41 protein-coding genes (1 of these 41 running past the window's edge) are annotated in these 57,671 nt (G+C 41.5%); 19 read left to right on the top strand and 22 right to left on the bottom strand.

Annotation, left to right across the window (positions count from 1 at the left end; all coding sequences use genetic code 11):
• Positions 1 to 6, bottom strand: the 5' portion of a protein-coding gene (locus BUC07_RS09340) for a complex I 51 kDa subunit family protein (protein ID WP_073168669.1). 1,179 nt of this gene lie to the left of the window's left edge; only the first 6 of its 1,185 coding nucleotides appear in the window; it begins with the start codon at positions 4 to 6; its stop codon lies off the left edge, out of view.
• 16 nt (positions 7 to 22) lie between these two features.
• Positions 23 to 493: an NADH-quinone oxidoreductase subunit NuoE gene (gene nuoE / locus BUC07_RS09335; RefSeq protein ID WP_073168837.1), complete on the bottom strand. Its 471-nt coding sequence runs from the start codon at positions 491 to 493 to the stop codon at positions 23 to 25.
• A gap of 362 nt (positions 494 to 855) precedes the next feature.
• Between nuoE and BUC07_RS09330 the strand changes: the two genes are divergently transcribed.
• Positions 856 to 1,260 (top strand): carboxypeptidase-like regulatory domain-containing protein, encoded by a 405-nt coding sequence (locus tag BUC07_RS09330; RefSeq protein ID WP_073168667.1) that lies wholly within the window; start codon positions 856 to 858, stop codon positions 1,258 to 1,260.
• A gap of 17 nt (positions 1,261 to 1,277) precedes the next feature.
• Here BUC07_RS09330 and BUC07_RS09325 read toward each other — a convergent pair whose 3' ends face one another.
• Entirely contained in the window at positions 1,278 to 2,915 is a 1,638-nt protein-coding gene (locus BUC07_RS09325; protein ID WP_083578186.1) for an alkaline phosphatase family protein, read from the bottom strand.
• 215 nt (positions 2,916 to 3,130) lie between these two features.
• Between BUC07_RS09325 and rimO the strand changes: the two genes are divergently transcribed.
• Positions 3,131 to 4,438 (top strand): 30S ribosomal protein S12 methylthiotransferase RimO, encoded by a 1,308-nt coding sequence (gene rimO / locus BUC07_RS09320; protein ID WP_073168663.1) that lies wholly within the window; start codon positions 3,131 to 3,133, stop codon positions 4,436 to 4,438.
• A gap of 1 nt (position 4,439) precedes the next feature.
• Here rimO and BUC07_RS09315 read toward each other — a convergent pair whose 3' ends face one another.
• The 3 genes from BUC07_RS09315 to BUC07_RS09305 form a co-directional block, all read right to left on the bottom strand.
• Positions 4,440 to 7,358 (bottom strand): LamG-like jellyroll fold domain-containing protein, encoded by a 2,919-nt coding sequence (locus tag BUC07_RS09315; RefSeq protein ID WP_073168661.1) that lies wholly within the window; start codon positions 7,356 to 7,358, stop codon positions 4,440 to 4,442.
• Between the two features lie 8 nt (positions 7,359 to 7,366).
• Complete coding sequence (locus BUC07_RS09310) at positions 7,367 to 10,063, bottom strand: T9SS-dependent choice-of-anchor J family protein (protein WP_073168659.1); 2,697 nt, start codon at positions 10,061 to 10,063, stop codon at positions 7,367 to 7,369.
• Between the two features lie 175 nt (positions 10,064 to 10,238).
• The gene (locus tag BUC07_RS09305) at positions 10,239 to 11,216 is read right to left on the bottom strand and encodes a hypothetical protein (protein ID WP_073168658.1); all 978 of its coding nucleotides are present in this window, start codon (positions 11,214 to 11,216) and stop codon (positions 10,239 to 10,241) included.
• Positions 11,217 to 11,348: 132 nt separating this feature from the next.
• Here BUC07_RS09305 and BUC07_RS09300 point away from each other — a divergent pair, with 132 nt between their 5' ends.
• Entirely contained in the window at positions 11,349 to 11,714 is a 366-nt protein-coding gene (locus tag BUC07_RS09300; RefSeq protein ID WP_073168835.1) for a cupin domain-containing protein, read from the top strand.
• 39 nt (positions 11,715 to 11,753) lie between these two features.
• On the opposite strand, the gene BUC07_RS09295 is transcribed toward BUC07_RS09300, so the two are convergent.
• The 8 genes from BUC07_RS09295 to BUC07_RS09260 all read right to left on the bottom strand — a co-directional run bounded on the left by BUC07_RS09295 (position 11,754) and on the right by BUC07_RS09260 (position 19,325).
• Positions 11,754 to 12,314, bottom strand: a complete 561-nt coding sequence (locus BUC07_RS09295; protein ID WP_139279526.1) for a phosphatase PAP2 family protein — start codon at positions 12,312 to 12,314, stop codon at positions 11,754 to 11,756.
• 377 nt (positions 12,315 to 12,691) lie between these two features.
• Positions 12,692 to 13,012 (bottom strand): nucleotidyltransferase domain-containing protein, encoded by a 321-nt coding sequence (locus tag BUC07_RS09290; protein WP_073168654.1) that lies wholly within the window; start codon positions 13,010 to 13,012, stop codon positions 12,692 to 12,694.
• A gap of 110 nt (positions 13,013 to 13,122) precedes the next feature.
• The gene (locus BUC07_RS09285; RefSeq protein ID WP_245792680.1) at positions 13,123 to 14,772 is read right to left on the bottom strand and encodes a sodium ion-translocating decarboxylase subunit beta; all 1,650 of its coding nucleotides are present in this window, start codon (positions 14,770 to 14,772) and stop codon (positions 13,123 to 13,125) included.
• Positions 14,773 to 14,792: 20 nt separating this feature from the next.
• Complete coding sequence (locus BUC07_RS09280; protein ID WP_073168653.1) at positions 14,793 to 15,218, bottom strand: biotin/lipoyl-containing protein; 426 nt, start codon at positions 15,216 to 15,218, stop codon at positions 14,793 to 14,795.
• A gap of 133 nt (positions 15,219 to 15,351) precedes the next feature.
• Positions 15,352 to 15,720: an OadG family protein gene (locus BUC07_RS09275; protein WP_073168651.1), complete on the bottom strand. Its 369-nt coding sequence runs from the start codon at positions 15,718 to 15,720 to the stop codon at positions 15,352 to 15,354.
• Positions 15,721 to 15,735: 15 nt separating this feature from the next.
• The gene (locus tag BUC07_RS09270) at positions 15,736 to 17,295 is read right to left on the bottom strand and encodes an acyl-CoA carboxylase subunit beta (protein ID WP_073168649.1); all 1,560 of its coding nucleotides are present in this window, start codon (positions 17,293 to 17,295) and stop codon (positions 15,736 to 15,738) included.
• A gap of 29 nt (positions 17,296 to 17,324) precedes the next feature.
• The gene (mce, locus tag BUC07_RS09265) at positions 17,325 to 17,729 is read right to left on the bottom strand and encodes a methylmalonyl-CoA epimerase (protein ID WP_073168647.1); all 405 of its coding nucleotides are present in this window, start codon (positions 17,727 to 17,729) and stop codon (positions 17,325 to 17,327) included.
• A gap of 270 nt (positions 17,730 to 17,999) precedes the next feature.
• A complete protein-coding gene (locus BUC07_RS09260; protein WP_073168831.1) occupies positions 18,000 to 19,325 on the bottom strand; it encodes an acetyl-CoA hydrolase/transferase family protein in 1,326 nt (441 codons plus the stop codon).
• Positions 19,326 to 20,068: 743 nt separating this feature from the next.
• Here BUC07_RS09260 and BUC07_RS09255 point away from each other — a divergent pair.
• Complete coding sequence (locus BUC07_RS09255) at positions 20,069 to 20,845, top strand: response regulator transcription factor (RefSeq protein ID WP_175552506.1); 777 nt, start codon at positions 20,069 to 20,071, stop codon at positions 20,843 to 20,845.
• Positions 20,846 to 21,145: 300 nt separating this feature from the next.
• Here the strand turns inward: BUC07_RS09255 and BUC07_RS09245 are convergent, their stop codons facing one another.
• Positions 21,146 to 21,544 carry a hypothetical protein gene (locus BUC07_RS09245; RefSeq protein ID WP_139279525.1) on the bottom strand — a complete coding sequence of 133 codons (399 nt, stop codon included), beginning with the start codon at positions 21,542 to 21,544 and terminating at the stop codon, positions 21,146 to 21,148.
• 494 nt (positions 21,545 to 22,038) lie between these two features.
• On the opposite strand from BUC07_RS09245, the gene BUC07_RS09240 reads away from it, so the two are divergent.
• The 10 genes from BUC07_RS09240 (at position 22,039) to BUC07_RS09195 (ending at position 43,072) form a co-directional block, all read left to right on the top strand.
• Positions 22,039 to 28,245, top strand: a complete 6,207-nt coding sequence (locus BUC07_RS09240; RefSeq protein ID WP_083578183.1) for a right-handed parallel beta-helix repeat-containing protein — start codon at positions 22,039 to 22,041, stop codon at positions 28,243 to 28,245.
• 75 nt (positions 28,246 to 28,320) lie between these two features.
• The gene (locus tag BUC07_RS09235; protein WP_073168637.1) at positions 28,321 to 31,479 is read left to right on the top strand and encodes an HYR domain-containing protein; all 3,159 of its coding nucleotides are present in this window, start codon (positions 28,321 to 28,323) and stop codon (positions 31,477 to 31,479) included.
• 179 nt (positions 31,480 to 31,658) lie between these two features.
• A complete protein-coding gene (locus tag BUC07_RS09230; protein ID WP_083578182.1) occupies positions 31,659 to 34,511 on the top strand; it encodes a T9SS type A sorting domain-containing protein in 2,853 nt (950 codons plus the stop codon).
• Positions 34,512 to 34,520: 9 nt separating this feature from the next.
• Positions 34,521 to 36,287: a cohesin domain-containing protein gene (locus BUC07_RS09225; RefSeq protein WP_073168634.1), complete on the top strand. Its 1,767-nt coding sequence runs from the start codon at positions 34,521 to 34,523 to the stop codon at positions 36,285 to 36,287.
• A 290-nt stretch (positions 36,288 to 36,577) separates the two neighbouring features.
• On the top strand, positions 36,578 to 37,093 hold the full coding sequence (locus BUC07_RS09220) for a ferritin (protein WP_073168632.1): 516 nt from the start codon (positions 36,578 to 36,580) through the stop codon (positions 37,091 to 37,093).
• A gap of 530 nt (positions 37,094 to 37,623) precedes the next feature.
• Positions 37,624 to 38,031 (top strand): endonuclease domain-containing protein, encoded by a 408-nt coding sequence (locus tag BUC07_RS09215; protein WP_083578181.1) that lies wholly within the window; start codon positions 37,624 to 37,626, stop codon positions 38,029 to 38,031.
• Positions 38,032 to 38,221: 190 nt separating this feature from the next.
• Positions 38,222 to 40,414 (top strand): RelA/SpoT family protein, encoded by a 2,193-nt coding sequence (locus BUC07_RS09210; RefSeq protein ID WP_073168630.1) that lies wholly within the window; start codon positions 38,222 to 38,224, stop codon positions 40,412 to 40,414.
• Positions 40,411 to 41,526, top strand: coding sequence for a glycerate kinase (locus BUC07_RS09205; RefSeq protein ID WP_073168628.1), 1,116 nt, complete (start codon positions 40,411 to 40,413; stop codon positions 41,524 to 41,526). Before BUC07_RS09210 ends, BUC07_RS09205 begins: the two co-directional genes overlap by 4 nt.
• Positions 41,527 to 41,803: 277 nt before the next feature.
• Positions 41,804 to 42,652: a tetratricopeptide repeat protein gene (locus BUC07_RS09200; protein WP_073168626.1), complete on the top strand. Its 849-nt coding sequence runs from the start codon at positions 41,804 to 41,806 to the stop codon at positions 42,650 to 42,652.
• A gap of 153 nt (positions 42,653 to 42,805) precedes the next feature.
• The gene (locus BUC07_RS09195) at positions 42,806 to 43,072 is read left to right on the top strand and encodes a cupin domain-containing protein (RefSeq protein ID WP_073168625.1); all 267 of its coding nucleotides are present in this window, start codon (positions 42,806 to 42,808) and stop codon (positions 43,070 to 43,072) included.
• Positions 43,073 to 43,141: 69 nt separating this feature from the next.
• Here BUC07_RS09195 and BUC07_RS09190 read toward each other — a convergent pair whose 3' ends face one another.
• Together BUC07_RS09190 and BUC07_RS09185 are read right to left on the bottom strand one after the other, a co-directional pair.
• Positions 43,142 to 43,579, bottom strand: coding sequence for a QcrA and Rieske domain-containing protein (locus tag BUC07_RS09190; RefSeq protein ID WP_073168623.1), 438 nt, complete (start codon positions 43,577 to 43,579; stop codon positions 43,142 to 43,144).
• A 1-nt stretch (position 43,580) separates the two neighbouring features.
• Positions 43,581 to 44,402 carry a DUF5777 family beta-barrel protein gene (locus tag BUC07_RS09185; protein WP_073168621.1) on the bottom strand — a complete coding sequence of 274 codons (822 nt, stop codon included), beginning with the start codon at positions 44,400 to 44,402 and terminating at the stop codon, positions 43,581 to 43,583.
• 249 nt (positions 44,403 to 44,651) lie between these two features.
• Between BUC07_RS09185 and BUC07_RS09180 the strand changes: the two genes are divergently transcribed.
• Positions 44,652 to 47,384, top strand: coding sequence for a 2-oxoglutarate dehydrogenase E1 component (locus BUC07_RS09180; protein WP_073168619.1), 2,733 nt, complete (start codon positions 44,652 to 44,654; stop codon positions 47,382 to 47,384).
• A gap of 39 nt (positions 47,385 to 47,423) precedes the next feature.
• Positions 47,424 to 48,710 carry a 2-oxoglutarate dehydrogenase complex dihydrolipoyllysine-residue succinyltransferase gene (odhB, locus tag BUC07_RS09175; protein WP_073168827.1) on the top strand — a complete coding sequence of 429 codons (1,287 nt, stop codon included), beginning with the start codon at positions 47,424 to 47,426 and terminating at the stop codon, positions 48,708 to 48,710.
• 110 nt (positions 48,711 to 48,820) lie between these two features.
• On the opposite strand, the gene BUC07_RS09170 is transcribed toward odhB, so the two are convergent.
• From BUC07_RS09170 to BUC07_RS09160, 3 genes are all read right to left on the bottom strand, one after another.
• Positions 48,821 to 49,258, bottom strand: a complete 438-nt coding sequence (locus BUC07_RS09170; RefSeq protein WP_139279524.1) for a DUF4175 domain-containing protein — start codon at positions 49,256 to 49,258, stop codon at positions 48,821 to 48,823.
• A 66-nt stretch (positions 49,259 to 49,324) separates the two neighbouring features.
• The gene (locus tag BUC07_RS09165) at positions 49,325 to 52,210 is read right to left on the bottom strand and encodes a sugar-binding domain-containing protein (RefSeq protein WP_073168615.1); all 2,886 of its coding nucleotides are present in this window, start codon (positions 52,208 to 52,210) and stop codon (positions 49,325 to 49,327) included.
• Positions 52,211 to 52,287: 77 nt separating this feature from the next.
• The gene (locus tag BUC07_RS09160) at positions 52,288 to 52,683 is read right to left on the bottom strand and encodes a hypothetical protein (RefSeq protein ID WP_073168613.1); all 396 of its coding nucleotides are present in this window, start codon (positions 52,681 to 52,683) and stop codon (positions 52,288 to 52,290) included.
• A 157-nt stretch (positions 52,684 to 52,840) separates the two neighbouring features.
• On the opposite strand from BUC07_RS09160, the gene glyA reads away from it, so the two are divergent.
• The 3 genes from glyA (at position 52,841) to BUC07_RS09145 (ending at position 55,939) form a co-directional block, all read left to right on the top strand.
• Positions 52,841 to 54,121, top strand: coding sequence for a serine hydroxymethyltransferase (gene glyA / locus BUC07_RS09155; RefSeq protein WP_073168612.1), 1,281 nt, complete (start codon positions 52,841 to 52,843; stop codon positions 54,119 to 54,121).
• Between the two features lie 56 nt (positions 54,122 to 54,177).
• A complete protein-coding gene (locus BUC07_RS09150) occupies positions 54,178 to 54,933 on the top strand; it encodes a sulfite exporter TauE/SafE family protein (protein ID WP_073168610.1) in 756 nt (251 codons plus the stop codon).
• Positions 54,934 to 55,024: 91 nt separating this feature from the next.
• On the top strand, positions 55,025 to 55,939 hold the full coding sequence (locus BUC07_RS09145) for a CobW family GTP-binding protein (RefSeq protein ID WP_139279523.1): 915 nt from the start codon (positions 55,025 to 55,027) through the stop codon (positions 55,937 to 55,939).
• A gap of 13 nt (positions 55,940 to 55,952) precedes the next feature.
• Here BUC07_RS09145 and BUC07_RS09140 read toward each other — a convergent pair whose 3' ends face one another.
• Together BUC07_RS09140 and BUC07_RS09135 are read right to left on the bottom strand one after the other, a co-directional pair.
• On the bottom strand, positions 55,953 to 56,882 hold the full coding sequence (locus tag BUC07_RS09140; protein WP_073168606.1) for an AEC family transporter: 930 nt from the start codon (positions 56,880 to 56,882) through the stop codon (positions 55,953 to 55,955).
• Entirely contained in the window at positions 56,870 to 57,472 is a 603-nt protein-coding gene (locus BUC07_RS09135; RefSeq protein ID WP_073168604.1) for a beta-phosphoglucomutase family hydrolase, read from the bottom strand. Before BUC07_RS09135 ends, BUC07_RS09140 begins: the two co-directional genes overlap by 13 nt.
• Between the last annotated feature and the right edge of the window lie 199 nt (positions 57,473 to 57,671).

Genomic DNA, 57,671 nt, shown 5'->3' with positions numbered 1-57,671 from the left:
TGCCATTGCTTCCTGTTTTTAATTAAATTGATTTTTTAATGTACCCTGAAAGAATTTCCCGGATTTTTTCCGGGGTGAGATCGGTATAAACTTCATCATTTATGAGCATTGCAGGAGCTTTGTGGCACCACCCCAGACAATTGGTTTCGAGCAAAGTGAACCGGTTATCAGGGGTTGTTTCTCCCACTTTAATTTTAAGCATGTCCTGAATGGAAAACAAGATTTGGTTTTTCCCTTTCATGGCACATGTAATGGTTTTACAAACTCTGATAATAAACTTACCGGCGGGCTGGGTTTCCAGAAATGAATAAAAAGTTGCCGTGCCGTAAACGTCGGATGCCGGAATATCCATCTCCCGGGCAATTTCCACCATTGAATATTCCGAAAGGTATTTTTCTTGCTGTACCACACCCTGCATCACAGGGAGCAGACTTTCTCTTGTCCTTCCGTATTTATCGGCAAGGCCTTTAACTAAAGATTGAACGGGATCCATAAGCATAATTTTAATTATAAGTAAAACAGGTTGAGTAATTATTTTTTTGCAGCCGCTAAGGCCAGGTTGTTTTTCTTTACATATACTTTGTGTTTCAAATATTAATTGCATAAAAGTAAACACTTGATTAATAAAAAACCAAGATATTTAGGCGTAACATGCCTGTTTTTCAACATGATTTCGTGATTGTAAAATAGACTAAATTTAAATAAGGATTTTTTTCTTTATTTCGTTGAATATGGCTGGTTTTTTGTTATAAAAATAAATGTGTTTTTTTTTCTAACCTGAGGCAACCTTTTCTGGGGGTTATGCGTCTTATTTTATGAAAGCCATTTTTTAAACAATTAATTCATTTTTCAGCCATGAAAACGATTATAAATATTCTTCTATTCGGTGTTTTTGTACTTTTCCCCTACGCAGGAAATACGCAGATGATTTCTGTATCAGGGGTTGTGAAAAATTATGTTTCAGACGGAGCCATCGAGAATGCCTCTATTTATGAAGCTTTTTCAGGAATAGGTACCATTTCGAATAGTAATGGATATTATCATCTTCTTTTAAAACCCGGCAATCAGCAACTGAATATTTCATCGCCCGGTTTCGAAAAGTACTCCCAGGAGTTCCGGTTAACCGGAGACACCATAATTTCAGTTCAATTGATTCCCATGAATTTTGGGGAGAGAGAAACTGTAGCCGACCGCGATTCAGATAACTTAACCGACGTACAAACAGCCGTGAAGATTCAGTCGGAGAAAGAAAACTTTTAGCTCGCCCGGTTAACGTTTCAATCTATCATATCTGAAATAACTTCCCCCTGGGTTTTGTCGGGCATAGGGATGCCGATTAAATGGCAAAGGGTAGGCGCAAAATCAACTGCATTTTGTTTTTTGCTGATTATTTTTGGAGAAATACCACCCCCGTAAAAAACCAATGGAATATGCGACTGGTCGGTGTAATTCACTTTTTTGAATTTGTAACTGGGTTGCCACCCTTCTTTGAGCAGAAAAAGAAAATCGCCCGACCGGTTTTTGGCATACGATTTATAAATGAGCGAAAGCAGACCATTGGGCGAATTTCCCTGCTCCAGCTGGTAGGCTGGCAATGAAACCTGAACGCCTTCAAACTGATTGATAAAATTTGATGCTTCGTCGCGCATTTCATCCAAATTTATTTTATTTTTTTTGATGAGTTCATGGTTCAGGTAAACCTGAAGGTCAGAGTAGTACTCAATCCAGTTTTCCTGCCCGTATGTAATGTTCAGGTAGGAAGTTAGCAGGGCAATAGCGCTTTCCGGCGAAAAATGATCCACAGGCATGTTAAATTCTTCCTGCAGGTACTCAACCGGGTACGATGCCGAAGTATTTGCCGTAAGAAAAAACAACACATTATCCTTTCCATATTTATTTTCGGCATGATTAATTACCTCTCCAATGTACTGGTCCATATAGAGATAAGTGTCCTGCATTTCTACCGAGGCTGGTCCGAAGTTGCCGTTTTCGTAATCCATCGACGAGAATGTGATGGTGAAAAAATCGGTAACTTCATCCTGTCCGATGGGTTCGTTTTCCATCAGCCGGATGGCAAAATCTTTTATGATTTGATTGGCATACGGAGTTGTTTTTACAGGGCTGAGATTTTCGGCTTTTCGACTGTACCTGCCAACGGTATGCGGAAATGTGTTCCAGCGGTCAAAATATCCTTTCTCGAGTATGTAATTGTCTTCTTCGCTCTCGGTGTACTCTTTGGGCGGCATAAAAGTTACCCAGTTGCGGTAGCTGTACATTTCTCCATAATTTTGGGTGTTGAACTCACGCACCCACTCAGGGAAAGTACTCAGGTAAAATGAGCTTGAAATAATTTTTCCTGATTCAGTGTCGTACCAATAGGCACCATCTGCCACATGGCCGGCAGAAAAAATGGCTGATTCGCGGTTCATAGCTGCACTGAAAACAAGCGCTTCGCCACGGCTGAAAATTTTCAGGTTGTCGGTTATGGTGTTTGAAAGCAGTTTTTTGGGCGAAGCGTTTCCCTGGTCGGTGTCGGCACCCACTGTGAAATAGTAATCATCCCGGGTGCATTCAATTTCTTTTTGCTTTAACCTGTCGTACCATTTTTTATCCACAATTCCGTGCATCGACGGATGAACTCCTGTAAATAAAGTGGCTGTTCCTCCTGCATAACTCTGAATGTGCTGCGTGAGGTTTATGTTGGTGCAAACAGCTCCGTTGTTGTATAACTTTTTGAAACCGTTGGGGCCGAGTTTATCCCAGTAGCGCTGAATGTAGTCGGGGCGCATGTTTTCAATCATTAACCCGATAACAACTTTTGGTTTTTCGCGGACTGCGGCGGGTTGTTGTGCCTGAACATTTTCGGAAATGAAAAGAAGAATAAATAAAACGAGTATCAAATTTTTTGTCATCATTTTTTATTTTGGCTGCCTAATGTAGCAAAGAAACAGATGAAAGCAAATATAACGATGCTGGTGCAAAAATATTTTTTCCTGATTTTAACACAAAATCATTTGTGTTTTATTCATCTACTATCAGACTAAAATTTTTCAGTCAAAGGTTTCGCAGTTCGGCAATTTCTATTTCAGACAAAAAAATCTTTTCTTTGCACAGCCAAAAATAGATTATGATGGGAAAGAAGCGAGTAAATGTGGTGACGATGGGGTGTTCGAAAAACCTGGTGGATTCGGAGGTTTTGCTGAATCAGTTGCAACGGGGAGAGTTTGAAGTGGTGCACGATTCCAGCGAAACCGGTTTCGATGCGGTTTTTGTAAATACCTGCGGGTTTATTCACGATGCCAAGCAGGAATCCATCGACATGATTCTTGATTATGTGGACGCCAAAAAACGAGGCGATATTCAAAAATTATATGTAATGGGCTGCCTTTCCGAGCGCTACCAGAAAGATTTGGAAAAAGAAATTCCGGAAGTGGACCGCTATTTTGGCAAGTTCGATTTGAAAGCCATGGTGGATGAGCTCCAGGTGAACTATTATCCGGAATATATTTATGAGCGGAAAATTACCACACCTTCGCATTATGGGTACCTGAAAATAGCGGAGGGCTGCAACCGTTCGTGCGCATTTTGCGCCATTCCGATGATGACCGGACGGCATAAATCGCGAACCATTGAAAGCCTGGTGAAGGAAGCGCGTTACCTCGCTAAAAAAGGAGTGAAGGAAATTTTGCTGATTGCGCAGGAATTGTCGTATTACGGAATTGATATTTATGGCAAAAACCGGTTACCCGATTTGATTAACCAGATTTCAGAAATTGATGGCATTGAATGGATTCGGTTGCATTATTTGTATCCCACTAAATTTCCGTATGAAATTTTGCCGGTGATGCGCGACAATCCAAAAGTGTGCAAATACTTAGACATGCCGTTGCAACACATTGCCAATCCGGTTTTGAAAAATATGTTGCGCCACGTGACCCGCGAAGAAACCGAGGCACTCATCAAACGGATAAAAGAAGAAGTGCCCGATGTAATTCTGCGCACAACTATGCTGGTAGGTTTTCCTGGTGAAACAGAAGAAGATTTTGAAGAGCTGAAACAGTTTATTATCGACACAAAATTCGAACGGTTAGGAGTTTTTACCTATTCGCACGAAGAAAATACGTACGCTGCCAAAAAATTTCAGGACGATGTTCCGGAAGAAGTAAAACAGGCCCGTGCCGACGAGATTATGGAAATTCAGCAGCAGGTTTCTGCCGAACTCAATCAGCAGAAAATCGGGCAAACTTTTAAAGTAATTCTCGATAGGAAAGAAGATGATTATTACGTGGGACGTACGGAATACGATTCGCCTGAAGTGGATGGCGAGGTGCTTATTTCTTCTTCTGCCGAACTAAAAAAAGGTGATTTCTGCCAGGTAAAAATAACCGGCGCCGAAGATTATGACTTGTTTGGGGAGGTGATTGAATTAACTCGTTGATTTATTCTTTCTTGTAAATAATTTTTTGTGTTGAAATTCCTTTCTGGGTTTTTAGCCTGAGAAAATAGATTCCATCTGTTAAAATGTTTTTACTGAGTGAGTAATTGTAACTGCCAGCCGGCAGATTTTTGTTGAGGATTGTTGTGATTTTTCTTCCGTGGATATCGAAAACTGACAAATTTATATTTCCGCTGGTTTTGGTTTGGAAGGAAATGATAGATTCGCTGGTTGCAGGGTTGGGGTATATTTGAATGTTGTTTTTAGGAAAAAGAGAGGTTTTTATATCTGTAGTTATTTCTTCAATTTTAAAATTATCTATCATTACTTTATTGGTAGTACCAATAGCTGTTCTGTAGCGGAAAGCAAAAACCAATTCGTCTCCATCATTTGGTAGATTTAATTCTAAGTTGTTCCAGGTCCATTGCTCTATCGTTGGGAAATCGGTAATTTTTATCCATTCCGTATCTTCAATTTTTCCCTGAAAAGAAGTGGTATAATAAAATTCCGGAGTAAAATTATCCCCCCAATAGTAATATGAAAAACTTACTTTAACATTTTCAACTTCTGTTGTATTAAACAGACCTGACAAAAGCCAGTCGTCTTCTTCGTAAGGCGAATCGTTTACATAAATACGGGTACATAATGAACCATCCCTTCCTTGGTCAAAAATGTGCCATCCTTCCTCTCCCAAAACGTTTGCCCGATTCCAATTCCGGAATGTATTTTGGTCATCGTTAAAATCGTCGAAAAAAGGAATATTTAAGGTGTCGGGTTCGAAAACAGGATGGAGCAAACTATCCAGATAGGCGAGATATCCAGACTCAATTTCTTGCTCTGATTTATGGAGTGCACCTTCAAAATCGCCTTCACCTACAATGAAATTTTTCACATCAATATAATTGTATGTCTGAAAAATGTAGTGAAAAAAAGCGGCCCCAAAAAAGTAGGGGTCAATTCCCCTGAACCCATCAACGCCCCGGTGCGGATCCCATACAAATTCGTCCATAGTAGGAGGCCGGCCAAAAGTGTTTTCATAATAATCGAAAACATCGATTATTCGTTGGTTATAAAAATTTAATTCATCCTTTCTTGTTGGAGCGTTTGACATGTATGTTGTCAATCCTTCGTCATAAAAAAATGAAAACATATTGAAATGGTTGGAAACGGTATGAAAGAACTCGTGTTTGAGAACACCGTAATTCCACCAGTTGTCAAGCACGTTCTTGTTTGCTTCGGTAAACAGGTAAACACTTAGTGCTGAGCCACCGTAACCTGCGCCATTCGAATTTGAGCTATATCCACCAATTTCCATTGCGTTTCCCTGGTCGTGGAAAAATGTAAATGCCCACGGATGATTAATTTCCAGCTCATATAATTCTGAATATTTAGCCAATAATATCTCAAGAGAATCAATACATTGATGCGCATAAACAGAATCGGAAGGTGCTGAATAAGCAAAAAAATGTTCGGTTGCTGCAACACAGCGGAATCGTTTATCCTCCTCAATTAAAAAATAACCGCGAATGTACCTTGGCCAGTCTGCTGCAATAAAGCTTGCTGCCCCGGGATTTACTTCGTCATACGACCATCCACCAACAATCTGTCCTTCGATTAGCGAAACGGTTACATCTTTTTTCGATGTAGTTGCAATCCCCGTGGTATCCTGAATAAAACTGATTTCCGGATTTTCCCGCCCTTCCATATAGGCTTTCATTGAATCGACACGGGGTCTGAATCCTGCTTCAAACAAACCAAAACCTTCTAAAAAGTATGCCGGAAAATACGGATTGTTATCCCGAATAATTCTTCTTTTACTTACAGCATATTGTGCAAATTCATTCACGGCAAGTCCTGAAAGGTTATAGTAATAATCAGATTGAAGTTCGGAAGTAATTGGAGATAAATAAATCTCGTTAAGTTCTAAACTATGAAAACCACACTTCCACGAAGGGGTATTTTCTTGAATAAGCAATATGTCTTCCCTGGGGCTGTATTTTATTGCAATTTTTGAGTCCGTTGGAAAAATAGAATCTTTACAGGGGCGGTTCCAAAGTGAACTTAATTTGGCATATTCTTTTTCCAGTTCATTTTTTATCTGGAGGTGAAAATCTTCTTCTCCGGGAATGTTGGTGTAAAACTCAAAATGCTCGGTTTCGCCAGCTTTGATAAAAGGAGAATCGGGTATGTACATTTCAGAGTAATCAGCCGCATGTGTTGAAATGCGAATCTCATCAAACCAACCGTCGAACTGGATGTTACTACCACCATCCACTCCTCCTATAAAAAGTTCAGCATCACTATGTTGTATTTTCCCGTTACTTCCCTGCGGGAAATTGCGAGTAGCTGTAAAAACCGGTCTTTTTTGTTCGTCGTGCACATAAAAAGATACTGTTTGGGCTGTGGTATCGAAGACCATTGCAATGTGATACCACTTACCTTCTTCCAGCAAATGATTTTGATAGAAGTTAACTTCGGTATCATTCTCAAACTTCACATAGCCACTAAAACCATTTCCATTCGCATCCACTCCCAGACCAAATGATTGGTATTTATCAATTAAAATAGGGTATTCGGTTTTTTCATTCCCCAAATCACCGGTTTTAACCCAAAATTCAATGGAAAAGCTGCCTTCAAAATTCAAAAGGTCGTTATGTGGCGAGTACAGGCAATGCGAATCTTCTGAGTCCGGCGTGTTATCTATACGGTATGCTTTCCCAAGTTCGGGAATTGGATTGTCAACGTATGTTCCAGCCATACTTTCTATTAGCGTAAAGCCATTATTTGCACTGTTGGTAATATCTCCTTCAAAGTGCATTAAAAGAACTGTGTTTTTATCTGCAGAATAAGGACCACCATTTTCCTGGGCTGCTAAAAATGTAATTAAAGAAACTGTAAAAAACAATGTGAAAAAGATTTTCATCGTGGTTTTTATTTAGCGTTAATAATCAACTTCTTGGTTAAAATCCCTTCGGAAGTTTGCAGTTCGCAAAAATAAACTCCGTTGGTTGTCAGCGAATTTGAAACCGGAATGGTGTGCATTCCTGCATTAAGTTTTTTATTGAGCAAAGTGCAGATTTTTCTTCCCTGAATATCGAAGATGGAGAGGTTGACTTTTCCGGCGGTTTGGGTTTGGAAGGAAATGATTGATTCGCTGGTTGCTGGGTTGGGGTGGATATTTAAATTAACGGTTGGATTTGTTTTGTGTTTTGAACCTGTTAATCTGTTTTTAACATAAAAATTATCAATAAAATGACTAACATAATTACCATCTGTTGACACAAAACGAAACGCAATGTTTAATTTCTCAGGAGGGGACTGAATCGTAAATGATTTTTGAGCCCATTCTCCTTCAGGTGAATTCCAGGAAAGGTCGTTAATTTTAGTCCAGTTAGTTGAATCAAAAATACTTGTAAAATTCTCTGCATAATAAATTTCAGGATTTATTCCTGTTCCATTATGGTTATAATAGAAAGAAACAAAAACGTTTTCAGCATCACTTGCATCTAAAGTAGGTGAAATCATCCATGAATCAGCATCTTTTTCATCGAGCCAATAAGGATTGATCGCATAAGCACTGTGGTCTCCTTCATAACTGTTTTCAGAAATACTCCAAAAATCATGTGCTTTGTAGCGAAGAATTGACCAGCCATCAAAGTAGGTTTCAAAATCTTCTGTAAAAGGAATGGGTTTTAATTCTCTGGGCGGTCCGTAATACGCCAGTTCTTTTAAAAACTGAACGTACTCCAGTCCAATTTCTTCCTCTGTTTTACCGCCAAAAACAGAATAATCTTTACCACGGTTCCAGAACTCCCTTATTTTTACATAATCGGCATATTTATAAAAAAGGAAGGTGTAAAACAGGTGGCCCAGCATATAAATGTCCGGATCGAATCCATTTTCTCCTTGCGCTGAAAAATTGTCAACTATTTCCTGAAAAGCAGGATCACGTTGAACATTATCCTGGTACCAGTTAAACATTCCAACTAATTTCCATCGATTCCCTTCTATTCTGTTTTGCGGATCGGGGAGTGGCCCATTGGCAAAATCGGCAATTCCTTCGTTAAAAAAACCGCCGGGAGCGTTGTAATAAAAATGGCTGAAAAACGTATGCATAAATTCATGGTGCATAAGCGAATACAGATAAACATCCATGTCGGCACCGATAGGTGTAATTAATGCAATTTTATCGCCCCAGAATGCTGAGCCTCCGTTGAAATAATCGTTATACCCCATAATTTCCATACCAACCGGTTCAGTGTATATACAAATATTCCATTTGTGAGGTATTCCCAGTTGGTATTGTTCCTGCAGTGAATCTAATTTTAATTCAAATTCATTTCCGATTGCCTCAACGAATGGAATTTCGTTGTCAGACGAATATATATTAAATTGAGAGGTTGTATGCTGTAATTTAATTCTCTCAGGAGATTCATTTTGATAAAAGTGCTTTAAAAACACAGCCCACCCATATTCGTAACCATAAGGTGAAATCGAGTAATAACAATCAGCGAGAACTTTCGCTTCAATACAAAAAACAAGTAAATCTTTTAATGAGGTAGAAGGCATGTTTGAAAGATCCTGATATGCGCTCATTGGCGGTACATTAGTACCAAGTTCATTCATTAAATTGAGTAAAGAATCTTGTTGGGGCCGAACACCGCATTCATAAAGTCCAAATCCTTCCAGAAAATAATCGGGAAAAGAAAGCATATTTTCGCGCATAAATTGTCGTGAAACCGTAAGTTGAGAAAACTCATTTACAGCAAGTCCTGCAAGATTTTTATAATATTTTTTTTGTATTTCATTTGAAATCGGACTTAGGTATATTTCCATTTTTCCTCTGTTGTGAAATCCGAGTTTCCAAGGATAATCTTTAACCTCGATATTTAAATCGGCTTTTTGTGAATAAATTACTTTAATTTTCGAAGTATCAGGAAATAAGTTTTCGATGCCAGGTCTGTCCCAAAGCGAAGTTAGATTGTCATATTGATTTTCAAGTACATCCTGAATAGCCAGATAAAAACTACTGCTATCGGGCATATTGGTGCAAAACTCGAAATGTTCGGAACTTCCAACGGTTTCATAAATAAGGGGTTTGTAATTAACTACTTTAAAGTTGTCGAGTAAAAGATAAATTCCCGCATTGGCTGCTGCCTGGTAATGAAATCCAAAATATAAAGTATCACCCGGATTTTCAATGGAAATCTCGCCTGTATCAAACCATTCATTTTCGTGATCTCCCAACGAGTAGATTATTTCAGTCCAATTTGATTCATTTGCATTTCCATTGTATTTATTAGTGAAAAATAATTTGGGTTTTATTCCATCACCAACATGTAAGATATTAAAACTTATGATAACATTCTCTATATCTTCACCCACAATTTTTTTTGTAATTAGCCAGTCATTTTGTGCAAGATCGTTGTTTTCGAATCGCATATATTGACCTGGTACTATGTGCCAGTAATGCCAACCCTCCAGGTTTTCAGTTGTCCAGTTTTGGAACGTTGCATCTTCTTGAATGGTTTCTTCAAAATCATCGAAAAAAGGAAGATCGATTAAACTCTGGGCTGATAATACATTTAAGAGAAGAATCGATAATAAAAAGGTAAAAATAGTTTTCATAAGTGTGGATTTAGTTGTGGTTCATATTTAATTATAAATTTTGATAATGACGCTTTTTATACCTGCCAAACAGAATTTTCCGAGTGGAGATAATGAAATAATGTTTTTAAAGTTAGGGAGTTAAAAAGTTAAATACAAGGGAAAACCGAATTTTGTTATAGGGTGTTCAAAAATTTTATTTGCCAAACAAATACACAATCGACAGCTGTTGCTGCTGGTCCAAATCATCCCAGTCGATGAGGTGGAATGATAAATTAAAATGGCCTTTTACTTTTTCGTGATTAATAAAATGCCAGATGACATCGGTGCGCCAGTAATTTTCTACGCGGTAAAACCGGTCGCCGAAAGCAAACTGGTGGCCTCCGCCGGTATTCAAAACTGATTTCACCCCAATATTCCGGTATCGCCCGTTTGCTTCAGCAAAAAAACTGGAAGAATGAATGAATCCATCCGTAACAGTGCGTTCGCGAAACGATGAACTTAGTATTCCGGCTTTCAACTCTCCCGCAATAGCTGTGCTACCACCTGTTCGGATTCCACCCTGAAGCGCATAGCCAAAATAATCTTTGATGTGATCGCCCGGGAAGTCGATGGCAGGACCGGCATCGTGGAATAGCAGGATGTAATTTTGCAAAAATAGGTTTTTGTAAAAAATTTCACCCGAGAATCCGGCCATGAAATTTTCGCGATTGACATCGGTTTGCCGGCTCACCCAATCCACAAAACCGTTTTGGTGGCCCCAGTCCCAGTGTACTTCACCAAACAGTCCTTCAATATTGGGGCGGTAATACAGTAGCGTGTCGGTGAGCATCACCAGCGGAAAATCAATTTTCCCTCTTCGCGGAAATGCACCAAAAATGAACTCTTTTTTTTCGTCCTGAAACTGGTAATATAGTGTCAGCTTTGGTTTGTGGTAATCAATGTCGCTGCCAAATTCCAGCAAGTGGCTCAACCCGGTTCTAATCCGGTGATTATCCATTTCAAGTCCAATCTCAAACGCACCGCGGCTTCCCAAAATGGTTTGCGGCATGGCATTTTCGTTGAAAAATTCGCGGTTGTCTCCAATTCCCTCGAACAAAACCTGGTATTCAAAATTTTGAGCCAGCCCCCAAAATGGCATAATCAACAGGAATGTGAAAAGCAGTTTTCTCATTGTTATAATTTTCCGAAACGAAAGTAATAAATCATTTGATAAATAAACAGAAAAAATGGGTTTGGAATGTGGTTGTTTGTGCTAACAAAAAAAATAAACTTCTATTTTCGTATAAATTCAGAAACAAAAATTATGGCAGTACTTAAATTTGACGATGTTGCATACGAAAAAGTAAAAGAAGGCCTTCAGCGAAAGATAATTCATACCGATAATTTGATGTCGGTTTTAATTGATTTTTCCAACGGACCGTGGGAGGTGCCAGAACCGCCTCATTCACATCCGCACGAGCAAACATCTTACGTGGCCGAGGGGGAAATTATTTTTTATTGCGAAGGTGAGCCGGAGCAGCACCTGAAAGCAGGAGATATGTTTGCGGTGCCATCCAATAAAAAGCATACCATCAAATTGCTTACGCAAAAGGTGCGCCTGATTGACAGCTTTACGCCAATACGGGAAGACTTTTTAAAGGAAGAAAAAGCAATAAGCAGTAGGCAGTAGGCAAAATTACAATAGGCAAAAAGCGGTAGAGTCAAAATACTAAAAATTATACACCAGTGTCACTCCTTTTTGGTTGCCAAGTTGGAAGGGAAAAATATCGAACCGTTTCAGGTGTTCGTTGTCCCATTTGTATTGGTGGGTGAGGTACACCAGTTCAGTGGAGAAAATACCTATACCTGCGCCCATTAATACATCCGAAACCCAATGGGCATTTTTTGCCACACGCATAACAGCTACTGTGGTTGCGCATGAATAGGCTCCAATGCTGAACCAGGGGCTCAACTCGCCATATTCTTTGTGCATGAAATGTGCAAACGAAAAAGCTTTTGATGTGTGTCCCGAAGGAAATGAACGCACTCCGCCACTGGGACGTGGTTCATTCACCCAGTATTTTAAACGGTCAGTAATCAGCCCGTTCACCAAAAAACTTTTAATGGCTATGGCCGTTTTGTTTCCAAAATTATTTTTGCCTTTTACTCCAACAGCGCTGAGGGCATACACTGCTGCCACCGGTGCATATTGCGCGTAATCGTCGAAAGTGCCGTGGTAAGCAAAATTATCCTGCGTAAAATCGCGAACCGATTCTTTTGTGCCGTTCATAAAATGCAGGGCTGTTCCGCTGGAAATGAGCAGTGTAGGCGCAATCCAGGGTTTTAATCCTCTTTTTTTGTCGGGGTATCTGAAGTTGAGCTGGTGGATGGAATCGCTGTGAAAAGTTAAGTCTTTATTATGGACTGTTCGGAAATGATTAAGTTCTGTTTCGAAACTTTGTTTCTGCCCAAAACTGCGGTGTAAATTTGAAGCTGAAGATACGGATATAAAAAAAATAAAAAATAAACAGTTTATTTTAAGTGCTTTATGAATTATGTTTAAATGATGGTTCACAATGATTATGATTAAAAAAATTAGAAAGTTATTTTATTATCCACCATTTTCTTAACTGAATGTGCAATTCTTATGTATTTCTTTCTCTTCGTTCATAGATAAATACCTTCTGTTAAAATAGAACTGATTATGTGCCCTGTAATTCTTTTCTTTTTTTGGACTTCGTCCTCACTTTGAATTAAAATATCTGCAGGTATTTTATGTTTGGCCAATATCTTTCTTAAAATTGATTTGTAATTTCTTTTTTCCTGTGTCTCAATTGTATTTTTTGTGATTATTAAAAAATCATAATCACTGTCTTCTGTGTTTTCATTCCTAGCCCCCGACCCAAATAAAAGAATGCGACTATCAGGCATCAGGCTATCTGTGTTTTCTTTAATTATTTTAATAGCTTCGCTATTCCGGCTTTCCATTTTTTATTTCCAAAGTTATTAATTTTTCTTTTTGGAAATGCAGTAGATCAAAAAACCTGTTTCGTTCAAACGAAACAGGTTTTTTTGAATTGAATGATTCTAAATCTTTCCTACATCAAAAAGCTGAGCAAGATACCAGCTGCCACTGCCGAACCGATAACACCTGAAACGTTTGGTGCCATGGCATGCATCAGCAAGTGGTTGGTCGGGTCTTCCTTCAATCCCATGTGCTGCACCACGCGGGCACTGTCGGGAACAGCCGACACTCCACAGGCGCCAATCATCGGGTTGATTTTGTTTCCTTTTTTCATGAACATATTCATCAGTTTGGCGGCTGCTACACCACCTGCCGTAGCTATTACGAATGAAGCAGCACCGAGCCCGAAAATTTTAACCGACGACGGGTTAAGGAAAACATCGGCCTGAGTGGAAGCTCCAACTGTTAATCCTAGCAGGATGGTAATAGTATCGATAAGTGCATTGCTTGCGGTTGCAGCCAGTCGTTTGGTAACTCCCGATTCTTTCAGCAGGTTGCCGAAAAAAAGCATTCCCAGCAACGGCAATGCTGATGGAGCAATGTATGCCGTAAGCAGAAGCCCAACTATTGGGAATAATATTTTTTCGAGTTTTGAAACCGCACGCGGAGGTTTCATTTTAATGAGTCGTTCCCTTTTTGAAGTGAGCAGTTTAATTACCGGCGGCTGAATCACCGGAACCAGCGCCATATAAGAATATGCTGCAATAGCAATGGGGCCGATGAGGTTCTTCACCGTTTCGCCGTTGGCCATTACATTCAATCCGTTGGCCAGTTTCGATGAAATGAAAATTGCCGTTGGGCCGTCGGCACCACCGATGATGCCGATTGCACCAGCTTCGGGCGGTGCAAATCCCAGCCAGATGGCGCCCAGGAAGGTAAGGAAAATACCAATTTGTGCAGAAGCACCCAGCAACATCAGTTTTGGGTTCGAGATGAGCGATGAAAAGTCAGTCATGGCACCAATACCCAAAAAGATGAGCGGCGGGTACCAGCCCTGAACCACGCCCTGGTATAAAATATTCAATACCGAGCCGGGTTCGTAAATACCCAGTTTCAGGTTAAAATCAACAACCTGGAACATGGGAATATTCCCGATAAGAATTCCAAAACCAATTGGAATAAGCAGCAGCGGTTCAAATTCGTAGCGTATGGCCAGGAATATGAAAAACAGCCCGATAATCAGCATAACCATGTGTTTCCAGGTTACGTTGGCAAATCCCGAAAATTCATAAAAATTAAAAAGCCCCGAAATGGCCCCGCTGTAATTTTTATAGGTAAAACCATCACCTGTCATTTTTCCGTTGTCTGAAAGGTGAAGTGCCCGTTTCGGCAGTTTTACGGTTTCATGTTCGGTAATGTAATCGGTTGATGAATTGTTGGGATCCATGTTTTTTCGGAGATGGGTTACCGAAACAGGATTAAAATCGAGGATGATTTCATCACCGGAAATGCGATATCGCCCGGAATAGCGCTGTTTGGCCGAGTCGAGCGTGAATGTATTGTTGCTGCCGAAACTAAACGTTTTGTACCTTTTCTGGGTGTCCGGTTCATCCTCCGGGTCGGCTTCCTCTGCATTGTAGGTAGCGTCAATGTGATAACCCGGTGTGCGTGTTACCCACTTTCCGCTGGAGATAGTTTCCTTCAGGTCATTTTTTTGCGCGTTTGCAGCAAAGCCCGAAACGAGAAGTAGAAAAGCAAATAGCAGTTGAAATGTATTTTTCATTTTAAATGAGTTCTGAACGGTTAACCAATTTCGATGAGCACGTCATCCTGCTGAACGGCATCGCCCACATTTACTTTAATTGAAATTACTTCGCCACCTTTACTGGTTTGCACCTGGTTTTCCATTTTCATGGCTTCCATAACCAGTACATTTTGTCCTTCGGTTACCACATCGCCAACCGATACGTTCAGCTTTAATATGGTTCCCGGCAGTGGTGCTGTAACATCATGTTTCCCTGTCGTTTCTTTCTTTTTGATTTCGCCTTCTCCCGGCCTTTTCTCGAGAGGTTTGCGAACCAGGCGTGGTGTTTTCGAGGCTTTAATTTCGTTGTGGATAACCACTTCGTAAAGGGTTCCGTTTACATCAACTTCTGCAGTGTTGTCTTCAATGTCCTTAATGTGCACATCGTAGTCGTTTCCGCTGATGGTGAATTTGTATTTCTTCATTTGTAATTTTTTTGAGTCATTTTTTTTACCCCTTGTCGCTCGTTGGAGCTCCTGTCCCCCCCCTTAATGAGGGAGACAAATCTCAGCTATGCTGAGAATATAGGGGGTGAAATTTTATATGCTATTTGATATTTCAATTCTTTGGCCAGTTTTGAGTTACACTGTAAATTTTTGAACTCCAGGGCGAATATCTCTTTCGCACCTGCTTTATGGTTACAATGTTACTTTCCTCATCGTGCAGTTCCGAGAAATAAAGATGCAGTCCAAGGCTGATGGCGGCTGTTACGTTTCCTTCAACGGAAAAGTCGTCCTCTTTTTCATCTGTATTTTTGGGTTTTTTGTTACTGCTTTTTTTCCTGAATCTTAAATTTACCAGCTTGGGCAAACGCGAAAAAACAAGAAACAGCACGGTGAGTGAAAATACTACAATTCCAAAACCAACGATGGCTACAGTAAACCCAAAATCGACAGAATTGGCCAGTAATAAAAATAAAAGATCCATAGTGTATCCGGTTTTTTAAAGTGGAATATTTGAATGTTTTTTAGGCGGATTCACCAGTTTTTTCGTTGCCAGGCTCTGCAATCCGCGGATAATTCTGAACCGGGTGTTACGTGGCTCAATAATATCGTCGATGTAACCGTAAGCCGCTGCCTCAAAAGGATTGGCAAATTTTTCTTTGTACTCCTCTTCGTGGTTGGCAATAAATTTGGCTTTTTCCTCCGGATCTTCAATTTCGGCCAGTTTGCGCCCGTGGAGTACTTCAACCGCACCCGAAGCTCCCATTACTGCAATTTCGGCAGTTGGCCAGGCGTAGTTCAGGTCGCCGCGCAGCTGTTTACACGACATCACATCATGTGCACCGCCATACGATTTACGAAGCGTTACCGTAATTTTTGGAACCGTTGCCTCGCCGTATGCAAACATCAGCTTGGCACCGTGGGTAATAATTCCGCCATATTCCTGCTTGCTGCCCGGAAGGAATCCCGGAACATCGACCAGTGTGATGATTGGAATGTTGAAACTGTCGCAGAAGCGAACAAAGCGTGCGGCTTTCCGCGAGGCTTCAATGTCGAGTACCCCGGCCAGGTAATTAGGCTGGTTGGCTACAATTCCAACGGGTTGTCCGTCGAATTTGGCAAATCCTACCACAATGTTTTTGGCGTAGTTACGGTGAATTTCCAGGAACTCAGAATAATCGACTATGGTTGTAATAATATCGGTAATATCGTAAGGCTGGTTTGGGTTTTCGGGAATGATTTCGTTGAGGTAATCATCCAGCCGGTCGATGGGGTCTGAGCTTTCGGTAACAATCGGGTCTTCCAGGTTGTTCTGCGGAAGGAAGCTGATGAGTTTACGGAGGAGCATCAATCCTTCTTTTTCTTCATCAACAAGGAAATGGGCCACACCCGATTTCGATGCGTGAATTTTTCCGCCTCCAAGGTCTTCTACCGAAATGTTTTCGCCGGTAACCGTTTTTACCACTTTGGGGCCGGTAACAAACATGTAGGAGTTTTGCTCGGTCATCATGATAAAATCGGTGAGCGCCGGAGAATAAACAGCGCCGCCGGCACACGGGCCAAAAATGGCCGAAATTTGCGGGATGACACCCGATGCGAGAATATTGCGTTCAAAAATTTCAGCATAACCTGCCAGTGAAGTTACCCCTTCCTGGATACGCGCGCCGCCTGAATCGTTGATGCCAATTAAGGGCGCTCCGGCTTTCATGGCCATGTCCATTACTTTGCAGATTTTTTGCGCAAATGTTTCGGAGAGCGACCCGCCGAAAACAGTAAAATCCTGCGAAAAAACATACACCACGCGCCCGTCGATGGTACCGTGACCGGTAACCACGCCATCGCCCAGAAATTTCTTTTTCTCCATGCCGAAGTTGGTGCAGCGGTGGGTTACAAACATATCAAACTCTTCGAAACTTCCTTCGTCTAGCAATAATTCAATGCGTTCGCGGGCAGTGAATTTTCCTTTACGGTGCTGGGCTTCAATGCGTTTAACGCCTCCTCCCAGTTTGGCCTCCGTACGAAGGTCAATCAGCTTTTTAACTTTATCTTGTGAACTCATAATTATAAAAACGGTTTATGTTGACTTGGCTATTCTTTGCCACAAATTTCTGTTAATACCCCAAGTGTTGATTTTGGGTGAAGAAACCCAATGTTCAGGCCTTCGGCGCCTTTCCGGCTTTTTTTGTCAATTAACCGGACTCCTTTTTCTTCCAGTTCGCTGAGCGATTCATCCACATTTTCAGTGGCAAAGGCCAGGTGGTGAATGCCCTGTCCCTTTTTTTCGATGAATTTACCAATTGGACCTTCCGGATCGGTTGATTCCAGCAGTTCAATTTTGGTTTGCCCCACCATAAAAAAGGCGGTTTTTACTTTTTGGTCTTTCACCTCTTCCACAGCGTAACATTTTAATCCCAGCATATTTTCGTAGAAAGGAATGGCCTCGTCGAGGCTGTTAACTGCTATTCCGATGTGTTCTATATGTGAAATATTCATTTTATTGATTTTTAAAAATTATAGTTTTTGTAGTTGTAAAAATCCTTTCCCGGAAACTTTGTTATTTCTTATTTAGATTGAATTAAAATACTGTTTCCCAGAAAATTGTATGTGCAAAATTATTCTTTTTACTGCCCGGGGTCAATAAAAATTAAAAACAATTCATTTTGGCTGGTGAATTTCAGAATTAATTAATATTGAAAAGCACAAAGGTAAAACGTGCAAAATTAAAAAAGGCAGAACTAAGTCTGCCTGATTTATTATCATTTGTTAGTTGTTGCCGTCACTGTTTTCATCCCAAACAAAATGGAAGTGTGGGCCAAACCGTTCAAAAGCAGCTTTGTCGAGTTCTTCCTGGTGGTCGGGATGCGCAATTGAGATGATGAGTTTTGCCCTGTCCTGCAATGTTCTCCCGTAAAGGTTTACTGCGCCGAATTCGGTAACCAGCCAGTGGAGGTTGGCACGTGTGCTTACAACACCGGCACCGGGTGTAAGTATTGGGGCAATTTTGCTGATTCCTTTAGCTGTTACCGAGGGCATGGCAATAATGGGTTTTCCGCCGTTACTCAATGAGGCACCGCGCAAAAAGTCGATTTGACCGCCAACGCCGGAGTAAAATTTGGTGCCGATTGAGTCGGCGCAAACCTGGCCGGTTATGTCAACTTGCAGTGCTGAATTGATGGCCGTTACTTTCGGATTTTTGGCAATCACGTTTACGCGGTTGGTGTATTTAACATCCTGCATGGCCACTCCGGGGTTATCGTCAACAAATTCGTAGAGTTTGTTCGATCCCATCAGGAAGGTGGCTACCATTTTCCCTTTGTCCGTTTTTTTGTTCTTGCCGTTAACAATACCCTTGTCAACCAGTGGCAAAATACCATCTGCGAACATTTCGGAATGCACGCCCAGGTCTTTGTGGTTCCCCAGCATCGAGAGCACAGCGTTGGGGATGGCACCAATTCCCATCTGGAGAGTTGCGCCGTCATCAACCAGTTCAGCCACATAGCGGCCAATTTTCCGGTCGGTTTCGCTAATCGGGCCGGGTTCGGCAGTAATCAGCGGGCTGTCGTCTTCCACAAAGAGATCGATTTCGTTGATGTGAATCATGGCATCGCCAAACGCACGGGGTACATTTGGGTTTACAATGGCGATAACCGTATCGGCTTTTTCAACCGCTGCAAGGGTGGCATCAACCGATGTCCCCAATGATACAAAGCCAAATTTGTCGGGTGTTGAAACCTGAATCATAGCTACGTTAACCTGCAGGTAGCCTTCGCGTATTAACCGCTGTGTTTCCTGTAAAAATACAGGAATATAGTCGGCATAACCGGCTTGGGTTTGTTTTCTGACGTTGGCTCCCACAAAAAACGATTCCAGTTGAAAAATACCTTCAAATTCAGCATCGGCATACGGGGCATGCCCTTCGGTATGAATGTGCTGAATACGTACATTTCTGAACTCTTTGTTTCTGCCGCGTTCACACATTGCTTTAATAAGCGGATGTGGTGTAACGGCTACACTGTGGAGGTGAACTCTGTCATTCGACTTAATGACTTTAACTGCATCTTTGGCGCTGATAAATTTTATATTCTTCATGCTTTTCCGGTAATAAAAATCGGGTTTCAAATAAAGGGCGCAAATATAAAAAAACTATCAGCCATAAAAACTTTCGAATATCATTTCGACATGTTCAAAACCTTTTGTGAATTATTTGTTAAGGAATTGGAATGGGGGTGGTGATAAAAGTCATGTTTTTTTTGTCGTTCAACCATAAATACTATGGTGATGTTAATTTAAAAAATTGACTTTACGGCAGATTTAAAAAATTGACTTTACGGCAGAGTCAGTAAAAAGATGTTGTTTAACACAAATATTTCGGTCGCACCTCGAAAAGAGATTTCAGAAGCTGAATCTTCAAAAAAGAACAATCCATTTATAACATCGGCCTTTGCGGGGTTTTTAAGTTTTAATTTGTTGTAATATATTTGATATTCAGGAAATAAGTAAAATTACTTATAGGTGTTTTCACTAATTATTTATAGATTTGGTTCGAAATACGGGTCAAAAAATAAACCAGGAAAACCAAAATCTAACTAACAATGGACTCTTCAAACTGTCGAATTCTGTTGATTGTTGCACGGGAAGATCAAAATCATCTGCCATTTCGAGAGCTATTAATAAAAAGTGGTTTTGAAATTTGCCTTGCTCACGACGCACAGGAGGCTTTGTCAAAAATTATTGAATGCACCCCCGATTTAATTATATGCCATAATAAGGTGGGGGGAAAAACAGGACTGCAATTGTATCATACATTGAAGCCCGAGCTGATTAAAAGGTGTATGCCTTTTTTTCTATACCTCCCTAATTACCAGAAAGAGGATGTGCTTATCGGGCTTGAAATGGGAGTGGATAATTTTATTATTTTTCCTTTTGATGAAACTACAGTAATTAATAAAATTCAGCATCAGATTGATAAAGCTGAGAAACTGAAATTTTTCGATACCCCAGGTTTTCACCAATCATTCGAAAAGAGTCCTGTGGCAAAGTTTATTACTCAAAACGAGCAAATATTAAAAATTAACAGTGCTTTTTCACGACTGGTACGGAAGCCGGTGGATGTAGAACAGCTGCCTAAAATTGAGGATGTATTTGATATTTCATATCCTGAAACCAACGAAATGAATTTCCGGAAATGTATGAACGGTTTAAAAGACCAGTGCCTGTTTCAAGCACTTCCCTTAAAGCACAATCCCGTTTTAAAATTTGATGTGCACCTGGTTTATACCGAATACCTGGGAGAAGACAAATTTATGGGCGAAGTTATGCCGGTTCAGAGAATTAGCAGAATCGACAATACACCTGATTTGAGCGGAGAGCTAAAACGGGATGCAACAGAAACGGGAGAAAAAGAGGCTGTTTGGCTCACTCCCCGCGAAAAAGAAGTGCTATATTGGTCGGCCCAGGGGGTGCCCATTAAACAAATTGCCAATATACTGCATATTTCTGAACGCACCGTGGAAAAACACCGCGCCAATATAATGTCGAAAACCGATTCCAACAGCATCATCGAAGCCATTTATGCAATGCAACACAAAAAAGGTGTGAATTTCAATTAAAGTCTAAATTTGAGCATGAATTTGACCTCTCACAGCCTCTCCGCCAGCTGGCGGAGAGGAGTCAATCATCGTTCGGATGATTATTGGGAAAGTACAAAATTAAGAGTTTACAGGTTTGAAATTCTGTACAAGCTTAAAGCACTGTCCCAGGTCCACTTCGGGCCTGTCCCTGTGGGAGGGTTTAGGGGGTTGGTAGTGAAGGAAATAGACCTCACCCGGCCTCTCCAGAGGAGAGGAGCCAATCATCCTGCAGATGATTATTGGGGAGGTTCAACCCAATGAGTTTGTAATTTTAGAGTACTAAATAATTTTTGAAGCAGGATCAAAAGTCCCCCTTTGGGGGATTCCAGCCTGCCGGCTGGCAGGCAGGGGGTCAGGACGTACAAAAATGAAACCGTCCAGGGGGGTAAAATGTGCATTTTTGACAGTTGCTCGACACCCTGACACCAAAGAAATAAACCACGCAGTGCAGTAAGTCTGCTGCCCATAACCTGTCAACGTCACCGGACCTGACAGCGTTAAATTTTTCCGGATGCAGGGAAATTGAAAATAATCTTTTGTCCCAAAATTTTTCAAAAATTCCCAAAATGACACAACATTATTTGAAGAATGCCTAATCCTGTTAAAAATACGTAATCCCACGTAGGTAAAGAATGCCGATGCGGAAATTACGTATTTCCTATGCCAAAACTTCACCATACATTCGAATAGGATTTTACGGGAAGATAAATCCGGACATGTAACAAACCCATTTAAAGACTTTATCGGAAAATAAAGCCGCCAGCGAATCGAACTTCCCGACTTGCCACTCTATTGTATGGCTTGCCGGGGAATTGAAACGGAACTGTTATGTGATAAAAAATGAATTTATGAAAAATTTACCGGCTTTCCTTTACTCCATTGAAACCTTCAGCCATAATCTGCAAGCGGAATCAATCACCTTTATAAAAAATCACTCAATATATACCTTCAATAAAAATTAAAAAATCTCATTTCTAAAAACTAAAAATGCCAATACAATGAAAAAACTGACTTTTCTCTTTAATCCGCACGGACCATAAATCCTGTCCGCTATTCTCCGCCCGCTCCGGGTTGAAAGCTTTGGCTTTTTTAAAAGCCCCGGAGACTAATACCACCCGGTATTATTTATTCAACCGAAACAAACAAATTTTAAAAACTAAAAATTTTCAATTATGAAAAAATTATTACTAAGCTTTTCCGTAGTTCTAATATTCCTATTTACGGGAATGCAAACTACATGGGCACAGGCAACGATTAATGTGCCCACAGATCAACCTACGATTCAGGATGCTATCACTGCAGCCAGTGCTAACGACATAATAAATGTTGCAGCGGGAACCTACAATGAAAGTTTCATTTTAGACAAGACTGGACTAACATTACAAGGGCCGAATGAGGCATTAAATGGAAATGATGCCGGCCGTGCTGCTGAGGCAATTATTGAAGGAGTTGCCCGTGTTGAAGCAGATGATGTAATAATCAAAGGACTCGTTATCGATGGAGCCAATGTAGCTCAGACTACAAATCTAACAATGAGAGGAATTTTGGTGGCCAATACCAATGCAAGGGATAATGTAACAATAGAAAACAATATCATTAAAAACTGGGTTACTGGCATTTCATTAGCTGGTAGCAGTACTTTCGCGTGGGTAGACGGCGCAACAATAACTGGTAACCTTTTTGTAAACAATGGGGTTGGAAGCACAGAGAATGTAGATGGCTTAAGCATTACCAACAACGCTTTTGATAATGGAGGCATTGGATTAGGTGGTGGAGCCGTACTTGCTGTTCCGATAACTGGAAATGATTTTTCTAACGGAAGCAGGTACATTTCAGCAGCGACTGGTGTTACAGCAGATTTTGATGCAATGCTTTCCGCGAATACTTTTGACGGAGGTGCTTATGCCGAATTGATAACAGGTCAATGGTATGACAGAGCAATTTTTTCAACCATTCAGGGTGCTATTGATAAGGCCGGAGCTGGAAGTGTTGCTAAGGTAGCTGATGGCACATACAACGAGAATGTTACTATTAGCGATAACATTAGTTTGATTTCTGAAAATGGAGCTTCATCAACAATTATTGATGGAGACAACTCTGGGTCTGAATTAGGAACAATACTTCTAAAACCCGGAGGCAATGGAATATCTATTGGGGCTGTTGGACAAGGATTTACCATAAAAGGTATTGACGGCCCAGCCGGATTGGAAAAAGCAGCAATCTATTTTCAGGGAGCACAGGATAATATTACAATTGAGGGGAATATTATTGAAGCACGAGGCGATGCAGCTTTGTTAGGCGAATACAATGCAGCCAATAACAATATAACCATTACCAATAATGAAATTACAGGACAAACATTTACCGGTGCTAACCCGGCAGGTGTTGGTTTTGGTGCACAATTTAGCTTGCCTAATGTTCCTAGACAGTTGGTAACATTTGGTGGAGGTTCAGGTACAACAAATACTCAGAATTTTACATTTACTAATAATATTATTTCCGGTATTGCCGGGGGAATGAGTATTACTGATGATAACGGAAATACAATATCTCCAACTGAACAGGGAAATACAATGGTAACTTTGGATCTTGTTGGAACAAATGTAATCACAGGGAATACTTTTAGTGGAACAACAACTCGCTATGCTTACGCTCTGCGAGTTCGTGGGGCTGGAGCCTATACCATTACTGAAAACAATTTTACAGGATCATATCCCGGCTTTATTTTTAGTGACTCGAATCCAATTACAGCTACATGTAACTGGTTTGGAACAACAGATGAATCGGTTATTTCATCTAAAATGGATGCGAGTATAACGTTTATACCTTATAATATTTCACAAGGTGGCGCATGTGTTGGCGGTTTAAACTATGCTGTTAATATAGAAAGTCCTTTAGCATCTTCAAATTGCGGAACCCTTGATGTTCCGGTAACTGTTCAGGATTTTAACAATGTTGGTGCCATTTCATTAAGATTAAATTACGATGACGTCTTGCTTTCGTACAACGATGTCACATTAAATACAGCTATAAAATCGGCAACACAAGTGGGGGAAACAGGAACACAAGAGGGTGAAAATAAAGGGCAAATTAGATTAGCATACTTTGGAGATGCTGTTACCCTGAATGACGACGATGTTTTATTCACCCTGCATTTTGATATTTTATCTTCAACCGCCGGAAACTCCACAACGGATTTGACATGGGATAAAAGCAGTCCGGGTTATTGCGAGTTAGCAGGCCCTGGCGGCACCCCGGTTTATACAAGCACATTTAATGATGTTACAGGTGTTGTAATTCCTGAACGCCCTGTAAAAAATGTGGATACTGGCAGAGAATACTGTAAAATTCAGGATGCAATTGATGCCGATGAAACAGATAATGGAGATGTAATTGAGGTTTCGGCAGGAGAATATGTCGAAAGCGTAGATGTATATAAATCAGTTATTTTAAAAGGTGCTGATAAAAATAGTACTTTTATCCAGGCACCTTCGACATTGCCTGCAGCTTCTGATGCTTTATCCAATATTGTATATGTTCATGGTTCTGGTATAAGTACAGAAATTAGTGGATTTACTATTGAGGGGCCAGGACCATCTGGTTGCGGTTCTATCGGTAGAGGAATTTTTGTGAGCGATGGTGCATATGCCAATATTCATGATAATAATATTCTGGATATTCGTGATAATCCTTTTAGTGGATGTCAAAATGGAATCGCAATACAGATTGGTCGAAATGCATTATCAAGCTCAGGAACGGCGATAATTCATAATAATATAATTTCGGGTTACCAAAAAGGAGCAATTGTCGTTGATAATTCTGGTTCTAATGCAACAATTACTAATAATACAATTACTGGTACAGGTACAACCGATGTTACTGCGCAAAACGGTATCCAAGTGAGTCGAGGTGCAACTGCTACCTTAGGAGGAAACACAATATCAGGCAATTCCTTTCATGAGGAAGGAAGTCAATGGGATTGGGGGGCCTGTGGAATACTGTTGTATCAGAGTGGAGCAGTGTCTTTGACCGGGGGTAATAATATTTCGGGTAATGACCAAAACTACTATGCATATGATGTTGCTGGTAATTTGATTCTTGGAGCAGAAACTTTTGGTGCTTCAACTGCCCCAGTAACCTTTGGATATAATATTGCTGATTATACGAATCAGAATATTGATGCAAGTCAATGTACATTTGCGGAAGGTAATCCGGCTAGTGCTGTACTTTCAGAATTGTTTGATATTGAAGATAGAATTTGGCATAGCGTTGACGATCAAACAATATCAGGATTTGTTAATATTAAGGCAGGCAATGTTTATGTGACTCATACAGAGAGTGGAGCTAAAATTCAATATGGTATTGATGCAGCATCAGTAAATGACGTTATTCATGTAAAAGAGGGCACATATTCGGAGAATATAACAGTGGATAAAGACGTAACATTATTAGGTGCTAATGCTGGCGTTGCCTGCGATACACGTGGTGCTGAGAGTACCATTGCAGGAACAGGTGGAGCTGCCGTATCAGTGGCTTCAGATGGTGTAACCATCGATGGTTTCGAAATTACCAATCCAACAGGTAATTATGCTGTTAATTCAACAGGAAACAATAATCTGCTGTTGCAATACAATAATGTAAACGATGTGGGTACCTCCGGCACTCCCGGTAATGTGCATGCAGTAGCAATTAGTATGGGTTCAGCAAATACTGATGATGTAAAAATTCAGCATAACTGTATTTCCAATATTAACAATGCCGGTAATACCCATAGTGGTAGTGGTATTGCTGTTGGTTTTTCAACTGCTACAACTGATATTACCAACTTGTATATTGGTTACAACACCATTTCGCAGGTAAATTCAAATAATGCATTGGATTATGCTTCAGGAGGAAGAGGTGCTAACGGTATTATTTTAAATGTTGGTGCAAATAGTACCGGCAAAGTAACTGATGGGGTAGTAGAATACAATACAATCCATGATCTTTCCGGATACTGGGTACATGGTGTAGGCCTCGAAGGCAATACACCGGGTGCACTGGTTCAAAACAACCTCATTTACAATCTTGTATCAACTTACACTGATATACCCGGTGTGGGAGTAAAAGTAGAAGACAATACTGGTGCTGCAACTGTCAGTGTTAATAACAACAGTTTTACCAGTTTATCACCGGGAATTTTAAATGCTGTTAGCGGAGCAACAGTTAATGCAACCTGTAACTGGTTTGCGGCCGACGTTACAGAAAAAAGCCTTGGTGATGTTACAGTAGTGCCATGGCTGGTTGATGGAACCAATTCAGTTGCATCCGGTCCTGGATTTGAACCGGCTACTGCTTGTGTTGCATGTGCCATTTCCATAGATGCTGTGGTAACAAATGTAAGCTGTCCTGGTGGTGCGGATGACGGAGCTATTGATGTTACCGTTACAAATGGCGTTTCGCCCTATACATATAGTTGGACGGGGCCTGATGGGTTTACTTCGCCGGATGAAGATATATCCGGGCTTGCTGCCGGAACTTATAATTTATTAGTTACCGCTGATAACGGATGTTCAAAAGAGAAGGTAGTAGTAGTGGGTACCGATGCAGACGTAACAGCTCCAACTATAACAGAGGCTTTAGATGTATTAACCGAAGAAGGTTGTACAGATGCTGATGTGCCCGTGGCTAAAACTACGGTAGCGGAATTGGAAGCTATGGGTGTTATAATTGATGACTGCACACTGGATGAAAACATGACAGTAAGTTACAGTGATGCTTCAGCAGGAACCTGCCCGGTTGTTGTAACACGTACTTATACTGTAACCGATGCTTCAAACAATTCAGTAACAGTGGACCAAACAATAAATATTGAGGATAACACTCCACCTTCAATTGCCTGTCCACCACCCATTGCCGTAAAAATGAATGATGGTTGCGAATACGATCCCGCAATAGGTTCAGGCATTGGCGTAGCTACTGCTACAGATAACTGCAGTGATGCTGTTGATATTCAGATATCCAATGACATTACTGGCAATTTGACAGAGGGGGAAAATTTCATCACCTGGACTGCGGTAGATGAATGCAATAATTCTGTAACATGTACCCAAAAAGTAACAGTAATCAGAAATACCCTCAGCGGAACAGTAATGTACAACAACACCGCACAAACACCGATGGCCAACGTTGTGCTGAAATTGTTTGATTCTAACGATGATCAGGTGGGAGATGATGTTGTAACATCAGAAACCAATCCGGGTAACTTTGAATTCACCGGTCTCTGCGCAGGTGACTATACAGTTGTTGCCTCAGATACCAGTAAGGTAGGTTACATTAACGCTACCGATGCCGGTGCAGCCAATGCATGGGGAACTGCCGGCGGAGATATTGAATACGTTCAGTTCCTTGCAGGAGATGTCAATGATAATTTACTGATAAACAGTACGGATGCTCAGGCAATTCAGAATTACTTTGTTTTTGGAGGTTCATTTACTAAACCCTGGGAATATTGGAGTGCTGGTTCTGTAATTCACAGTAACTATAATCCCTTCTCCTCTAATGCAATTCCACCACATCCTGCTGCAATAGAAGTTGTTATATCAGGCGGCGATGTCACACATGACCTGTATGCACAGGCCACTGGTGATTTCAACGGAAGTTTTGGACCGACTTTGAAATCGGCAGGTTCATCTGTGCGCCTGAGTGCCGACCGGAATATGAACGTTGAAGAAAACCAGGTATTTAATTTACCGCTGCGTTCTGAATTTGCTATGGAAGTTGGTGCTGTGTCCATGATACTGGATATGCCTGAAGATGTGGTGCAGGTAACCGGTGTACAAATAGCAGGAAGCGAAGTGCCGGTAACCTGGGCAATGAAGGACAATGAATTGCGCATTGGCTGGAACTCGCTGAACCCGGTTTACGTGGGGGAAAACGATGCATTTGTAGTGCTGAAACTGCAAACTTCTGCAAACTTTACAGAAGGACAGTTGATGGATATCGGCCTGGTTTACAACCCGCTGAATGAACTGGCGGACGGAAACTTTGAACCGATTGAAAATGCAGCGTTGAAAGTAGCCCGTGTAGGCAACGGATTAACTGATATTAATGAGGACCTGGATATTGACAAGATGACTTTCAGTAACTATCCGAATCCGTTCAGCGAATCGACGACGTTAATGTACACCATACCGGTTGACGGAAAAGTAAACATCAGTGTGTACAACGCATTGGGGCAGTTGGTAACAACAATTGTTGACGAAAATCAGCGGACAGGCCGCTATACAATTAACAACTGCGGAGATGAACTGCAACCCGGAATGTACATTTCCAAATTAATGCTGACCAATGGTACCGAGAGCATGGTAAGCACTATAAAACTGAATGTTGTTAAGTAAATAACATTCAAAGAATAAAGGAGATGGGATTTTCCCGTCTTCTTTATTCCTTTTAATCATATAAAATATAATACTATGAAAAAGCGTTTACTAAACTTAATAGTATTCGTGTTACTCTTTGGCGCAGGTCCGCCTTCATTGCTTGCTAAATTTACCGGTTCTGAATTGTTCGATTCAAATACTTTAATTACAGAAAACACGGTAGAGGCCACCATTGAAGGACCGGTTGTAACCGGCTGTGGTACCTACGATGTGCCAATAACGGTCAGTAATTTTACCGATGTCGGAGCCATCTCCTTAAAGTTAAATTACAACAATGCAGATTTGATTTATGCCGGAGTTACATTAAATACCACGTATTTAACGGTAAATAATACAAATGCTGCAGTAGCCGGGGAATTTACACTGGGATATCATGGTGATCCGATTTCCATACCCGATGGGGAGGCACTGTTTACCTTGCATTTTGTGGTTGAACCTTCTCTGGCTGGCACGCCTTTCGAACTTACATGGGCCGATGATGTGCCGGGAAATTGCGAATTTGCAGGCGAAGGAGGAGCACCGGTTTACGAAAGTTCATTCTATGATTTTTCAGCAACCATTATTACCGATGAAATGCCGGAGATAATTTGTCCGGGCGATATAACTGTTAATAATAATGCCGGCGAATGCGGAGCAGTTGTAACGTATGCTACTCCGATAGGTACAGATAACTGTCCAAACCCGGTTACCACACAAACGGCAGGATTACCCAGTGGTTCCTTTTTTTCTGTAGGAGAAACTGTAAATACGTTTGAGGTTAGAGATTCACAGGGAAACAAATCTACCTGTAGTTTTACAGTAACTGTGGCAGATGCGGAGTTACCTGTTTTAACATGCGTTGGAGTACAAACCAAAGCAACAGATGCCGGGGCATGTTCATACACAGTTGTTGGTAATGAGTTTGACTTTTTGACCGTTGATGATAATTGTACGGATATTTTAAATGCTGATGTTGAATACGAATTATCAGGTGCAACAACAGGCACTGGTTCTGAAACAATGGACGGGGTATCATTTGGAAAAGGTGAAACCACCGTTACCTGGAAGGCAACGGATGAAACCGGAAATGTTGGAACATGCTCGTTTGTGGTAACTGTAAATGATACAGAGTTGCCTTCAATAACCTGCGTGGGCAATCAAAGTAAATCAACTGATCCCGGCGTGTGTACCTACACCGCAAAAGCCGGCGAGTTTGATTTTTTGGCTGTCGATGACAATTGTACCACTATTTCACCTGCTTCTGTCGAATACGTATTAAACGGTGCAACAACCGGTTCCGGTTACCAGACATTGGACAATGTTTTATTTCAAAAAGGAGTTACTACTGTTACCTGGAAGGCAACTGATGAGGCATTGAATGCAGAGACATGTACATTTGATGTAACCGTCAGCGATACAGAATTTCCTAAGTTGGAAGTGGTTGAAGACCAGATTGTATCAACTGATGACGGAGTATGTACTTACACCGTTACTGGTAATGAGTTTGATTTTGCTACTGCAACAGATAACTGTACAAATATTTTGGCATCTTCTGTTGAATATGAGTTAACTGACGCAACTACAGGAAACGGGTCTGAAACTTTAGCAGGTGTTGTATTTGAGAAAGGTGTTACAACTTTAACATGGTCTGCATCTGATGAATCGAATAACGTTACTTCCGCCAGTTTTAAAGTAACTGTAGAAGATAACGAAGGTCCGGTAATTACAACCTGCCCGCCTGACAGATCTGCCATTGTTACCGATGGTTGTTCCGTACAACTTCCTGATTTTACTGCGAATGTTGAAGCATCGGATAATTGCGGGGTGGTGAGTTCCGTCGTGCAAAGTCCGGCTTCCGGAACATGGATGGATTTTGATGAAACATCATACACTGTTACAATAACAGTAACTGATGATGCCGGAAATACCACAGAATGTTATCCAAAATTCACAGTTGAAAAAGCAACTGTCAGTGGTAACGTAATATACAATAACGCTGGTCAAAGTCCGATGGCGAATGTTGTTGTAGATTTGTTAGATGCTGGTGGTAATTCCGTAGGAAGTACAGTTACTTCAGAACCAAACGGTGCCTTCGAATTCTCCGATCTCTGCGCAGGTGACTATACAATTGTTGCCTCAGATACCAGTAAAGTGGGCTATATTAATGCCACCGATGCCGGTGCTGCCAATGCATGGAATGCATCAGGAGGTGCCATCGAATACGTGAATTTCCTCGCAGGTGATGTGACCAATGATTACAATATTAACCACGTGGATCCTCAAAGAATTCAAAGTTATTTTGTAACGGGGGAATCATTTGACAGAAATCCGTGGTCATTTTGGTTAGAAGGTCTTACGATAAGCAATAATGCAAGTGATCCTTCTACCTTGCCAAGGAATATGACCGTTACTGTGAGCGGTGCAAATGTAAGCCAAAACATTCTTGCAATGGCTACCGGTGATTTTAACGGCAGTTTTGGCCCGACCTTGAAATCGGCAGGTTCATCCGTGCGCCTGAGTGCTGACCGCAATATGAACGTAGAAGAAAACCAGGTATTTAATTTGCCACTGCGTTCTGAATTTGCCATGGAAGTAGGCGCTGTTTCACTGATACTTGATTTACCATCCGACTTTGCACAAGTAATGGGTGTAAAAGTAAACGGAAGCGAAGTGCCGGCAATATGGGCGGTGAAAGACAACGAACTGCGCATTGGCTGGAACTCGTTCAACCCGGTATATGTAGGCGCAAACGAAGCGTTGGTTACCCTGCAACTGAAGTCGGGCGAAGGGGTAAGCGAAGGACAAATAATGGACATTGGCCTAGTTAATAATCCACTGAACGAAGTTGCCGACGGCAATTTCAATCCAATAAGAGGTGCGTCACTGCTAATTGCCAAAGCCGGGAACGGTTTGGTGGGTGTGAACGAAGAGCTGAACATCGATGAATTGTCATTCAGCAATTATCCGAATCCGTTCAGCAGGTCAACTACTTTAAGTTATGCCATTCCTGAAGATGGAAGAGTAAACATCAGTATTTACAACCAGTTGGGTCAGTTGGTAACTTCAGTTGTGGATGTAAATCAAAAGGCAGGTCAGTACACCATCGAAAATTGTGGAGGTAATTTGCTGCCCGGTATGTACGTTGCAAAACTGCGGTTGACAAATGAAAGTGACATTATGGTAGGAGCCATTAAGCTTAACGTTATTAAATAACATTAAACCACTTAAAAAACAAAAGAAGGGCAATTGGCTCTTCTCTTGTTTTTAAAAACATAGGTTTGGTATTTTTTAGTATAAAAATTTTATATTGTAAAAAACAAATAATAAATTGAGTCCGAAAAATCCTAAAGGTCTAATAAACACGAGAAAAATACAGAAGAAAAACTATCAAAATGAAATTTACAAGAAACTTACAGGTATTAAACTATTTCCTTTTTGTGGGAGTATTTTTAGTTCTTTCATTTAATGTGCAGGGAGCAAATGCGCCGGTTATTACTATGGGTAATGTGTTTAATGCCGAACCGGGAGAGCAGGTTACAGTGCCTGTAACGGTGTCTGACTTCGATAGCATTGGAGGGTTTACTTTAACGCTCGATTACAATTACGATGAAATTCAGTTTGTATCGGGTACTCAGAATTCCTCTCTTGGTGGAACTTTTGATATTGGCGACATTGATTTAGGTGACGGAGTTCACCGATTGACAGTGAGTTGGTTTAAATCAGGAAATGAAGGAGTAACACTGGAAGATGGGAGCACACTGGTAGAATACGTATTTACTTTTCAAAAAGGACCGGCACAGTTAAATTGGTTTGAAAACGGACCGTCGTGTGAGTTTACCGATCCTGGTGCAAGTGTGTTGGATGATATGCCAACATCGGATCACTACAACAACGGGATTGTTTCGGAGGAAGAACTCCCCAAACCTATAATTACTACAGATGGACCTACTACATTTTATGAAGGAGAGGAAGTTACCTTAACTTCGAGCACAGGCAACGGTTACCTCTGGTCAACCGGAGATACAACAAAAAGCATTGTGGTAACTGAAACCGGTTCATACACGGTTCAAACTATAAATGAAGAAGGTTTGCTAAGTGAAGAATCAGAACCGATGGAAGTAAATGTTATTTCGGTTGGCGATGCCGTACTTAGCTTCAGGCTTGCAAACCCGGCTATTATTAACGAAGGCACAAAAAACTTTTTAAAATTCGATATCCAGGTAAAAGCAGATGTTTCGGAAACATGGTTGTGGAAAAGCCGGATAAACATCGATTTTAAAAGTACAACAATAAGTGCAACCGAAACAAACTGGTCGGCAACACCCGGAATGCTTTTCCAGGGAAACAACTCACTTGGCAATTCAAAATATACCGTTGATTTTACTGTCTCGGGCAATTCAGCAGAAATAAATTTTAATGGCGATGAGTCTGCACAAAACCTCGGGGCCACCAATAATGATTTTGCTGAAGTTTCCACCGAGTATAAAACGCTGGTCAGTATCAAAGCGTTGATTATTTCAAACACAGGAGTTGCCGGCATCAGTTTCGATCAAGATTTAATGAACGGCAACCAGCTTTACAAACTTTCCGCTGCGCCGTGGTTTTCTTCCTATGCTATTACAAATGGATACGCATCAGAAAACCTGACCGACATTTTTGTTGGCCGGATTTTTTCGGCAGCCGGATGGAGCCAGATTCTTGGATTGGACTGGACAAAAGTTGTAAATACATCGGTTTGGGAAGGAGATGCAACTATCCCTGATGACTTATTGTCAAATATTAACAACCTCAGGATTCACCCATCGGCTACCTTATCGGTTCCACCATCGGGGAAGTTAACGGTTTATGGAACAACTGATATTGGTTCTGACAAAAGATTGATAATAAATTCAGACGAAACAGGAACCGGTTCACTGCTGGCATCATCAGTTTCGGGCATTGCAAAAGCCCAAAAATTTATTGAACCCAATACCTGGCAAATGATTGCACCCCCATTAAATGGTCAGGGTATTGCTGATTTTTTAACCACAAATACAGGAATTGGCTTTGCAAATGGTACGGAAAGATCTATTACAGATTTTGATGCTTCTTCTGAAAGCTGGAACAATAATTTCACGACTTCAGCTTCCGGCAATATAGAAACCGGTAAAGGATATTTTATGCTTTTGTCTGACAGCAATCAGGTAGAATTTTCAGGAAACGTTCAAACAGGTGACCAAAATATTGCGGTTGCTGCTGAAAAATGGAATTTTATTGGCAATCCGTATACATCTGCAATTCGTATAAATTCTGCAACTGAAAATGAATCGGATTTTTTAAGTGAGAATGCTGAAAAACTCGATCCTGCTTACGGTGCCATTTATATGTGGAATGAGCCGGACGAATCAAACGGATATGCCGGGGAATTTAAAGTTATTTCAAATGCATCAGCACCAATGGATATTCAGCAGGGACAGGCATTTTTTGTGAAAATGAATTCAGGAGAATCGTCTGTAGGTTTTAATTCTGGAATGCAGGCGCACAATCCGTTGTTGCAACAAAAATCAGCAAGCGAGGGTAATCATTTTGTCCGTTTGAATGCATCATCGGGTGAAACGGATTTTTCAACTTTACTCTCCTTTTTAGATGGAATGACAACTGGCCTCGATCCTACTTATGATGCTGCACTGTTTTCAGGCACAACGGATTTGACTGTTTATACGCTGATGGCAGGTGAAAATGATGTTCCTTTTGCCATTCAGGCCCTTCCAATAGTTGAGTATTCCGAGACGATAATTCCGATAGGACTTGAATTTGAAATCGGAGGTGAGGTTGTTTTTTCTGCCGATTTAACCAACATGCCAAACAGTGCTGAAGTTATCTTGGAGGATACCCAAAACGAAATGCTTACTGATTTGACTGAGGGTAACTATACTGTTGAAATTGAAGCTGATTTCAGCAGTGAAGATCGTTTTGTGTTGCATGTAAAGTATGTGGCAACAGATGCAGAATTGATATACACTGAAAATGATTTAAAAGTATTTTTTAACAGAAATGAGCAAATCGTTGTTGATGGAAATGTAAGTGGAAAAACAATAGCCAAACTGTATGATCTGAAAGGGCGATTGATAAAAAATGAAAATTTAATCCAGGGGAATTATAATAAAATTCAACTGTCTGCTTTTGATCCCGGAATATATTTGCTGCATATTCAGGACTTGGAGAGAAATAAAACTCAGTCCTTTAAAATTCCTTTATTTCAATAATTTGTGCCAATGAAAAAACAATTGATTAATTTTTTTCTTCTGGTAATTATTTCTGTTAATGCCTGGTCACTCAATCATGAGGTGTTATTGGATAATGCCCATTATATCGATTGTAACAGAATTGTAATTCCGGTTGTGGTTAAAAATTTTTCAAATGTAGGTGCCATATCTTTAAAATTTGATTACGATTATACAAAGCTGGAATATGAGGATGTGTCTTTAAATTCTTCTATTTCAAGTGCAATTAGTAATGGAGAAAACGGACATTTCGCACTGGCCTTTTTTGGTGATGAAATTAATTTAGCTGATGGTGAAGTATTATTTGAAGTGCGATTTAAAGTAATTGGCACTGGTCCCAGTTCTACGAATATGGAATGGTTGGATATTCCCAATACAGGAAACTGCGAAATTGCCGGTGCCGGGGGTGTGCCTGTTTACCCGGCAAATTTTTTGATTGGTGGATCAATTGTTATTCCGGCGAAACTTGAAGCAGATGCACATTTTGAACCTCTTTTATGCGAAAACAGTGTAACAACAGTTTTTGTTACTGCTGCCGGAGGAGTTCCTCCTTACTCAGGAACTGGGGAATTTCTTGTTTCGGCAGGTTCTCATAATTTCAAAGTGATTGATGCAAATGGTTGTGAAGATGAAATATCAATCGTTGTGCCCCAGCCGGAACCAGAAACATTTCAAGTTGATTCATTGAATGTTTCATCTGATTTCCCGGTTGAAACAGGTTCAAGTATTGAATTAATGGTTGGTTTTTCATCTGATTATCCTGTAGATATTCAAGTTGACTGGGGAGATGAATCTTTTTCAAATTTATCGGATGTAGATAGCGGGTACGTTATTCAAAGTCATTTTTATAATTCTCCCGGTGTTTATACAATAGAAGTTAATCTTACCGATATTTGTGGAAATACTTTAAACAAAATTTATGAATATATTGTAGTTTGCGATCCTAATGGTGGTTTTGTCACCGGCGGAGGATTGCTCTTTTCACCTCCGGGAGCTTTTGTAGCTAGTTGGCGCTTACCAGTTTTTAATAGTTTTGGATTTAAGCATAGAATGAAAAAAATGAACAAATTGATTAAAACTCATTTCTATTTATCTCGAATATTGCAAAAAGCTATTTTTGGTTTTGTAGTTAAATATCAAAAAGGCAGATCAGTACCAAGTGGTCATGTTCAATTTCAGATTCCTGGTGCTGGTTTAAACTTTTCAGGCACTGCTTTTGAATGGTTAGTAATTACAGATAACACACATGCACAATTTCAGGGAACCGGTACTATTAATGGATCTGGTAATTATGGGTTTTTAATTACGGTTACTGACGGAGCAAGACTGGGGTATGATAAATTCAAAATAAAAATTTGGGATAAGAACAATGATGATGAGATTATTTACGATAATCTTATAACAACCAATATCTTCGGATCAATAGTTATACATTCAAAACAAAGCAAATCTGTTGTTGTGTCAGCTGACCAACAAATTATTGCTGAAAAAGAATTAATGGCTATAAATGTCTATCCGAACCCTTTCTCTGAAAGATTAAGAATTGAATTTACTCCAAATGAGTCAGCCTATGCTCGTGTAGATATCTTTGACATGAAAGGCCGATTAGTGAGTACAATATTTGAACAAAATGTTGAAGGAGGAGTAATTTATAATGCAGACTTCAAACCTAAAAACATGAAAAATACTGTATATTTATACAGAATGATTTTTGGGGACGAAGTTTACAGCGGTAAAGTAATTTATAATAATGAATAGCAAAGGTTAGTTGTTGTGACACACACCTGAAATAAGAGGCCTAACATCTGCTATATTTACATTGCCTGCGCAGGAGTTGGAATGTGGAATAGTGGAATAGACGAGAATAAGTTTATTATACTTGCCTTGTCCTGGCTGAAATATGACATGCGGTTGAATAAATTGACCACCACTATTTTTTAATAGTGCCGAAATAATGTTATTTTAAGAAAGGTTCAAATCTGAACCTTTCTTTTTTGTATATGTTCATTATTTCATACTTTTAAACCAAAATAAAAAATGTTACAGCTATGTTAAAAGAAAAAATGTTAAATGCATTGAACGATCAGATTAACGCGGAACAATACTCGGCCCTGATGTACCTGTCGATGTCGGCCTGGTTCGAAGAAAAAGGGCTGCCCGGTTTTGCCAACTGGATGTATGTACAATACCAGGAAGAGCTGACCCATGCCAACAAAATTTTTAACTATGTGAACGAACGCAGCGGCAGGGTAAAACTGAAAGCAATAGAACAGATGCCCACCGAATTTGACAGCGTGATTGACGTGGTGGAAAAAACACTGGAGCACGAGCAAAAAGTAACAGCTATGATTGACAACCTCGTTGACATTGCTGCCGAGGAACGCGACCATGCCACGCACAGCTTTCTGCAATGGTTTGTTGACGAGCAGGTGGAAGAGGAAGCCAACGTAACTGAAATTCTCGATAACCTGAAGTTAATTGAAGGAAAAGGAAATGGTATTTTTATGCTCGACCGCGAATTGCGCCAGCGCACTTTTGTTGACGAAACTCAGGCAGCAGAATAAAGATTTATCGAAACAAAGATATGTGAAAGGCTGCCATTGAGCAGCCTTTTTTGATCTCTCCCAACCTCACCATAAGCTGGCGGTGAGGAGCTAATCATTCTGCGAATGATTATTGAGGAAGTGTTAAATTAAAAGTTCGTAACTTTGAAATGTTGCACAAGATTTAAAGCACGGTCCCTGGTCCCCCTTCGGGGGATTTAGGGGGTCAGGAAGTGAAGAAATCTGACCTCTCCCAACCTCTCCAAAGCTCCGTAAGGGATGCCTTTGGCAGAGAGGAGCCAATCATCCTTCGGATGATTATTGGGGAAGTGCAAAAACAGATGTTTGCAAATTAGAAACGCTTCACAATCTTAAAGTACCGCCCCAGGTCCCCCTTTGGGGGATTTAGGGGGTCAGGAAGTACCAAAAAGAAAGTTCGTAACTTTGAAATGCTGTATAAACATTAAGCACTGTCCCAGGTCCCCCTTCAGGCCTTTCCCTATGGGAGGATATAGGGGGTCGGGGCAAAAAGAACTTGCAAAGAATTAGAGATGAACCAAAATCCGGAAGATAAATCCAAAAAACCCCGTTGGTTAACTGCCAGCAAAAGCTTTTATCCAACCTATAAATATGAAAGAAACAGGTTGAAGCAAAATATGACTCCTGCGGAAATCAAATTATGGCATTATTTACGGAATAAGAAATTGGGCGTTAAATTTCGGCGGCAACATATTATTGAATTTTATATTCCTGATTTTGTTGCATTGTCAATAAAATTGATTGTTGAAGTTGACGGAAAAATTCATTTAAAGCAAAAGAAAGAAGATGCCGAAAGAACGCGCAGGCTTGAATTGTTAGGATATAAAGTTCTAAGATTTACAAATGAGGAAGTTGAAGATGATATTGAACAAGTAATTGAGATTATAGAAAAGAATGTTGAAGAATTGAAGGAGCCCTGACCTCTCCCAACCTCTCCAAGGGAGAGGAGCCAATCATCTTACAGATGATTATTGGGGGCGTGCCAAAATGAAAGTTTGTAACTATGAAATGCTAAATAAGTTTAAAGCACTATCCTAAAGTCCCCTTCGGGCTTGTCCCTATGGGAGGATTTAGGGGGTCGAAAAAGATGAAAAGAATTAGAACGCAACCATGGAATTAACGGAACAGGTTTACACGCGCTACGAACATCTGAAGGAATTTTGCCGGATGAACTGGGATGCGTCTGAAATGCAGCGGTTAGATGAGGCTTTCCGGTTTACCGGGGAAATTATTGGCGATAAGCAGTTTGCCACGGGTGAATATATTCTGAATCACTCGCTGGATGTGGCCACAATTATTGCCGAAGAAATTGGCCTCGAGCCTGATTCTGTCATTACCGGATTGCTGCATAACATCATGTATGCCGGCCTCGATAAAAAAGTTGACCGGAAAGATATTGAATCGCGTTTTGACCAGGTGGTTTATTCCATTCTCGAGGGGATGGCAAAAATAAATGCGCTTGGTACCGATACCGTTGAGCTTCATGCTGAAAATTACAGGAAACTGCTGCTGGCACTGGCCGGCGATGTGCGCGTTATTCTGATAAAAACAGCCGACCGGTTGCAGGTAATGCGCAACCTTCACATTTATGATGCCAACTCCCAAATCCGGCTGGCCAACGAAACATCCCACCTGTATGCACCGCTGGCTCACCGGTTAGGATTATATGCCATCAATTCAGAGTTGCAGGATTTGTTTCTGAAATACCGGAATCCGGAAGGGTATAAATATGTTGTTGACCGTTTGAAAGAAACCGAAAGTGAACGCGCCGGATTTGTGGCCGAGTTTGTTAAACCGGTGGAAAAAACGTTGCAGGAGCGCGGGTTTAAATTTTCAATGAAAGCCCGTACCAAGTCGATTTTTTCTATCTGGAATAAAATGCAGAAAAAAAAGGTGTCGTTCGATGAAGTAATGGATTTATTTGCTATCCGGATTATCCTTGACTCGAAATTTGAAAATGAAAAAGCCGATTGCTGGACCGTTTATTCGGTTGTGACCGAGCAATACCAGGCCAATCCTGAGCGGCTGCGCGACTGGATTACCATCCCGAAATCGAACGGATACGAGTCGTTGCACGCCACAGTAATGGGGCCGCAGGGACGTTGGGTTGAAGTACAGATTCGTACAAAACGGATGGACGAGGTGGCAGAAAAAGGGCTGGCGGCACACTGGCGCTACAAAGGCGGAAAAGACAGCTCCGAACTCGATTCCTGGCTGGCCGGAATTCGCGAAATTCTGGAAAACCCGTCACTGAATGTGGTGGATTTTATCGACCATTTCAGTACTAATATTTACAGCGACGAAACATTTGTTTTTACTCCAAAAGGCGATCTGAAGAAAATGCCGTCGGGCTCTACACTGCTCGATTTTGCTTATGAAATTCATTCACACCTGGGCGATAAATGCATGGGGGGGAAGGTGAACGGGCGAAAAGTTACCCTGAAATACAAACTGAAAAACGGCGATTTGGTCTCCATCGACACTTCCAACAACCAGAAACCCAAAATGGACTGGCTCGAATTTTTGGTTACCACCAAGGCCAAAAGCCGTGTAAAAGCAAGTTTGAACGAGGAGAAGAAAATTCAAGCCGAACAGGGCCGCGAAATGTTGCTGCGCAAGTTTAAAAACTGGAAACTCGACTTGAACGATGAAGCCATCCGGATAATGCTGAAAAAATACGGTTTTAAGCTTGCCAACGATTTTTATTGCGCACTGGCCGAAGGAAAAATTGACCCGCTGGAGGTTAAATCCATTATTACTGAAAAGCCGGAAGTGGAATCAACACGGCGTAAAGTGGAAGATCTTCTTCCCAAAAAAGAGCTGCAGGATTTAACTTTCGATGGGGGAGAAGACTATTTAATTATAGACAATCACCTGAAAAATGTGAACTACAAGCTAGCCCGTTGCTGCAACCCGGTTTTTGGCGATTCCATTTTTGGGTTTGTAACTATTAATCAAGGGATAAAAATTCACCGCAACAGTTGCCCCAATGCACCCCAGCTAAAAGAGCGTTTCCCTTATCGTGTGATTAAAGCCAGGTGGAAAAACACCGAAAGCCCCGGGGCGTTTATCACAACCCTTTACCTCTCGGGTACCGACGAAAGAGGAATTGTTTCAGAAATTTCGCATATTATTGCAAAAGATACGGGCGCTCAGCTGCGTTCAATCAATATTGACTCCGACAAGGGAAAATTTGAGGGGATATTGAAAATATCGGTTTACAACCTCGATCACCTTGAGTTTTTGCTGCATAAAATGAGAAAAGTAAAAGGAATTACTTCAGTTTCAAGAGGCGAAAAATGAAGATATTAATTGCACCAAATTCGATGAAGGGAAGCCTGAATGCCTTTGAATTTGCTGATACGGTTGAAAAAGCTTTTCAGGATTGTTCACCGGAATTTTCTGTACGGAAAGTCCCTGTTGCCGATGGCGGCGATTTAACAGGGGAGGTTTTGGGCAGGGCAATGCATGCCCAAAAAATTACCACAACAGTTGATGACCCACTCGGAAGAAAAATTCAGTCGGGGTATGCCCTCTCCGGGAAAACAGCCATAATTGAGATGGCTGCTGCCTCGGGGTTGAAACATTTATCTTCCGGTGAACTGAATCCAATGAAAACTTCCTCTTTTGGCACCGGGCAGCTCATGGCACATGCAATTGAAAATGGGTGTACTGAAATTTTGCTTGGGGTGGGTGGAAGTGCTACTGTTGATGGCGGTTTGGGGATGATTGAAGCACTCGGTTTCAGGTTTTTCGACAACCAAAATAATTTGCTTCACGGTAACGGAGAAAATCTGCAAAAAATTGATCGGATTGAAAGTCCTGCTTCTTATGTCAACAATGTGTCGTTGAAAATTATCAGCGATGTAAACAATCCTTTGCTGGGTAAAAATGGCGCTGCCGCTGTTTTCGGCCCGCAAAAAGGGGCAACTCCGCAAATGGTTCAGCAACTTGAAGACGGTTTGAAAAACTGGTGTGCAATTCTTGAAAAAGAAAGCAGTAAAAAGCTGTCGTCGCTCAACGGTGCCGGTGCGGCTGGTGGAATAGCTCTGCCGCTGATTGCCTTTTTAAACGCTGAAATTGTGCCCGGTGCTGAATTCATTTTGAAGAAATTAAATTTTGAATCTCATGTAAAATGGGCCGACTGCGTAATAACCGGCGAAGGAAAAATTGATGCACAAACACTTAACGACAAAGCTCCCGCTGTTGTGGCCAGGCTGGCACATCAAAACGGTAAGCCTATATTTGCAATTGGCGGCAGTGTTGAAAGAGAGGCATCAGAAGCATTCAACGGAGTATTTAGTTTTTTAAACCAGCCACTATCGTTGGAAAACTCTATGAAATACAGCAGGGAACTGCTCTACAATTTTTCATTCGAACTGGCGAAACTGATAGCCTCAATTCAAGAAAAATAGTATGAAATTCACTCTTTAATTTATTTTTTTTGAATGTGAACCTTTGGATTTTGCAAATGTTTATTAGTTAGGTTTTTAAAGTTTTGATTTAAGTCGTTTTGCAGTGCTTTTTTTAAACGTGGCAGGATATTTGAATTACTATGAATATAGAAATTCGGTGAATTATTCAAAAAAAATATTTATAGGTTTTTTGACCATTATTATTATTTTTGGAACCTCTCTTACGAAAAAGTTAAAAATAGTTTAAGAAATAGTTTGAAATTAAAAATCAAGAAAGATGAAAAATGTAGTTTTATTAACACTGGCCGTATTATTTTCGGTAGTAACTTTTGGACAGGATGCAGCCGAAAAAATCAACCAGGCCAACGAGGCCATGCAGGCAGAAGACTATGCCACGGCATTTAAGCTTTACGATGAGGCAATGAAAAACCTGGGTGATGTTCAGGTGGATTCAACAATTAATTACAACATTGCCATAGCCGCTTACCGTGCAGAAAATATGGATGGCGCGCTGGAATATTTCCAAAAAGCGATTAATGTTGGTGTGAACCTCGAGAAAAGTTACGAGTACATGGCCAGGATTTACAATGATAAAGAAGATTATGCCAAAGCTGTTGACAATTTTGAAAAAGCTATTGGTGCAGCCGATGGCGATACAGAATCAATGGTGTTTAATGCAGCCATTGCTGCTTACCGTGGCGATATGCTCGATAAGGCAGTTGAGCTTTTTGGCCAAAGTGTTGAAAACGGTTACCGCGGCGAAACTGCGTTGTATTATAAAGCCGTTGCCCTGAGGAAAAAAGGCGATGATGCCGCATACAAAGCAACCTTGGAAGAGGGCGTTAATAAATTCCCCGGTGATGATAAAATTTCATCGGCCCTTGCCAATGTGTATGTTTCCGAAGGAAATGAATTGTACAAAAAAGGTGTAGCCATTTTAAATGCTGCCAATCAAAAAGTTCAGGATGGCAGTTTGAAAACTACCGACGATGCTTACAATGCAGAAGTGGAAAAAGCACAAGTTGAATTTCGTGCTGCCGTTGAAGTGTTGGAAAAAGCCAAAGAGCTGGATGCTTCAAATCAGAATGCTCAAAAATTGATTGACGCTTGTTCTGCGGTTCTTTAACAGTGTAATTACGATTAAAATATAAAAGAGCAGCCGTGTGCATTTTTTGTACACGGCTGTTTTGTTTTAGCCTGAATTAAGCCGAATAAAAAATCAATTAACACCTGATAGTTGAATGCTTATCTTTACTATTTTTGCCAAAAAAAGTGCGAAATGAAGTTAGATATTGAACAACCGGAACAAGATGAACTGGAAGAAGAAGGTGTTTTCTCGTGGCCAATATGGGAACATGAGGAGGATAAGTTTGAGTGGTATTACGAAAAAACTGAAAAGTGCTATATTCTCGAAGGTGAAGCTACAGTTGTTTCAGAGTTTGAGTCGAAAACAATAAAAGCCGGCGATTTTGTGACTTTCCCCGCTGGTCTCGAATGTGTGTGGGATATTCATTCTTTCGTTCGAAAGCATTATACTTTCGAATAAATTTTCACGCTAACCCGCGAGGTGGATTTGGGCCGCAAAAAAGACGGGGCACATTATCCAATTACCAATCTATTCTATCGTTAATGTATCCCCTGATTTGCTTACCGAATATTGTTTCAGGCTGCTTGTAGCCGGGCCTTCCAAAACAGCACCTGAAGTACTGAAAACTGAACCGTGGCATGGGCACGGAAGTTCTCCTTCATCGTGATTGTAGGCGACTGTGCAACCTTCGTGGGTGCAAATTTTTGAAAAGGCGAGGTAGGTATTCTCGCCCGAACGGATTACCAGGATGTTCCCCGAATAGGCAAAACCACCAACTGTTTGTAAATCAGAGAAATCATCATGTGTTAAATCCACTGTAACAGCATTGTCGTCATTGTTCCCGCCATTTTCCTTGTCGTCGATAATATCGTCGGTGCCGTCGCTGCACGAGTTTAAAAGAACAGGTGCTGCAAGCAATACACTTCCGCCAATGGCGAATTTCTGTAAAAAATCTTTTCTTTCCATTTTAGTAATATTTAATTCTGAACGCTCTAATCAGGTTAAATCCGAAAAAAACTGTTCCTTCACTCCAGTCTCCCCGCGAGGAAGTGTATAAATTTTTGGTAATAAATTGTTGGGAGTTGGATAAAATCAGTTGAAACAGGTGCCCGCCTGTATCGATGTCCACTCCAAGCGAGAGGGGTTTGGTAGCTTCCAGTTCTGAATTGAAATGGGGCAGGTATTCAATATTTGCAGAAAGCTTATCCGTTATTCTTACAGAACCGGCCAGTCCTAATGTAAACATTGAAAAATTGTCGTTCTTTGTTGGAATGTATCCGGTTGAAAGAAACCCGGGAGAAACCTGCAGCCCGAAGTTTCCGATTCTTTTGGCTGCATGGAGCTGAACATTTCCCGAAAGTTTGTCCGAAAAATTGTTGTACTGCTCTGGGAAAACATTGCGGATGGTGGGCACTGAGCCGGTTGCTGAAACTACCATTGTGAGCGGGAAATTGTCGGTTTGCTGTGTCAGTTTGTATTTACCGTACACATCATACGTTTTCATGAATGTGCTTCGGCCGAATCCCAGGTTCAGGTTGTGTCCAAACCCATATTCGAATCCCAGGCGCATGGTGGCCTGGTCCAGACCGAAAAGTTGGTACAAACCGCCGTCAATTCCTCCAAACCGGTGCTGGATGAAAAGCAGCAGCTTCCCTTTATCAGTCAGGTTAGCCGACTGCTCGTTAACCAAACGCGTGCCCTGAAAAGTGTTGTTCACTTCGTTGTTTTCCTGTGCCGAAGCAAAACGGAACAAACTTCCTAAAATCAATAGTGTAACCCAAGTCTTCATAATTCAATCTAATGTTTATTAAAACACCTAAAGGTCTGATTTTGTTTTGTTGCCCTCTCGAAAATCCTTAAAAGATAAACAAGCTTGAGTGGTTGGGTTCCAGTAAATAAAGACAGGAAGCGGGGGGTGTGTCCTTTTAGATCAGAATTGTACAATAATAATTAAATTTGTATTTCAAATGTGTTTGATAAACAATAAAAAAACTGCTTTGTTTTTCTTTACAATCATTGACTAATTTTATAGAAAACAATGGATAATTTTTCTTCAGTAGGAAACCAGGAACAGGATGCAATTGATGACCTATACCAATCATACCTTGAAAACCCTGAATCGCTTGACGAAAGTTGGAGGCATTTTTTCTCCGGTTTTGAACTGGCCAAAAAACATTACCCGGCAAAACCCGGTGAAACTGTTACCGGAAATATCGATAAGGAATTTGCCATTCTGAATTTAATTCATGGCTATCGCCAGCGTGGTCATTTGTTCACCAAAACCAACCCGGTACGAACACGTCGGCAATATTCACCAACGCTCGATATTGAAAATTTCGGGCTGGAGAAAAGTGATCTTGAACGAACGTTTCAGGCAGGTAATAATATTGGGATTGGCCGTGCAAAACTAAAAGATATTGTTGAACACCTGGAAGCTACCTACTGCCATTCAATTGGGGTTGAATATGTTTACATGCGCAAACCCGAAGTAGTGGAGTGGCTGAAAAAGCGGATGGAAAGCACCCGTAATTCTCAGAATTTTACTTCTGAAGAAAAGAAGCATATTTTTTATCATTTAAAACTGGCTGTTGGTTTTGAGAGCTTTATTCATAAAAAGTTTGTAGGGCAGAAACGGTTTTCGCTCGAAGGGGCCGAATCACTGATTCCGGCACTTGATGCGGTTATTGAACGTGGTGCAGAGCTGGGAATCGATGAGTTTGTTATTGGAATGTCGCACCGCGGCCGGCTTAATGTGCTGGCCAATATTCTTGAAAAACCTTACGAGAATATTTTTAAAGAATTTTACGGGAAAAAGTATGAAGATGATATTCTTCAAGGGGATGTGAAGTACCATTTGGGTTACGAAAATGAGGTAATGACCGATTTTGGCAAAAAAGTGAAGCTGAAACTAATGCCCAATCCGTCGCACCTCGAAGCTGTGGGGCCAATTGTGCAGGGAATGGTGCGTTCCCGCATCGACTCGGTTTACAAAAAAGATTTTGATAAAGCTGCAGGTATTGTAATTCACGGCGATGCAGCAATTGCAGCACAGGGCGTGGTTTACGAAACCATACAAATGTCGCAGCTGAATGGGTACAAAACCGGTGGCACTATTCACCTGGTCATTAATAACCAGGTTGGTTTTACAACTCCCTACCTCGATGCCCGCTCGAGCACCTATTGCACCGATGTGGCCAAGGTAACACGTTCGCCTGTATTTCATGTGAACGGCGACGATGTGGAATCATTGATTTTCACTATTAAACTGGCCATGGAGTTTCGCCAGAAATTTAACAGCGATGTTTTTATCGATATCCTTTGTTACCGCAAATACGGACATAACGAAGGAGATGAGCCACGTTTCACTCAGCCCATGCTGTATAAAGCCATTACCAGTCATCCTAATCCGAGGGATATTTATTCCGGGAAGCTAAATGAACTGGATGTGATTACGAAAGAAGAGAGCAGAAAAGAGATCAGGGAATTCGATAAATTTCTGGATGAAAAATACAGTGATTCTGAAAAAATAGAGAAACTGAAAATTCGGAAGTTTCTCATACGTGAGTACGAATCATACGAGATGCCGCAAAATGCCATGTTCGACCAAACAGTTAACACACGCGTTAAAAAAGATTTACTAATTGAAATAGGCGAAAAAATCAATACCCTGCCCGGGGATTTGACCTTTTTCAAAAAAGTGAACCGTATTGTTTCCGACCGGAAAATGATGATTCATGACGATAACCTGGACTGGGCAATGGGCGAATTGCTGGCCTACGGAACACTTTTAAACGAAGGCCATCCGGTTCGTATTTCCGGACAGGATTCTGAACGGGGAACATTTGCCCACCGGCATGCTTCGTTTGTAGTGGAAGGAACCGACGAGAAATATTTCCCGCTTAAACATGTTTCGAAAGAGCAAGCACCGTTTCATATTTTCAATTCTCTGCTTTCGGAATTTGCAGTTATGGGGTTTGAATATGGGTATGCCCTGGCGCAACCCAATGGATTAACAATTTGGGAAGCCCAGTTTGGTGATTTCAGCAACGAAGCCCAGGTGGTAATTGACCAGTATATTACTTCTGCTTTCGAGAAATGGGGGTTAATGAATAACCTCGTGCTTTTTCTCCCGCATGGCTACGAAGGCCAGGGGCCTGAGCATTCGAGTGCCCGCATGGAACGTTTTCTCGAGCTGGCAGCCAACAATAACATTCAGGTAGTGGTTCCCACCACTCCGGCAAATGTTTTTCATTTGTTGCGCCGGCAGGTAAAAATGAAAATGCGGCTACCTCTTGTTGTTTTCACACCCAAAAGTTTATTGCGGCATCCGCAGGCCGTTTCCAAAGTTGAAGACCTGGCAAACGGCACGTTTCAGGAAGTTATTGATGATTCTACTGCTCATCCGGAAAAGGTTGAAAGAGTGGTGTTTACCACCGGGCGCCTTTACTACGATTTGTTAAAATACAAAATGGAAAAAGGTATTTCGGATACCGCCATTGTGCGTGTTGAGCAAGTTTATCCAATTCCGAACAAACAAATAAACGAAATTCTAAAACGATACAACACCGCTGATTTGATTTGGGCGCAGGATGAACCTGAAAATATGGGTGCCTGGCCAATGATAAACCGTAAATTGCACTGCCTTGGCTTTAAACTGGTAGCCCGGCCCGAGAATGCAAGTCCTGCTGCGGGATTGATGGAAATACACAGGCAAAGCCTGGATGATATTTTAGAAGCAATTTTTCAGAAAGAAAAAGTTGTTGCCCCTTAATTGATTTTTCAGATAATTGACGTAAAAAAAGACTATACGATGATAGTAGAAGTAAAAGTTCCCAGTCCGGGAGAATCGATAACCGAAGTTGAAATTGGCAGTTGGCTTGTTGAAAACGGAGCTGTGGTTGAAAAAGATCAGGAAATTGCTGAAGTAGAATCGGATAAAGCTACCCTGACTATTGTTGCCAGCGATTCGGGAAAAATTGAGTTGAAAGCTGAAGAAGGAGAAACTGTGGAGGTTGGAGCAGTTGTGTGTACTATTGATAACAGCGTGACCCCTGAAGCTAAAAAAGAAGAGAAAACTGAGAAATCAGATTCCGGGAAAGAAGATAAAAAGGAAGAAGTAAAATCCGAACCGGAGAAAAAAGATGCTGAACCCGTTCCTGAAAAAAAGGATGAGGCAAAAGAAGAAAAATCAGCCGAAACGGATAAGGTGAAAGTAACTCCGGTAGCCAAAGAGCTGATGAAAGAACACGGTATTTCAGTTGACGATGTGATTAAAGGCCTCAAACGTTTGGGTAAAAATGAAGTGGAAACAGCCATGAATGCACCGGCTGGAGCTCCTCAGGCTGTTGCCCCCCAAAAAGAAGCATCGCGCGAAGTGGAACGTAACAGGATGTCGTCACTGCGAAGGAAGCTTAGCGAACGACTGGTCTCGGTAAAAAATGAAACGGCCATGCTCACTACTTTCAACGAGGTGGACATGAAACCGGTAATGGATTTGCGTAAAAAATACCAGAATCAGTTTGTGGAAAAGCACGGATTTAAGGTTGGCTTCATGTCGTTTTTTACAAAAGCAGCCGCGCTGGCTATGGATTTTCATCCTATGGTGAATGCCCAAATGGATGGCGACGAAATTGTTTCGCCGCAATTTGTAGATGTGGGTATTGCCGTTTCCACACCAAAAGGGTTGATGGTGCCAATTGTACGAAATGCTGAAAGCAAATCGATTCCGCAAATCGAGCTGGAAATAAAAGAGCTGGCAGCTAAAGCCCGCAACAAAAAAATATCGGTGGATGAACTCACCGGCGGAACGTTTACCATTACCAATGGCGGCGTGTTTGGTTCGCTGCTTTCCACCCCCATTATCAATCCGCCGCAGTCGGCTATTTTGGGGATGCACAATATTCAGGAACGTCCCGTTGCAATTGATGGACAAGTTGTAATCAGACCCATGATGTACATCGCACTGTCGTACGATCACCGCATCATCGACGGAAAAGATTCAGTGGGATTTTTGGTGAAGGTCAAAGAATTTCTGGAGAATCCGGAGCGGCTTTTCACTGGCGGAAAGGATGCTGCAAAACTGTTGCTTGGTATTTGATTAAAAAAGAGAACCGTTCTCTGAATGAACGGTTCTGTCAATTCGAGTAATGAAATAGAAAAGGAACCGTTCTCTGAAAGAAAAGAACGGTTCCCACACTGGTTAAGAAATTAACGCCGGCCGCCAAAACCGCCTCCCTGCTGCCAGCGGTTTCTCATTTCTTCCTGATACTCCTCGTATTTTTCCCACTGATTATCCGACAAAATCGCCTTGATTTTTTCATCCTGCTTTTCACGCAGTTCCATCATTTTTTCGCGCATACCCTCCATTCCACCACCGTTCTGCTGCAAATCTTCACCCATTTGGCGCATGGATTCAAATCCATTTATCATAATTTCATGCATTTGGTCGGCCTGCTCGCTGGATAATTCGAGCATTTCGCTCATCAATTTTACTTGGGCCCCGGCAAACGATTCAGGATTAAAATTTCCCGGGCCTACCTCTCCGCCGTTGCCAACATTTTGTTGTGAATTTTGATTCCGGTTTTGGTTGCAACTCACGGCAAACGCCATGAAAAAAACTAAAATTAAAAATGTTACTCTTTTCATTTTTTGGATTTTTAAATTTATATCTGTTAATAATTTCCTGGTAAACGCGTACATAATCCACCTCCATTAGTACGAGATATTTCCAATAGTTTGAATATTTTTTTCGGTAGGCTTTGTCGAAAACAGCGTGTTTAATCCTTCAAAAGAAATTTCTGTTGAAGGTTGAAAATTATCAGAATCCAAGTATTCCAAGATGCTGCGGTACAATTGCCGTGCTTCCGGTTTTTCCTGAGCAGCTTTTAAATCCGACATGCAAACCAGCAGTTTCCCGTTGCCCACATTAAATTCGAAAATCAGTCCCAGTTTGTGGTTCCGCTCGATGTTGTCGATTACCTGAACGAGTGGTTTATAACCTTCGGGTGCCAAATCGAGAATAAACGGACGGCTCTTTTTTACAATGGGCCACCACTGCCAGTTGCTATGAAATTCGGTGGGAAACGAATTGAAAAGCGGATGTTCCGGATTGGTAAGAATTCCCATTGTCCCCGGGGAAACGGGTTTATTCATGTTTTCAGAAATGCCTTTAAACATTTTATAATTCCAGAAATCGGTGGTGAAAAGTCCGCCAACCGAAAATTCCTCAAATTTTTCATGATCCGGGAAAAGCAACACTTTGCCGCCTTCTTTCAGTTTTTGAACGACTTTGGCATCCGGACTGTCAGCTATCAGCAGGCCAGCCGGAATTTCAATATTATTATTTTCAGGATAAACCCAAACCGGGTAACTGTTTTTGTAATCTGTTCCCGGAAGCGTAATTTCCAGCATCAGTTTTTGCGGACTTTCGATGTCAGAAAGCGAAAGTTGAATGGTGTTGGTTTCAGCTAATTTACCTTGCGGAATTGTACTTTTTTGTGAACCGCTTGCGACAATTTTTTCGTTGTCATTTTTAAGTAGCCACGATACTTCCTGGTTTTGCAGGTCGTTTGCAGCGTAGTTGGCCACTTTGATGCTTGCGTCGAATGTTTCCGGATTTGTCCAGCAGTATTTTTCCATAATCAACAGCGGAACCACGTGGTTATTAAACTGTGAAAATTCTTCCGGAGAAATCAGGCCTTTGCTGTCCATAAATGCATCGAGCATTCCCACCAGTGCGGTTCCCTGTCCCGGAAAATCTTGCAAATCGAGCAACTGAAAACCGCCAAAACCGGGTGTTCGCAATGCCATTTCAATGTCGGCGCGGTAACAAAGTGCACTTAGTTTTCCGGAAGCATTGAAAAAATCATCGGCCTGATCGGCCATGCCGGCGGTTTCCAAACGACGCTGAAAAACTTCAAGGTTCCAGGGTTTCAATACGCCGGTGTATTTCTCAATTTTATCAAAATTGGGATACACCTGAAACTGCGCAATTTCGTGGCCAACAACCGGAACCGAACATTTGCTGATGGCTTTAGCGTAATTTCTGTCGGTTGAAGGATACGTCCCGTTCAGGTAGCCGCCTTCCCATGCATCGGCAAACGAAAACGAAGCACGAACGTGCGTGCTGTAAGAGTTATCGGTGTCGGGCCCCACGCGACAGGTGACAAAAAAATCTTCGCCTTCGGCCTGGCCGCGTGTTCCGAGGTAATTATTGGAACCATAAGCAAACAATTTTTCTGGTGCCAGCGGCCGGAGCTGCTCCACCATTTTTTGCATCTGGCCGAAACTGCCGCTCAGTTCATTGCCCAGCGCAAACATCACAAACGACGCGTGGTTGCCGTATTCCTTTAAAATATTTTCGCCTTCGTTCAGCAGAAATTCATTCAATCCGGAAGGATCGTCATCTTTTAAACTTCCCCAGAAAGGAGTTTCGGGCTGCATGTAAATTCCCTCCATGTCGGCGGCAATAAAAGCGGCTTTTGGTGGTGTCCACGAATGGTAACGGTAGTGGTTGATGCCATACGATTTGGCTGTTTGGAAAAGTTCCTGCCAGTGCTCTACATTCATTGGCGGGTGGGCGGTTAGTGGGAATACGCAGGCGTTATGATCGCCCCGCAAAAAGGTAGTAATTCCGTTAATGGTAAATTGGGTTCCTGAAGTAGAAAACTCACGAAAACCAAAATCGGTTTGCAGGTTGTCGGTACTTTGGCCAGTGATTAATTCAGCGGTTAATTTGTAAAGTGCCGGATGGAATTCGCTCCATAATTTTACTTTTTCACCCATCGGGTATTTCAGCACTATCCGGTTTTGGCCCGGGTTTAACGTAATTTCGTAGGTTTTGTTTTTCGGGTTGTGTTCTTCGGAAGTGTTCCACGCCGAGGCCGAAAGTTCTACTTTACCCTGCTGTTCGGCTTCACCACTGTAAAAGATGCTCAAAGTGGTAACCGCTTCATTTTGTTTAATATCCGGAACCACCTTCAGCGATTCGATGTAATCTTTTGCCGTGGCTTCTAATTTTATTTCGCCAATAATTCCGTTCCAGTTGGTTTGGGTGTGCTCCGTCCATGCGTGCGAACCTTTAATTCCACCTGGTACCGAATTCCCGTTATCCACTAAAATGGTTAGCCGGTGTTTGCCGGGCGTTAAGGCATCTGTCAGGTTATATTTTTGTGGCGAAAGAATAGTTGAATTTTCCCCGATAAATTGTTTGTCCACCCAAACTTTTGTGGGTTTTGTCCGCTCGAGTGTCAGGAAAATTTCTTTTCCGCTCCAGCTTTCATCAATATCGATTTCTTTTTGGTACCAGGCCCGTCCCTCGTAGGTTCGTTCACGCGATAGCCGCATGGTTTCTTCGCGGTTGGTATTCAAAATTCCTTTGTTGTTTTCATCCAGTGTACCAGGCAGTTTAACCGTTTCAGTCAATGAATTTTCAAACCATTTTTGCTGAATGCCTGCTTGCGAAGAATCGAGCGCAAATTGCCACGTGCCGCTCAAATTCATGGTTTCGCGGGCAGATTGAAATTCGGTGTTTGTACACGAAAAATTGAAAATAAGTCCGGAGATCAGAACGAGTGAAAAAAATGTTTTGACTTTCATTTGCTAATAATTGTTTATTTAAACGACTCATGAAATGGCTAAATTGCCTAAATGATTTTGAAAATTATCGCCTCCGGTTATTTCAGGTATTTCAGATTGATGCTGTACCCCACAATAAAAACGGTTGTAAAAATGGCATTGGTTTCTGAAAAAGCCTGTGGGTTTATCCACAAAAAGGGGAGGAACAAAATTAATAACTGGGCAAAAATATAGAGGAAAAATCCGTCGCGGTGGAGTTTCCACATGCGAATAGCCCCTGTAAGCGAAAGGGCAAACAATGCCATTAGTAAAGTAAAATAAACCGGCGAAATTGCTTCCACCGAATGCCATGAGGAATATTTGATAATAAGTTCTCCAACCTGTTCAAAAAAAAGAGATGCCAGAAAATAGCCGATAAAACCAACCGAGCTTCCAATAAAAGTTAAAATACAGAGGGCACTTAATAGTTGAGGACGGTATTTTTTTTGGTTCATATTGTTATGTTTTCCAATAGCTGCAAGGAATGTTTTTAGTTTTCAGGCAGCAATTCAATTTTAAGTGTTTAAAAATAATGAGATTTTCCGGGGTATATGAACAAAGTGACGGTTTAAAATATATTACCTTTGAATTTAAATTTTAAGTTTAGCAGAAATGAAACGAGATACGCAGGTTTTTGATATCATCCGGAAAGAAAAAGAACGCCAGTTGGGCGGGATTGAATTGATTGCATCCGAAAATTTTGTGAGCGACCAGGTGCTGGAAGCCATGGGCTCGGTAATGACCAACAAATATGCCGAAGGTTACCCGGGAAAGCGCTATTACGGGGGCTGCCAGTTTGTTGATCAAACCGAGCAGCTGGCCATCGATCGTATAAAAGAATTGTACGGTGCCGAATGGGCCAACGTGCAGCCCCACTCCGGAGCGCAGGCCAACCAAGCGGTTTTAAGTGTGATACTGAAACCGGGTGATACATTTCTGGGGCTCGATTTGTCACACGGCGGTCACCTTTCTCATGGTTCACCGGTGAACTCATCCGGAATTCTTTATAATCCGGTAGCCTACAAGGTAAAAGAAGACAGCGGTTTAGTCGATTACGACGAAATGGAAGCACTGGCAAAAGAACACAACCCCAAACTTATAATCGGCGGCGCTTCGGCTTACAGCCGCGAGTGGGACTACAAGCGCATGCGCGAAATTGCCGACAGTGTGGGAGCACTGTTCATGGTGGATATGGCCCACCCGGCCGGGTTGATTGCTGCCGATTTGCTCGACAATCCTATGAAGTATGCGCACGTTGTTACTTCAACCACGCATAAAACATTGCGTGGCCCGCGTGGTGGAATTATTCTTATGGGAGAAGATTTTGAAAACCCATGGGGCGTTACAACCCGCAAAGGCACGGTGCGTAAAATGTCGTCGCTGTTCGATTCTGCCGTTTTTCCCGGTCAGCAGGGCGGGCCGCTTGAGCATGTAATTGCATCAAAAGCAGTTGCCTTTGGCGAAGCGCTCGATCCTTCGTTTAAGGCATACCAGGCGCAGGTAAAAAAGAATGCTCAGGTGATGGCACAGGCTTTTATTGATATGGGTTACAAAGTGATTTCCGGCGGAACCGACAACCATTCGATGTTAATTGATTTGCGTACAAAATATCCCGGAATTACCGGCAAGCAGGTGGAAAACACCCTGGTTCAGGCCGAAATTACCGTCAATAAAAACATGGTTCCATTCGATAGCCGATCGCCGTTTCAAACTTCAGGTTTACGTGTGGGAACCCCTGCCATTACAACCCGTGGTGTAAAAGAGGAGTTGATGCCGGTGGTTGTTCAGCTGATTGACGATGTTGTTGGAAACATCGAAGAGGAGAAAATGCTGAAAGCAGTAAGCGAAAAAGTGAAGCAGATGATGAAAGATTATCCGTTGTTTGCTTATTAATTCTGATCTCCCGGGCCAGAACTTTTAACTTTGAACTCGAAACTTTAAACTGATTTATGGAGTGGTACATGGTTTTTGCACTTCTCGGTACCGGACTGGCAGCAGGTTTTATAAATACCACTGCCGGAGGTGGTTCCATGCTCACCATGCCACTCCTGATGTTTCTCGGTTTGCCTGCCAATGTGGCCAACGGAACCAACCGTGTGGCCATTTTGCTGCAAAATGTGATTGGAGTTCGTACGTTTCACCAGAAAAAAGTACTGGATTTTACCACCGACTACCGGCTGGCAATTCCTGCAATTGTTGGTTCGGTAATAGGCGCTTTGTTTGCGGTGGAAATCAAGGCAGAACTGCTGGAAAAAATTATTGCCGGATTAATGGTGCTGTTGTTGTTTGTTGTGGTGCTGAAACCTGATGTGTGGGTAAAAGAAAGGGCAGGCGCTGTTAATCCCAAACCAACTTTTTGGCAATACATTATTTTCTTTTTTATCGGTCTTTACGGCGGTTTTATTCAAATGGGTGTGGGCTTTTTTTTGCTGGCCGGGTTGGTGCTCGGATGCGGGCATAACCTGGTAAAAGCAAATGCCGTGAAACTTTTTATTGTCCTGATTTATACCATATTTACATTGGGGATTTTTATGTTTCACGACCAGGTGGACTGGAAGGCAGGCCTTATTCTGGCTGCAGGAAACATGATTGGTGCATGGGGCGGGGCACATTTTGCGGTAAAAGGCGGGGCAAAATATGTGCGCTATGTGTTAATCCTTTCCCTGGCTATTGTTATTTTAAATTTGTTTGGTGTATTTGGGTGACGCGAATTTCAATTCGCGTATTTTTAAATCAGCGGAATGCAACATTGTTATCGCTTCGCGGGAATCCGCAGTGCCTGGTAACAACATAAAAATGAGTCAACACAACAAAATATCGGTTACCGTCGTCACCGGCTTTTTGGGAGCCGGGAAAACCACATTTATTAACCGTATTTTAAAAGCTAATCCGGAAACGCAGTTTGCGCTCGTGGAGAATGAATTTGGCGATGTTTCTATCGATACGCAACTGATAAAAGGTGTGGATGCCACCCGGCTTTTTGAGTTGAAAGACGGTTGCATTTGCTGTACCATAACCAACGAATACGAAGGAATTTTAAAGGAGCTGGCCGAACGTTTCCCTCATGTCGAATACCTGTTAATTGAAACCACAGGAATTGCCGATCCGGTTTCGGTAATCCGTCCATTCTTCAAGGATGATGAGTTAAACGCTTTATACAACTATAACGGTTGCGTTTGCATGGTTGACGCCCTTCATTTCGATAACCAGCCCGAAAAAGAAATTTTACTAAAGCAGTTGGCTGTTGCAGATGAGGTGCTGATAACCAAAACGGAGCAATTAACTGATACCCCCAAGAAAGATTTTAAAAAGAAAATTCAGGAAATGAATTCGCTTAGTGCCATTCATTTTGCTGAAAACAGGGCAACGGAAAAGTTCAAGCTGAATTCATCTGTTTCTGAAATAAAATTTCACAATCCTGAACCTGCAGGGCATTCACATGCTAAAATAAATACAAAAACATTCCGGTTCAATCAGTTGCTTGACAAAGATGAATTTATGCGCCGGCTCGCCTATAATCTCGATATTCACAAAAGCATTGTTTACCGGGTAAAAGGAATTCTTTGTTTTGAAAATGAACCTTATGAATTTATTCTGCAGGGAGTGGGAGGGAGTTTTGAATTGAACGAAGGCGAAACATTGGTGACGAAACCGGAAAGTGTGCTGGTGCTTATTGGCAATTTTGAAGATTTGCAGTTGGATTTATTATGACAATTTTTTTAATTCAGCCCGTAACCACCATCCATAGCGGAATAATAATCATGGAAAGCAGTGTGCTCAGTACCACAATGCGCGCCATAAGTGTTGTTTTAAGCTTGTACTGAATCGATAAGGCGTAAGGCGTTAAACCCAGTGGCATGGCAGCATCTACGATGGTGGCTCTGACCTGATCTGCCGGCATGGGTAAAAACTGAATGATGAAATAGAAAGCAGCCGGCAAAATTATCATGGCTACTACCGACCAACCCAAAACCTGTTTCCATTCCCCGATTTTCCCCAGTTGGTGCATCCCCAGAAATATTCCGAGGGAAAATAGAACAACTGCTGTAACCGAGTCGGAAAATAACCCAATGGTTTTCTCTACAAAGGCGGGTAATTTGATATTGAACAAAACTATGGCCAGGCCTGCAAAAACAGAGAGTAGCAAAGGGTTTTTAAGCAGGCTAAGCATTAATTTTTTTATACTGATTTTATGGTGGCCGTAAACTTCAATTAAAATCAGGGCAAGTGTTAACATCCAGAAAACATAAACAGCTGAGATGATAGCTGCTACCGGCAGAATTTCATCGCCCCAGGCGTTACGCAAAACCGGGATTCCGAGGTAAGCCACATTCCCGAAAGGCAGAATCAGAAAAAGTGACCTTTTCATATTGGCAGACATATTGAAAATCCAGGCAATTGGAAAAGCCAGCAGAATGGAGATGATAATATACACCGAGTTGGAAACAATTAAAGGTGTGTAGTTATTTTCACCGATTTCGAGGTGCATCAGCGAAGTAATTACAAGTGCCGGAAAACCAATCCACAGCGCGTATTTGTTCAGGATGTCAATCCAGTGTTCCGATGAGGCTTTGGTGCGTGAAAACAGTACTCCTGCAAAAATTACCAGGAAAAGGGGCAGGACTGTTTCAAGTGCAACTATTAGTGGTCCCATTCGCCGTAATTAATATGAGGCCGCACATCGGTAACCATCATGCCGGCTTTTTTGGCGGCTTCAATTCCCAAATCGCCATCTTCAAACACCTGGCAAGCTGTTGGTTCAACTCCCATTAACTGTGCGCATTTCAAAAAAGTTTCCGGTTCGGGCTTATGGCTGGCCACATCATTGGCCGAAACAACAGCATCAAAATAGTCGGCAATTCCAAGTTCGCTTAGTTGTACTTCTGCACTTTTGCGACTTGCCCCCGTACCAACCGACATGGGCAGTTGGCCATGATATTCTTTTACAATGGCAATTATTTCCTGCACAGGTTCAAGTAGTTCCGCGGAATCCCAGAATGCCTTCTGTTTCAGTTTTACAATGTCCTCCGGATTGGCCGTGAGGTTATATTTTTCAACAATGTGGCGTGCAAACTCTATGGTTGGGCGGCCTGTCATTTCGTGCACAATTTGCGGATCGAATGTGAACCCGTAGGTTTCGCCCACTTTGTTCCATGTGGCAACATGCACAGGCAATGAGTTGGATAATGTGCCGTCGAGGTCGAATATCAGCGCTTTGGCTTCAGGATGAACTTGTAATGTCATGTTTTCTTCTTTGCGGTCAAAAGTAATACTTCGTAACTGAATGTGTTAACTGTTACCCCGTTTTTAGGTTCATTTAAAAATCATTTAAAAAGAATTCTATTTTTCAATACTTCGTTAAAAATGTGGATAACTATTTGAAAATGAGCAAAATAAACCATCGGAATATTTGATTAAACCCCTGATAATCAGTATCTTAATG

The organism is Tangfeifania diversioriginum (genome assembly GCF_900141875.1).
In the GTDB taxonomy this organism is placed as follows: Bacteria; Bacteroidota; Bacteroidia; order Bacteroidales; family Prolixibacteraceae; genus Tangfeifania; species Tangfeifania diversioriginum.
The sequence above is the reverse complement of the archived record's forward strand: the minus strand, read 5'-3'. Positions and strand labels throughout refer to the sequence as shown.

Excerpts from the sequence above, each read along its gene's own strand:
- nuoE (WP_073168837.1), bottom strand. The coding sequence starts at position 493 with ATGGATCCCGTTCAATCTTTAGTTAAAGGCCTTGCCGATAAATACGGA.
- BUC07_RS09330 (WP_073168667.1), top strand. The coding sequence starts at position 856 with ATGAAAACGATTATAAATATTCTTCTATTCGGTGTTTTTGTACTTTTC.
- BUC07_RS09325 (WP_083578186.1), bottom strand. The coding sequence starts at position 2,915 with ATGATGACAAAAAATTTGATACTCGTTTTATTTATTCTTCTTTTCATT.
- rimO (WP_073168663.1), top strand. The coding sequence starts at position 3,131 with ATGGGAAAGAAGCGAGTAAATGTGGTGACGATGGGGTGTTCGAAAAAC.
- BUC07_RS09315 (WP_073168661.1), bottom strand. The coding sequence starts at position 7,358 with ATGAAAATCTTTTTCACATTGTTTTTTACAGTTTCTTTAATTACATTT.
- BUC07_RS09310 (WP_073168659.1), bottom strand. The coding sequence starts at position 10,063 with ATGAAAACTATTTTTACCTTTTTATTATCGATTCTTCTCTTAAATGTA.
- BUC07_RS09305 (WP_073168658.1), bottom strand. The coding sequence starts at position 11,216 with ATGAGAAAACTGCTTTTCACATTCCTGTTGATTATGCCATTTTGGGGG.
- BUC07_RS09300 (WP_073168835.1), top strand. The coding sequence starts at position 11,349 with ATGGCAGTACTTAAATTTGACGATGTTGCATACGAAAAAGTAAAAGAA.
- BUC07_RS09295 (WP_139279526.1), bottom strand. The coding sequence starts at position 12,314 with ATGAACGGCACAAAAGAATCGGTTCGCGATTTTACGCAGGATAATTTT.
- BUC07_RS09290 (WP_073168654.1), bottom strand. The coding sequence starts at position 13,012 with ATGGAAAGCCGGAATAGCGAAGCTATTAAAATAATTAAAGAAAACACA.
- BUC07_RS09285 (WP_245792680.1), bottom strand. The coding sequence starts at position 14,772 with ATGAAAAATACATTTCAACTGCTATTTGCTTTTCTACTTCTCGTTTCG.
- BUC07_RS09280 (WP_073168653.1), bottom strand. The coding sequence starts at position 15,218 with ATGAAGAAATACAAATTCACCATCAGCGGAAACGACTACGATGTGCAC.
- BUC07_RS09275 (WP_073168651.1), bottom strand. The coding sequence starts at position 15,720 with ATGGATCTTTTATTTTTATTACTGGCCAATTCTGTCGATTTTGGGTTT.
- BUC07_RS09270 (WP_073168649.1), bottom strand. The coding sequence starts at position 17,295 with ATGAGTTCACAAGATAAAGTTAAAAAGCTGATTGACCTTCGTACGGAG.
- mce (WP_073168647.1), bottom strand. The coding sequence starts at position 17,729 with ATGAATATTTCACATATAGAACACATCGGAATAGCAGTTAACAGCCTC.
- BUC07_RS09260 (WP_073168831.1), bottom strand. The coding sequence starts at position 19,325 with ATGAAGAATATAAAATTTATCAGCGCCAAAGATGCAGTTAAAGTCATT.
- BUC07_RS09255 (WP_175552506.1), top strand. The coding sequence starts at position 20,069 with ATGCCTTTTTTTCTATACCTCCCTAATTACCAGAAAGAGGATGTGCTT.
- BUC07_RS09245 (WP_139279525.1), bottom strand. The coding sequence starts at position 21,544 with ATGGTGAAGTTTTGGCATAGGAAATACGTAATTTCCGCATCGGCATTC.
- BUC07_RS09240 (WP_083578183.1), top strand. The coding sequence starts at position 22,039 with ATGAAAAAATTATTACTAAGCTTTTCCGTAGTTCTAATATTCCTATTT.
- BUC07_RS09235 (WP_073168637.1), top strand. The coding sequence starts at position 28,321 with ATGAAAAAGCGTTTACTAAACTTAATAGTATTCGTGTTACTCTTTGGC.
- BUC07_RS09230 (WP_083578182.1), top strand. The coding sequence starts at position 31,659 with ATGAAATTTACAAGAAACTTACAGGTATTAAACTATTTCCTTTTTGTG.
- BUC07_RS09225 (WP_073168634.1), top strand. The coding sequence starts at position 34,521 with ATGAAAAAACAATTGATTAATTTTTTTCTTCTGGTAATTATTTCTGTT.
- BUC07_RS09220 (WP_073168632.1), top strand. The coding sequence starts at position 36,578 with ATGTTAAAAGAAAAAATGTTAAATGCATTGAACGATCAGATTAACGCG.
- BUC07_RS09215 (WP_083578181.1), top strand. The coding sequence starts at position 37,624 with ATGAACCAAAATCCGGAAGATAAATCCAAAAAACCCCGTTGGTTAACT.
- BUC07_RS09210 (WP_073168630.1), top strand. The coding sequence starts at position 38,222 with ATGGAATTAACGGAACAGGTTTACACGCGCTACGAACATCTGAAGGAA.
- BUC07_RS09205 (WP_073168628.1), top strand. The coding sequence starts at position 40,411 with ATGAAGATATTAATTGCACCAAATTCGATGAAGGGAAGCCTGAATGCC.
- BUC07_RS09200 (WP_073168626.1), top strand. The coding sequence starts at position 41,804 with ATGAAAAATGTAGTTTTATTAACACTGGCCGTATTATTTTCGGTAGTA.
- BUC07_RS09195 (WP_073168625.1), top strand. The coding sequence starts at position 42,806 with ATGAAGTTAGATATTGAACAACCGGAACAAGATGAACTGGAAGAAGAA.
- BUC07_RS09190 (WP_073168623.1), bottom strand. The coding sequence starts at position 43,579 with ATGGAAAGAAAAGATTTTTTACAGAAATTCGCCATTGGCGGAAGTGTA.
- BUC07_RS09185 (WP_073168621.1), bottom strand. The coding sequence starts at position 44,402 with ATGAAGACTTGGGTTACACTATTGATTTTAGGAAGTTTGTTCCGTTTT.
- BUC07_RS09180 (WP_073168619.1), top strand. The coding sequence starts at position 44,652 with ATGGATAATTTTTCTTCAGTAGGAAACCAGGAACAGGATGCAATTGAT.
- odhB (WP_073168827.1), top strand. The coding sequence starts at position 47,424 with ATGATAGTAGAAGTAAAAGTTCCCAGTCCGGGAGAATCGATAACCGAA.
- BUC07_RS09170 (WP_139279524.1), bottom strand. The coding sequence starts at position 49,258 with ATGAAAAGAGTAACATTTTTAATTTTAGTTTTTTTCATGGCGTTTGCC.
- BUC07_RS09165 (WP_073168615.1), bottom strand. The coding sequence starts at position 52,210 with ATGAAAGTCAAAACATTTTTTTCACTCGTTCTGATCTCCGGACTTATT.
- BUC07_RS09160 (WP_073168613.1), bottom strand. The coding sequence starts at position 52,683 with ATGAACCAAAAAAAATACCGTCCTCAACTATTAAGTGCCCTCTGTATT.
- glyA (WP_073168612.1), top strand. The coding sequence starts at position 52,841 with ATGAAACGAGATACGCAGGTTTTTGATATCATCCGGAAAGAAAAAGAA.
- BUC07_RS09150 (WP_073168610.1), top strand. The coding sequence starts at position 54,178 with ATGGAGTGGTACATGGTTTTTGCACTTCTCGGTACCGGACTGGCAGCA.
- BUC07_RS09145 (WP_139279523.1), top strand. The coding sequence starts at position 55,025 with ATGAGTCAACACAACAAAATATCGGTTACCGTCGTCACCGGCTTTTTG.
- BUC07_RS09140 (WP_073168606.1), bottom strand. The coding sequence starts at position 56,882 with ATGGGACCACTAATAGTTGCACTTGAAACAGTCCTGCCCCTTTTCCTG.
- BUC07_RS09135 (WP_073168604.1), bottom strand. The coding sequence starts at position 57,472 with ATGACATTACAAGTTCATCCTGAAGCCAAAGCGCTGATATTCGACCTC.